Source organism: Pseudomonas sp. S4_EA_1b (assembly GCF_016307435.1).
Lineage (GTDB): Bacteria > Pseudomonadota > Gammaproteobacteria > Pseudomonadales > Pseudomonadaceae > Aquipseudomonas > Aquipseudomonas rhodesiae.
Genome location: NZ_JAEILC010000045.1, coordinates 222,831 through 264,050 on the forward strand (window position 1 = coordinate 222,831; position 41,220 = coordinate 264,050).

The following is a 41,220-nucleotide window of genomic DNA, read 5'->3' on the forward strand; positions in this document are numbered from 1 at the left end:
AGTCCGATTCCGATACTCAAAGACGAACGTGTGACACAGAGCAGACTAAGACACCTGTGGTGGCAGACTTGCCCTAACAAGCCTGCTGCTACAGTTGCGATGTGCTCAATGTTCCCTTAATCGCGGCTCACCGGCGACGTGGGCGACGCTGCTCATCATCCGTGCGAATCGGCACCGGCTGCAGCGGTGGCTCGATCAAGCCCAGGGCGACGCCGAGGTCATGGAGCCAGTTTTGAATTTTCTCTTTCATGGTGGTGCCCCCTTTGAGGGTAGTGCGGATCGGCGGAAGCTGAATTGCCCTACATAAAATATCGCCGCTTCCTACTGATAATAGCCCTAAGTACTACGTATTGCTTGCGGCAAACCACAACGAACTATTACCGAATAGGTCTGAATCCTGACGGATCGCTCAAGCGATGGCGCGGGTGTCTGGCAGCAACTCGGCCTTGCCTGTTTGCTGCAGGTCGATCCATGCGTTGAGGTTAGCGCCGAGCATACCTTTTCGCCACATCAACCAGGTGGTCGCAGTGGCAAATTGCCCTATCAGCGGATGAACGGACACACTGTCCCTGCCCGGCAGGCTGGCAAGCATGGATTCGGACATCAACGCCACTCCCGAACCGGCAATCACACAGGCGAGCATGCCCTGATACGACTCGATCTCAATAGCGCGCCCCATGGCCACACGATCCTGGGCAAACCAGCTTTCCAGACGCGCGCGATAAGCGCAGCTGCGGCGAAAGGTGAACACTGCGCGACCAGCCACGTCCTGAGGCCCGCGCACTGGCGCATGGTCCGCTTCACAGATCAGCACCAAGCGCTCTTCGCACAACGGGATGCCATCCAAAGAGGCGATGGTCAGCGGGCCGTCCACCAACGCCGCGTCGAGCCGCCCGGTGATCAGGCCTTCAAGCAATTCGCCACTGGGCGCCGACTGCACCTGCAAGTTCACCTGCGGATAAGCCTTGTGATAACGCGCTAACAAGGTCGGCAGGTGAATCGCCGCGGTGCTGTACATGCTGCCCAGCACAAAATCCCCTGCCGGCTGGCCGCCTTGCACCGCGCTGTGGGCTTCGTCATGCAAGGCCAATAGACGCGTGCTGTAGTCCAGCAGCACCTTGCCTGCCGGGGACAACTGCAAGCGTTGACGTTCGCGCACGAACAATTCGACGCCGAGCTGTTCCTCCATCTGCTTGAGGCGTGTCGACAGGTTCGACGGCACGCGGTGCAGGCGCTCGGCCGCGCGAGTGATGGAGCCCTCTTCGGCCACCGCCTGGAAGATGCGCAATTGACTGAACTCCATACCTTTCTCCAAAACTGAACAAGTTACTCACTATTATTCATTTTTGCAGAAAGTCAATGCACCTTAGGCTGACCGTCATACGTTTCTTGCAGGAACCCCTGACCATGTCGCCGTTAATCCGCTTACTCGCCAGCTTTATCGCCTTGATGATGGCTATGGGCATTGGCCGTTTCGCGCTCACTCCGCAACTGCCCCACCTACTGAATGAAGGCCAGATCAATTTGACCGACGCGGGCCTGATCGCGGCCGCCAACTACCTGGGCTATTTCGTCGGCGCAGTGGATTCGATGTTCGCCCGCAGCCATCAGCATATTCGCGGCCGTCTGTACGGCGGCTTATGGCTGTGTGTGCTGCTGACCGTGGCCTCGTCTTGGGCCCATGGCTTTTGGGCGCATTTGTTACTCCGGTTCGGCACGGGAGTGGCGAGCGCGTGGGCGTTGGTGATGATCACCAGCCTGAGCCAGCCCCTGGCGCTTGCCGCCGGCCGCCCGCGCTTGGGGGCACTGGTATTTGCCGGACCGGGGCTGGGGATTTTGCTGACGGGGGTGCTGGCACTGGTCGCCAACCAAGTGGGGCAAAGTAGCGCAATACTGTGGCGGGTGTATGGCGGCGTGGCGTTGGTGATGCTGCTGGCGATTCTGCCGTTCCTGCCGCCGGTCAAGGCAACCGCCGCGCCAGGGGCCGACGTCAGCGCTGGCCGCAATGGCAGCATCACGCATCTGTGCTGGGTTTACGTGCTGTACGGCGTGGGCTACATCATCCCGGCGACCTTTCTGTCGCAAATGGCCAGTGCACAATTGAAGGGCGCCTGGCAGGCCGATCTGTTCTGGCCCTGCTTTGGCCTGGCATCGGCCCTTGGCGTGGTGGCCGCGAGCCTGCGCCGCAAGGATGCGCACACTACCCGCTGTTGGCTGATGACGACCTTATGGCTGCAAGCGGCCGGGGTGTTCGCCTGCCTGCTGGGCAATGGCTGGGGCCTGACCTTGGGTGTGCTGCTATGCGGCGGGCCGTTCCTGGCATGCATGCAACTGGTGATGGCGCGTCTGCGAGAGATCGCGCCCCACGGCTACCAGCGCAACACCGGGCTGCTCACTGCCAGTTTCGCCATCGGGCAATTGAGCGGCCCGTTGCTGGCCTCGATCAGCAGCCATCTGAGCGGCGGTTTGCAGCCGGCGTTGGTAATCGCCGGTGCAGGTCTATTAGTGGCGGGCGGGATCGTCCTCAGCTCGCAACCAGCGGCGCCGGCACGCGACCCTGCTCGCGTCGCGCCAGCACCAGAAAGAACAGGCCGCCCAGCAAACACCCAGTGAACCAAGCGAAGTTGGCCAGGCCCTGCAATGCCGGGGTGAAGGTGATCGCAACGCCCACCAGCGTCGCGGGCACCAGCGCCTTGACCGCTGTCCAGTTCACACCACCGTCGAAGTAATAGCGCCCGCTCGGGCTGTCATCGAACAGCGCATCCACATTGATCCGTTGTTTTTTGATCAGGTAGAAGTCCACCAGCAGGATGCCGAACAGCGGCCCGATGAACGCCGCGAGAATATCCAGGGTGTAGTGGATCATCAGCGGGTTATTGAACAGGTTCCACGGGGTGATGAAGATCGAGGCCACCGCCGCGATCATGCCCCCGGCGCGCCAGCTGATTTTGCTCGGCGCGACGTTGGCGAAGTCGAACGCCGGGGATACAAAGTTGGCGACGATATTGATGCCGATGGTCGCGGTTACAAATGCAAAGGCACCGAGCAGAACAGCCATGCTGTTATCGATCCGCGAGACGGTGGCTATGGGGTCATGCAGCATCTCGCCAAACACCGGCAAGGTGCCTGAAACAATCACCACGGTGACCAGGGAAAACGCCAGAAAATTCACCGGTAGGCCCCAGAAATTACCGCGTCGCACGTCTTGCATGCTGCGGCAGTAGCGGCTGAAATCGCCGAAATTCAGGGTGGGCCCAGAAAAGTACGACACCACCAACGCCGTGGCGACGATCACCTGGCCAAACGCTTGCCAACCCGACAGGGATTTTTCCGCCAGGGTGAAACTGATATTCGCCCAACCCGCCTTCCACACAATCCAGCCGGCCAGGATAAACATCACGGCGTACACCACCGGGCCCGCCCAATCGATAAAACGGCGGATGGATTCCATCCCGGCCCAGAACACGGCGGCTTGCAGCACCCATAGGCTGAGAAAACCAAACCAGCCCAGGTAGGAGAGGCCCGCGAAATGCGGCTCGGCATAGACCGCCATTTGTGGGAAGAATCGCAGTACCACGATGATCAAGGCACTCGACGCTAAGTAGGTCTGAATGCCATACCACGCCACGGCGATCAGGCCGCGAATCACCGCGGGAATATTCGCACCGAACACCCCGAACGCCAGACGGCAAATCACCGGGTAAGGCACTGCCGCTTGCTGGCTGGGCTTGGCCACCAGATTGGCGATCAATTGCACGATACAGATGCCGGCGAGCAAGGCGATCAACACCTGCCAACTGGCCAGCCCCAGCGCGAACAGGCTGGCGGCGAACACGTAGCCACCGACGCTGTGCACGTCGCTCATCCAGAAGGCAAAGATGTTGTACCAGGTCCACTTTTGCGGGAGTGGACCAAGGTCCTGGTTGTACAGGCGTGGGCTGTAGCCGTTGGGCAATTGTTCGGTCATCGCTGGCTCCTCGTCATACCGGCCTGCGCTGCCGTAGCAGGTGCATACGGGAGGCGGCATGGTTTGTATACGAGATCGTCAGCAGAATACGTGCCAATGGCACACAATCCCTGTGTTACGGCAGTCCAAGGGGATCAGCGAACCTTAATCAGCGGCACTTCGCTCAGCAACGGTGCAGATTTATCCTGTACACAATCATCAGTGCACCCGATGTGCACACACGTAACCCACCGTGCAGCAGGCCGCCGTGAGGAAGGTGCCCCAAGCCATGTCCATCACTGCCAGTTGAGCGGACCAACCCTGCAACGTGGCCCAGTTGCTTAGATCATAAGTGCCGTACGCCACCAGCCCCAACAATGCGCCCAAGCGCGCCGCGCGCTGCCAACTGACGCTGGGCAGCACCACGAATACCACACAGCCGAGCACATACAAGAGATAGAAGAGCACCGCGGGCAACAGCCGAGGTTGATCGAGCATCAGAGGGCCCAGCAGGGATTTGTAGGTGGGGCCCATAAGGACGCCGAGCCAGAGGCCGTCCAGAATCAAAAAGGCGAGCAACGTGCCCAGGTAGGCAAACAGGATTTTCTTGGTCATGGAAACAGCCTCTGTAGGCGCCGATCAGCGCCTACAGAAGAGCAAAACGCCCTCAGCTTAGTTCAATGCGATCGGCATGAATCACGATCTGGCCCTGTTTGTAGAGCGCGCCGATGGCTTTCTTGAAGTTGCCTTTGCTCACGCCGAACAAGTTGCTGATCACCGCCGGATCGCTTTTATCGCTGACCGGCAAGGTGCCGTTGTTTTCGCGCAACTTGGCGAGGATCTTCGAGTTCAGGCTGGAGGCCGCTTCCTGACCGACCGGTTGCAGGCTCAAGCTGATGTTGCCGTCGGCGCGGATCTCCTTGATAAAGCCTTTCTCTTCCTTGCCGGGACGCAGGAATTTGAAGACTTCGTTCTTGTGGATCAAGCCCCAGTGCTTGTTGTTGATGATCGCCTTGAAACCCATATCGGTGGCTTCGGCCACCAGCAGATCGACTTCCTGGCCCACCTGATAGTTGGCGGGTGTCTTGTCCAGGTAGCGATCAAGGCGCGCGGTGGCGGTGATGCGCTTAGTGTGCTTGTCGAGATAGACATGCACCACGCAATACTCACCCGCGCTCAACTGACGCTTTTCTTCCGAGTAAGGCAGCAACAGATCTTTGGGCAGCCCCCAATCGAGGAATACGCCAATGCTGTTGACTTCCACTACTTTCAAACTGGCGAACTCGCCCACTTGAACTTTGGGCTTTTCAGTTGTAGCGATAAGTTTGTCATCGCTGTCCAGATAAATAAAAACGTTAAGCCAGTCTTCATCTTCACTGGGAATATCTTTGGGGATATACCGATTAGGCAAGAGGATTTCACCGTCTTGCGCACCATCGAGATACAAACCAAAGTTAGTGTGTTTAACCACTTGCAAGCTGTTGTAGCGCCCGACTAAAGCCATTTCCAAACCCCTCGTTACGTGGGCGGCATTCTACCCGAGTTGTGCCCGCCACGCGCGCACGCCTGAAAAATCCAGGGGTTGCGTGGCTTTCTGCTGGCCCTGCCCCGCTCGTCAGATCATCCTGATGAATTTCGCCCAGCACGCCAGGCCAGTTGTTTCAGGGCTTTCCAGTTAAAACAGTAAGTTAGCGGATTATTGATAGGCCCAACTTTGCCCATTCTCAACCCGGAGATTTATTCTCAAGGGATATTTACCAAGCAATTGTCAAGTATTTCATGTACGATGCCTGGCCAAGTTAATTCTCTACAGGTTAGTGGCCGCCATGCGTGTAAAAGCATCCAACAGCAAAGCAAAGCCAGCTCCCGCCGTTGAAACCAGCGAATCGATCAACAGCCAGATTGCTGCGTTCCTTAAATCCGGTGGCGAAATCCAGCAAATTGCCAAGGGCGTAAGCGGCCAGACTTTCGGCCCGTCCAAGCAGATCAGCCTGGGCAAGAAGTAACACTCTCGCAACACACCTGGTCCCTAAGCGCCTTGCCTTCAAGGCGCTAGGACTAGCGTCGGTACCACCCTCTTATTGCATTCAATAGCACCCTAATCGACGAACGGGCCTCACCGACCGCTATTCGCCGGTATCCTTGCACGCGTCTAGCGCGGGCATCTGCCCGATTTTTCCGTCACTGCTCCTCGCTTTTCATGGAGTGAAGCATGTTTAAACCCTGCATATTCCTGATCACTGCCCTGGTCGCCAGCCCTCTGGCGGAAGCGCAAATCTTCCAACGCGAATTGGGCGACTTCGACCTGAAACTGGGTACAACCCCCAGCCGCAGCATGGCCCAGGGCCTGGTCAAGCCGACGTCGCCGGGCAGTGGCTCGTTCCACGGCGGCCTGGATCTGAGCCACGACAGCGGCCTGTACTTCGGCCAGTTCTCGCCGAACATGGGGCTATCCTCCTCCAGCAACCTCGAAATCGATTCGTATATGGGCTTCAAACACCCTTTCGATCAGACCCTGGGCTACGAAGTCGGCTTGATCCACTACAGCTACCCCACCCTCAGCCCGCTCAACAGCCAGGAGTTCTACGGAGGTCTGAACCTGCTCGGCAATCGTTTCGGCGCTTCCTTCAGCAACGACCCGGACCGCCAGGACAGCACCCTCTTTGCCGACCTTAGCGGCACACAGCCGTTCGGGATCGGGGTAAGCATGAAGTACACCACCCATCAGTTAGGCTCGCCAGTGTCGGTGGATGGCGGCTCCATCAGCAGTTTCAGCGACTGGTCGGTGCAGTTTTCCCGCGCCTGGAAGGGCATCGACCTGGACCTGATCTACAGCGATTCCAGCCTCAGCGGCGGCAATTGCTCCGCCTACTCCGGGCACAACGCGCAATGCGATGGCCTGCTGACTCTCAAGGCCGTGCGCTCGTTTTATTGATGGGCTGAACTGTCGGACCCGGCCAGGGTTCACATGCACAAGTCCCCTCTGTGCAAGGATCCGCTCATGCTGCGTCGGCTCAAACTATTGGTGGTAGTACTGACCCTGAGCCTGGTGCTCGCCGGCTGCAATCGCGTGGGCCTGGCCTATCGCAATCTGGACGTGATCATCCCCTGGACCCTCAATGACTACCTGGACATGAACGCCGGGCAGAAGAGCTGGTTCAACGACACACTCAAAGAACACCTGGCCTGGCATTGCACCACGCAACTGCCGGGCTACCTGGACTGGCTGGACCGCCTGCAACAGATGGTGGACGCCAATCAAGTCACGGACGCCGCGCTGCAAACCCGCACCGTCGAGGCCAAACAAGCGATTGCCGAGGTTGCACGAGAAATCACCCCGTCGGCCATCGAGCTGCTGCAAGGGCTGGACGATGAGCAGGTCGAGGACATGAACGCCGCGCTGGCCAAAGACCTGCGCAAGCGTCAGGACGAATACCTCAAGCCCCCACTGCAACAGCAGATCAAGGAGCGCGCCGAACGCATGCGCAAGCGCCTGGACAGCTGGATGGGCCCGCTCAGCCCCAGCCAGCAAGCCCGCGTCCTGGCCTGGTCGGTCGCGCTGGGTGAGCAGAATGAGCAGTGGATCGGCAACCGCGCCCATTGGCAGGCGCAGTTTATCGACGCGGTCCAGCAACGCCGCAGTGCCGATTTCCCACAAAAGATGCAGCAACTGCTGGTGGACCGTGAAAGCCTATGGACCCCGCAATACCGTGCCGCCTACGCCCAGACTGAAGCGCAAGCGCGAAGCCTGATCGTCGACTTGATGGCCGACAGCACGCCGCAACAGCGGTTAAAACTCACCCAGAAAATCGACGGCGTGCGCAGCGACTTCAAGGCACTCAAGTGCCTCAAGGCCGCTGCCCGTTGAAATGCGGGCTGCCTTAGCAACTCGACAACGATCCTAGATCGCGCCGCCCGCAATCGCCGCTTCGGAAGCCACGCGATCAAAGGTTTCAGGGTCCAATGCGTCTTCCTGCTCGTCCATGACCTGACGCGGATGAGCGTTGCCAGGAATGGAGCTGTCAATCAGGGACAGCAGGCTCGCTCCCCGTGGGGTCAAAATGAAATTCTCGCCGTTACCGCCCTGTTCTTCCGGGCGCGATTCGATAAAGCCGCGTTTGAACAGCAACGCTTCATAGTCGGCAGCGGTCTTTTTCAGCGTATCCAGGTTGCCGATGGACTCACCGGCCGTGGCCTTGTCGGCGGCTTCCTGCTCCGCATATTTGCGCGGGGCAAAGCTGCCCTCGCCGTTCTGCACTTCGTGCAGCAAACGTTCGATCAAATCCCAGTTGTAAGTCGTCATCCTGATTCCTCCTGCGGGCGTGAGCAAAAGTGGCCCGTCAGCAGGTGTGACCTGTCACGTCGGCAGCCGTTCAGCCGAATGGACGGGCGTCATTTCTCTGAACTTTCCAGACGTTCGCCCCCTCAACTGCGTACAAACGCCAAGGAGGTCGCCCCATGAAAACCCTGATGAATCTGACCGTCGCCGCCGCTCTGCTCACCGCCCTGCCGACCTGGGCCTGTACGCCGGAAGAAGCCACCGCCAAGCGCGAGGAGCTGGCTAAGCAAGTGACCCGGCTCACCGAACAGAACCCAGCCAAGGCCAAGGAGATGAACGACGAACTGCAGAAAATGGACCTGGACACCGAGAGCGCGGAGTTCCCCGACAAATGTCAGTTGATCGACGCGCGCCTCAAAGAACTGAAAGAGGCCGCCGCCAAGGCCGAAAACTGAGCCCATAAAAAAACCGGACATCGTCCGGTTTTTTTATATCGCCCCAGGCTTATTCAGCAGCTGGCGCTTCGGGTTTGCGGCGCTTGAGCGGGGCCATGCCGTCCTTGCTCACCAACGACAGGTTGTCGGTCTTCGGGCGGTTGGCGATCTTGCGCTTGGTCGGCGACTTGGCGCCGGTTTTCTTCTTGTCGCCCTTGGCGTCGGTCTTTTTCTTCTTCACGCCGACGGCCTTGCCCGACGCCTTGACCTTCTTCGGCCCGGTGTAGGTGCCTTTGACTTCCTTGATGGTGCGGCGCTCGAACGACTGCTTGAGGTAGCGTTCGATACTCGACATCAGGTTCCAGTCGCCGTGGCAGATCAGCGAGATGGCCAGGCCATCGTTGCCGGCCCGCCCGGTGCGGCCGATACGGTGCACGTATTCGTCGCCGCTGCGCGGCATGTCGAAGTTGATCACAAGGTCGAGGCCATCCACGTCCAGGCCACGGGCGGCCACGTCGGTGGCCACCAGGATCTTCACACCGCCGGCCTTGAGGCGGTCGATGGCGAGCTTGCGATCTTTCTGGTCTTTCTCGCCGTGCAGCACGAACGCCTTGTATTCCTGGGCGACCAGGCGGCCGTAGATGCGGTCGGCGGCGGCGCGGGTGTTGGTGAACACAATGGCTTTCTGATAGGTCTCGTTGGCCAGCAGCCAGTTGAGGATCTGCTCTTTGTGCACATTATGGTCGGCGGTGACGATCTGCTGACGCGTGGTGGCGTTGAGGTCGCTGACGTTGTTGACCTGCAGGTGTTCCGGGTTGTTCAGCACCTTGGCGACCATGTCGCGCAGGGTCGAACCGCCGGTGGTGGCGGAGAACAACATGGTCTGTTGACGGTTGACGCACTCGCCCACCAGGCGCTGCACGTCGTCGGCAAAGCCCATGTCGAGCATGCGGTCGGCTTCGTCGAGTACCAGCACTTCGACCTCCTTGAGGTCCAGGTTGCCGGCGTTGAGTTGTTCGATCATGCGCCCTGGCGTGCCGATCAGAATGTCCGGCACCTTACGCAGCATGGCGGCCTGCACCTTGAAGTCTTCGCCGCCGGTGATGATGCCGGACTTGATGAAGGTGAACTGCGAGAAGCGTTCGACTTCCTTCAGGGTCTGCTGGGCCAGCTCGCGGGTCGGGAGCAGGATCAGGGTCTTGATGCTGACGCGGACCTTGGCCGGGCCAATCAAACGATTCAGAACCGGCAGGACGAAAGCGGCGGTCTTGCCGCTACCGGTTTGCGCTGTCACCCGCAGGTCACGCCCTTCGAGCGCGAGCGGGATGGCCGCGGCTTGCACAGGCGTAGGCTCGACAAATTTAAGCTCGGCCACGGCTTTGAGCAGGCGTTCGTGCAGGGCGAATTGGGAAAACACGGGTGCTACCTCGAAGAAATGCAAAATATCAGCTGCATAGGGTAACGGTTTCGGGCGTCCAAACCGAGTTTCTTTACGCGAACGGGCCCAATCAGGCGTTTTTTTGTGCTTGATTGTGTCGGCGACGTCAACTTTGTCGCACTCAGGTGCTCTAATCGCCCCCGACTTGTCTTACCGAGGAATCGCTTTATTCATGGATATCAAACAGCTCTGGCGCAACGTCCAAGACCTTTGGGACGCACTCGACCAACATCCCATGCTGCATGCGGGCCTGGGCTTGCTGGTATTGCTGGTGGTGGCCCTGGTGCTGGGTCGGGTGGCGCGCTACCTGATCCTGCACGCGGTCAAACTGCTCGGGCGCCAACCGGCCCTGCACTGGCTCAACGACCTGCGGCACAACAAGGTTTTCCATCGTCTGGCGCAGATGACACCGTCTCTGGTGATTCAGTTCGGCCTGTATCTGGTGCCCGACCTGAGCAAGACTGCCACGTTGTTCATCGGCAACGTGGCCCTGGCGTTCACCATCCTGTTCCTGGTGCTGGCCATAAGCGCCCTGCTCAACGCCCTACTGGACATCTACGCCCGCACCGAACACGCACGCACCCGTTCGATCAAGGGCTATGTGCAATTGGCCAAGATGGTGCTGTTCGTGTTCGGCGCGATCATCATCGTTGCCACCCTGATCGACCGGTCGCCGCTGTTGCTGTTGTCCGGCCTGGGTGCAATGTCGGCGGTGATTCTGTTGGTCTACAAGGACACGTTGCTGTCGTTCGTCGCCAGCGTGCAGTTGACCAGCAACGACATGCTGCGGGTCGGCGACTGGATCGAAATGCCCCAGGTCGGCGCCGACGGCGATGTGGTGGACATCACCTTGCACACGGTGAAAGTGCAGAACTTCGATAAAACCATCGTCTCCATCCCCACCTGGCGCTTGATGTCCGAATCGTTCAAAAACTGGCGCGGCATGCAGGCCTCGGGCGGGCGGCGCATCAAGCGCAGCTTGTTCATCGATGCCAGCGGCGTGCGCTTCCTGCGTGACGACGAAGAAGTGCGCATGACCCAGGTGCACCTGCTCACCGATTACATCAGCCGCAAGCAAGCCGAACTCAGGGCCTGGAACCAAGCTCAGGGTCACAGCGCGCAGTTGTCGGCCAACCGCCGGCGCATGACCAACCTCGGCACCTTCCGCGCCTACGCGCTGGCCTACCTGAAAAGCCACCCGGACATCCAGCCGAACATGACCTGCATGGTCCGCCAGATGCAGACCACCGCCCAAGGCGTGCCGCTGGAAATCTACTGCTTTACCCGCACCACGGCGTGGGCCGATTACGAACGAATCCAGGGCGATATCTTCGATTATCTGCTGGCGGTGTTGCCGGAGTTCGGCCTGAGCCTGTACCAGCAACCCAGTGGCAACGATCTGCGGGCGGGGATGCTACCGGCGGTGGCGGGCGCCAGTCATTTAGCGGCCCCGGATTACCCGGCGGTTTAAGCCAGCGAGCGGTTGGGCGCCTTGACGCCCAACCGACTGATCCACACCGCCCCCACAATCACCAGCCCGCCCAAGGCCAACCGGCCCAGCGGCTCGTGCTGGTTCCAGATCAACAGGTTGAGCAACAACCCAACCGGTACGTGCAGGTTATTCATCACTGCCAGGGTGCCGCCGTTGACCAGGCATGCGCCCTTGTTCCACCAGTACAGGCCCAATGCCGTGCTGACCAGGCCGAGGAACACCAGTACACCCCACTGCAGCGGCGCTTGCGGCAGAAAATCAGCTTTGCCGAACAACAGGAACGCCGGCAACACCACCAGCAATGCGCCAAGGTAGAAATAGCCGAAGCGTCGGTAGTGCGGCAGGTCGCTCGGGTAGCGCGCCACCAGGTGCTTGTACATGACCTGCCCGGCGGCATAGGTGAAGTTGGCCAATTGCAGCAGCAAAAAGCCCATCAGGAAGTGCGGGGTGACCTGGTCGAAGCGAATCACTGCCGCACCCGCCACTGCCACCAGGGCAGCCAGCAATGCCCAGGGATTAAAGCGGCGGTTGAGAGCATCTTCGATCAGGGTCACATGCAGTGGCGTGAGGATGGTGAACAGCAGCACCTCCGGCACGGTAAGCACGCGAAAGCTCAGGTACAGGCACACGTAGGTCACGCCGAACTGCAGCGCGCCGATCACCAGCATGCCGCGCATGAACGCCGGCTCCACCGAACGCCAGCGCGTCAGCGGGATAAACACCAGCCCGGCCAGCACCACGCGCACCAGCACCGCGAAGTAGCTGTCGACGTGACCGGCGAGGTATTCGCCGATCAAGCTGAAGGAAAATGCCTGAATCAGGGTGACAACCAGTAGATAGCCCATGCGCGCCTCGTTTCGAATGGGCGGGACATTAAAGCTTTTCGTCGCGGGACGAAACTCGGGGCAAAAAAAACCCGACCTCGCTAAAGCGTCAGTCGGGCAGGAGCACTCAGGAGCACAAGTGCAAAGGGAGGTTCGTTACGCGTACTTGAAGGGTTGGCGTGCAGCGATATAAACACTGCGGGATTATCTGGCGATTAAAGCTTCACACCACCTGGGCCAGCTGGGCCTTGGCGTGATTGATGCCTTTTTCCTGGAAGTCGCCGCTCAGGTTCACCCCTTCGGCATGAATAAAAGCGACCTCATGAATCCCGATAAAGCCCATAACCTGGCGCAGATACGGTTCCTGATGATCGGAGCTGGCGCCGGTATGAATGCCGCCGCGCGCGGTGAGCACAATGGCGCGCTTGCCGGTCAGCAGGCCCTGGGGCCCGGTGGGTGTGTATTTGAACGTCACGCCGGCACGCAATACGTGGTCCAGCCAGGCTTTCAAGGTGCTGGGGATGGCAAAGTTGTACATCGGCGCGGCCAGTACCAGCACGTCGGCGGCCAACAGCTCATCGGTCAATTCGTTGGAGCGGTCCAGAGAGATCTGTTCGTCGTCGTTGCGCTGTTCCGACGGTTTCATCCAGCCGCCGAGCAGGTTGGCGTCCAAATGCGGAACCGGGTTGAGGGCCACGTCGCGCACGGTGATCCGGTCCGCCGGGTGGGCGGCCTGCCATTGGCTGATGAACTGCTGAGTGAGTTGGCGGGAAATGGAATCCTGCTGGCGTGCACTGCTTTCGATGATCAGAACGTTGGACATGGCTATGTAGGCTCCATCTGAAACTGCTGTAAGTCGATGGAGAAAAGATTAACCAGGGCTCATTCGATAAAAAAGCGCAAAAAACTGCTATAACCCATCTAGAAATTTGTTGATAAGCGGAGTATCCCTGTTGGCCTGCTCCGCTGATGGGTTATTTCGGGGTGCAGGTCAGGGCGATACGCATCTTGATAATCGCGCGGTTGAATTTGACCGTGGTGTTGGTGCTCTTGCCGGCCGGTACCGAGACGGTACGCCGACGCGGCGACTCCGGACCATTGGTGAAGACTACCGAGCACTGGGCGTCGTTGGTGCCGTAGTTATTCAGTTGAATCGAACTGATATCGGCATCCACGTCGGTCGCAGTGTAGTCCACGCTCACGCCGTCGATCTTTTTGCTCACATCGATAGGGTAGGCGAACGCGCTCAACGGCAGCAGCGCCAGCAGCACACAACAGAATTTTCTCATTCGGCAGTCTCCAATAAGGACCGCCAGCTTAGGACAAGAGGAACCCATCTTGAAAGCGCCCCGCGTTACCCTCGATCAATGGCGCACGCTGCAAGCCGTGGTCGACCATGGCGGCTTCGCCCAGGCGGCCGAAGCGCTGCACCGTTCGCAGTCTTCGGTGAGCTACACCGTAGCCCGCATGCAGGACCAACTCGGCGTGCCGCTGCTGCGCATCGACGGGCGCAAGGCTGTACTCACCGACGCCGGTGAAGTGCTGTTGCGCCGCTCGCGGCAACTGGTGAAAAACGCCAGCCAGTTGGAAGACCTCGCCCACCATATGGAGCAAGGCTGGGAAGCCGAAGTGCGCCTGGTGGTGGACGCCGCCTACCCCAACGCACGCCTGGTGCGCGCCTTGAGTGCGTTTATGCCGCAAAGCCGCGGTTGCCGCGTGCGCTTGCGTGAGGAAGTGCTGTCCGGCGTCGAAGAGCTGCTGATCGAAGGCGTGGCCGACCTGGCGATTTGCGGTTTCAGTATCCCCGGCTACCTGGGCACCGAGATGAGCGATGTGGAGTTTGTCGCCGTCGCCCACCCCGAGCACGCCCTGCACCGTATGAACCGCGCGCTGAGCTTCCAGGACCTGGAAAGCCAGATGCAAGTGGTGATCCGCGACTCCGGCCGTCAGCAGCCGCGGGATGTGGGCTGGCTCGGCGCCGAACAGCGCTGGACCGTCGGCAGCCTGGCCACGGCGGCGTCCTTTGTAGGCAGCGGCCTGGGCTTTGCCTGGTTGCCACGGCACATGATCGAACGCGAACTCGCCGAGGGCGTGCTCAAGCAGCTACCTTTGGAACAGGGCGGCAGCCGCCATCCCACGTTCTACCTGTATTCGAACAAGGACAAACCCTTGGGGCCGGCCACGCAGATCCTCGTGGAATTGCTGCGCACCTTCGACACCGCTCCGTTGGACGCCCCTTTCGCCGCCCCTCGACAAGCCTGAAACGGAGTTCAAGCATGCCCTGGTTCGACCATGACGACTGCAGCCTGCACTACGAGGAATACGGCCACGGCACCCCACTGATCCTAATTCATGGCCTGGGCTCCAGCAGCCAGGACTGGGAGCTGCAGGTGCCGGTGCTGTCCCGGCATTACCGCCTGATCGTGGTAGATGTACGCGGCCATGGGCGCTCCGACAAACCCCGCGAACGCTACAGCATCCCTGGCTTCAGCGCCGATCTGAGCGCACTGATCCAACACCTCGACCTGCCGCCGGCCCATGTGGTGGGGTTGTCCATGGGGGGCATGATTGCGTTTCAGTTGGCGGTGGACGAGCCCGGCAGCGTCCGCAGCCTGTGCATCGTCAACAGCGCGCCTGAGGTCAAGGTGCGCAGCGCCAATGACTATTGGCAATGGACCAAACGCTGGACGCTGGCCCGGGTGCTCAGCCTGAACACCATCGGCAAGGCTCTCGGTGACCGGCTGTTTCCCAAACCGCAGCAGGCCGACCTGCGGCGCAAGATGGCCGAACGCTGGGCAAAAAACGACAAACGTGCTTATCTCGCCAGCTTCGACGCCATTGTGGGCTGGGGCGTGCAGGAACGACTGTCCAGCATCGCCTGTCCAACCCTGGTCATCAGCGCCGACCACGACTACACCCCTGTGGCGCAAAAACAAATCTATGTAAAACTGCTGCCCGATGCGCGACTGGTGGTCATCGAAGATTCCCGCCATGCCACGCCCTTGGATCAACCCGAGGTCTTTAACGCAACCCTGCTCGAATTTCTAAAGACCGTCGACACCACTGCTCAGGATCACTGACCCATGCTGAAAAAAATCGCCTTCTTTGCCGGTTCCGTTCTGTTCGCTGCCAACTTGATGGCGGCCCAGCCGGCCAAGGCGCCGCACGTTTTGATCTCCACCACCAATGGTGACATTGAAGTCGAACTGGACCCGGTCAAGGCGCCGATCAGTACCAAAAACTTCCTGGACTACGTAGACAAAGGCTTTTACACCAACACCATTTTCCATCGCGTGATTCCGGGTTTCATGGTTCAGGGCGGGGGTTTCACTCCACAGATGCAGCAGAAAGACACCCAGCCGCCGATCAAGAACGAAGCCAGCAACGGCCTGCACAACGTGCGTGGCACGCTGTCGATGGCACGCACCTCCAACCCGGATTCGGCCACCAGCCAATTCTTCATCAACGTGGCTGACAATGCGTTCCTCGACCCAGGCCGTGACGCCGGTTACGCGGTATTCGCCAAAGTGGTCAAGGGCATGGACGTGGTCGACATCATCGTCAACTCCCAGACCACCACCAAGCAAGGCATGCAAAACGTGCCGATCGACCCTGTCGTGATCAAGTCGGCCAAGCGCATCGACTGACGTCTGCAGGATGCTCCGCGCACAGCCCACAAGGCTGTGCGCGCACCTGAAAGGAGAGCCCGCTCGGCGGGCGTCAACCCCAATGCTCTATCGTCGTTTCGAACAACTGATCGATATTTTTCGCGACGCGCCCAGCGCCGCACCACCTGACAAAGTCCTACCCTTCTACCTCTACTACCTGCGCCAAGTGTGGCCGCATTTTGCCGCCCTGCTGGTGGTGGGCCTGATCGGTGCGCTGATCGAAGTCGCACTGTTCAGCTACCTTAGCCGCATCATCGACCTGGCCCAGGGCACGCCGCCGGCGAATTTTTTCCAGGAGCACAGCAGCGAGCTGATCTGGATGGCCGTGGTCGCCCTGTTGCTGCGCCCGATCTTCGGCGCCCTGCATGACCTGCTGGTGCATCAAACGATCAGCCCCGGCATGACCAGCCTGATCCGCTGGCAGAACCACAGCTACGTGCTCAAACAGAGCTTGAATTTCTTCCAGAACGACTTCGCCGGGCGGATCGCCCAGCGCATCATGCAAACCGGCAACTCGCTGCGCGATTCCGCCGTGGCGGCGGTGGATGCGATCTGGCACGTCGCGATTTATGCCATCAGCTCTCTGGTGCTGTTTGCCGAAGCGGACTGGCGCCTGATGATCCCACTGGTGACGTGGATCATCTGCTACAGCCTGGCGCTGCGGTATTTCGTGCCGCGGGTCAAAGAGCGCTCGGTGATTTCCTCCGAGGCGCGCTCCAAACTGATGGGGCGCATCGTCGATGGCTACACCAATATCACCACCTTGAAGCTGTTCGCGCACACCCAGTACGAGCAGCAATACGCCAAGGAAGCGATCATCGAGCAGACCGAAAAAACCCAGCTGGCCAGCCGTGTGGTCACCAGCATGGACATCGCGATCACCACCATGAACGGCCTGTTGATCGTCACTACCACGGGCCTGGCCCTGTGGTTATGGACGCAGTCGCTGATCTCGGTGGGCGCCATCGCCCTGGCCACGGGCCTGGTGATCCGCATCGTCAACATGTCCGGCTGGATCATGTGGGTGGTCAACGGTATTTTCGAAAACATCGGCATGGTGCAGGACGGGTTGAAAACTATCGCCCAACCGCTGGCCGTGGTCGACCGTGAAAACGCCCCGCGCCTGAGCGTGCCCCATGGCGAAGTGCGCTTCGAGCAGGTGGATTTCCACTACGGCAAACAGAGCGGGATCATTGGCGGCCTGAACCTGACCATCAAGGCCGGGGAGAAAATCGGCCTGATCGGGCCGTCCGGCGCGGGCAAATCGACCTTGGTCAACCTGCTGCTGCGCCTGTACGACCTGCAAGGTGGGCGCATCCTGATCGACGGCCAGAACATCGCCGAGGTGGCCCAGGAAACCTTGCGCGAGCAGATCGGCATGATTACCCAGGACACCTCGCTGCTGCACCGCTCGATCCGCGACAACCTGCTCTACGGCAAGCCTGACGCCACCGATGAAGAACTCTGGAGCGCGATCCACAAAGCCCGCGCCGATGAATTCATCCCACTGCTGTCAGACTCCGAAGGCCGCACCGGGTTGGACGCTCACGTCGGCGAACGCGGGGTGAAACTCTCCGGTGGGCAGCGCCAGCGCATCGCCATTGCGCGGGTGCTGCTCAAGGATGCACCGATCCTGATCATGGACGAGGCCACCTCGGCGCTGGACTCGGAAGTAGAAGCAGCGATCCAGGAAAGCCTGGAAACCCTGATGCAAGGCAAAACAGTGATCGCGATTGCCCACCGCCTGTCGACCATCGCCCGCATGGACCGCTTGGTGGTGCTGGAGAAAGGCCGGATCGCCGAGAGCGGCAGCCATGCCGAACTGTTGGCCCATGGCGGGCTGTATGCGCGGCTGTGGCAGCATCAAACCGGCGGCTTCGTCGGTATCGACTGAACACAACGCTGGTTGCACCGTCCGCCTGGCACTTTGCGCTGACCATGCTGTAATTCAGTGCAGTGCCCAGACGGGCGCTGAAGTAAATCTGCAGGGAGCATCACTGATTTACTGATTCGGTAGAGCGATCTATCAAGGACGGGTTTCATGTCTTTGTTCAAGCGTTCAGTCACAGAGGGGCTGGGTACGTTTTGGCTGGTGTTGGGTGGGTGCGGCAGCGCGGTATTGGCCGCAGCGTTCCCGGCGGTTGGGATAGGGTTGCTGGGGGTTTCCCTGGCGTTCGGGCTGACGGTGTTGACCATGGCGGTCGCCATCGGCCATATCAGCGGTTGTCACCTCAACCCAGCCGTGACGGTGGGCTTGGTGGTCGGCGGGAGGTTTCCGGCCAAGGAGTTACCGGCCTATATCATCGCCCAGGTCATAGGCGGCGTAGTCGCGGCGGCATTGTTGTATATGATCGCCAGCGGCAAGCCAGGCTTCGAATTGGCGTCGGGGCTGGCTGCCAACGGGTATGGCGAGCACTCACCCGGCGGCTATTCGCTGGCGGCGGGGTTCGTCAGTGAGCTGGTGATGACGGCGATGTTCCTGGTGATCATCCTCGGCGCCACCGACCCACGCGCCCCCAAGGGCCTGGCGCCCATCGCCATCGGCCTGGCTTTGACCCTGATCCACCTGATCTCCATTCCCGTGACCAACACCTCGGTCAACCCGGCGCGCAGCACAGGCCCGGCGCTGATCGTGGGTGGGTGGGCGATCCAGCAGTTGTGGTTGTTCTGGCTGGCGCCGTTGCTGGGTGCGGCGATCGGCGGTTTTATTTACGGATGGTTGGGTAAGGAGCATCCAGCCTGACGCCCCCATACCACGATGGGCCGGGGCAGCCCTGCCGATACAGGGCAGGGCTGCATTCAATAGAGGCTGACTTAACCCTGATGGGCCTGCATGTATTGACGCAACAATTGGTTGATCCGTGTCTGGTAGCCCGTACCCTGACCTTTGAACCACTCAAGAACGTCAGCATCCAGCCGAATAGTCACCGCCTGTTTTACAGGCACACGTAACTCCGCACGTCGGAAAAATTCGGCGTCCAGCTCAGGGATGTCGCTGGTATCGATTTCTTTATCTTTCATCTTGGCCAGGCGCTCCCAATCAGTTTTGGATGTTTGCGTCATAGTATTTGGCCTCCTTCTTAGTTGCCTTTCGGGCGGAGATGATACGAATCACATCACCACACCGCTCGGTGTATACGACTACACCCATTAACCGTTTTATCCAGCCAATACAGATCCAACGCTCTTCCCCATAATCCGCTCGATCATCGCGCAAGGCCAGCATCGGATGGCGAAAAATATCGGGTACGTCATTGAAATCGATTCCGTGCTTGGAAATATTGACCTTGTTTTTTGATTCATCCCATTCAAAACGCATGGCAATGCCTGTATGCACTTTTGTACATACAAAATAGCCAATTTTACAGTTCGTTTGCCGCGACGCGCACGAACGGCTTACGCCTGCCGATACGGCAGCGCCGCCCTCGCTTCTTCGGCATAGGCCAAAACGCCTACCCCTTCACGCTCGAGAAAATCCTCCACCGCCTTTTTCAAGCCCGGATGCCGCAGGTAGTGCCATGACCGCGTGATCACCGGCTCGAACCCACGGATCAGTTTGTGCTCACCCTGGGCACCGGCGTCGAAACGTTGCAGGCCTTGGGCGATGGCGTAGTCCATGCCCTGGTAGAAACAGGTTTCGAAATGCAGGCGGTCGAATTCCGCCAGGCAGCCCCAGTAGCGGCCGTAGAAGCTGTCGCCGCCGATCAGGCTGAAAGCCATGGCCACTGGGCGTGTGCCCTGCTTGGCCAGTACCACGCGGATTGCCTCGGGCATACGTTCGGCCAGCAGGCTGAAAAAGGCGCGAGTCAGGTACGGCGCCTGGCGACGGACTGCATAGGTGTTGGCGTAACAGGCGTAGACAAAATCCCACTGCGCCTCGCTCAGTTCGTGGCCTTGCAGCCATTCGAACTCGATGCCCTGCCCCGCCACTTGCTCGCGTTCCTTACGCATCTGCTTGCGTTTGCGCGAACTCAGGGCGTCGAGGAAATCCTGAAAGTCGCGGTAGCCGCGGTTCTGCCAGTGGAATTGACAACCCAGGCGCTGCAACCAGCCCGGTTGGCCGGCCAAGGCCTCATCAGCCAACCCGTCGGTAAAGTTGATATGCGCGCTGGAAAGCCCTTCGATTTCCAGGTAATCGGGCAGGCTGTTGAGCAGCTCGAAACCATCCTCGACGCTGGCGGCTAGGAAACGCGGGCCGCTTACCGGGCTGAACGGCACGCCTACCAGCAGTTTGGGGTAGTAATCGATACCGGCGCGCTCACAGGCATCGGCCCAGCCGTGATCGAACACGTACTCGCCATAGGAATGCCATTTGCGATAACCGGGCAGCGCCGCCACCAGTCGATCGCCTTCCCAGTGCAGCAAATGCTCCGCTTGCCAGCCTGACTGCGGGCCCAGGCTGGCACTGTCCTCCAAAGCGCTGAGGAAGGCATGTCGCACAAAGGGCTGGGCGCTCGGCAGCAGCGCATCCCATGTCTGCGGGGCGATTTCGGACAGGCTGTCCAGGCGTTGCAACGGCATCGGCATCCTCACTACATCATGGCGTGAAAGCTTCGCGAGTATCGCTTATCGCCGCGACCAGCACACCCTTGAATCGCCGGACAGGGCTCTAAACCAATAGTTCCACGCCCGAACAATTTGTCACTGACATGACATTACTTTGCCACTGTTCCGTCATAAACCACCGCGATACTGACGCCTGTTTTTAGAGCGCCTGGTTCTAGCAGGCGGTTATTTTTTCCGTCCGTCAACGGTCGGTTGTGTCCTGGATGGTTTGCCATCCCTCCCCACTTTCGGAGATTGATATGCGTCTTGCTTCCACTAAAACTGCGGCGGTCCTGTGTGGCGGCCTGTTGCTGGCCTTGAGCGTTCCGGCCAGCGCCGCAGTCGACGCTAAATTGCTCGACATGCTCAAGGCCAACGGCCAGATCACTGCGGCGCAGTACACCGAACTGCAAACCGAGTTGGCCAAAGACCAGAAAGAACAGCAGATCGCACGGCAAGCTCAACAAGAGACCAACGAACAGATCGCGGCCACCGCCAAGAAAGCCAACGAACTGAGCGTGTTCGACCAGAAGCTGGCCTGGGCCGCCAAGACGCAGTTCAAGGGTGATGTACGCTTCCGCCAGGAAACCATCAAGATCGACGGCGAACCCAACAACGGCGGGCGTGACAAGGATCGTCAGCGCATCCGTGCCCGCCTGGGCGCTTACACCGAGATCAACCCGCAAGTGGACACCGGCATCCGTATCGCCACCGGCGGCGGCGACGATGCGCGCTCCACCAACCAGGATCAGGATGGCTACTTCGACAAGAAGTCGATCTGGCTGGACCTGGGCTACATCGACTACCACCCCGACCAGATCAAGAACCTGCACGTGATCGGCGGCAAGATGCTGCAACCGTGGGTCAACATGGGCGATGTGATCTGGGATAGCGATATCAACCCTGAAGGCCTGGCCCTGACCTACAAGTACCCGCTGGGCAGCAGCGCCGAGCTGTTCGGCAGCATCGGTAACTACAACCTCAAAGACAACGTCGACGGCGACGGCGTGCAATTCCGCCACGACCTGCGCCTGACCGCCGGCCAGTTGGGCTCGCGTTTCTCGCTGACCGACAACCTGAAACTGACCGTGGGCGGCAGCGTCTACGCCTATCAGAACGATGAGGACAGCCGCTGCACCACGACCACCACGCCGTGCGCGCTGGCGGTCAACGGTAACTCGGCCAACGAAGAGTTCCGCCTGTACGAAGGTTTCAGCCAACTGGACATCGGCGGCCTGGCCGTACCGCTGTCGCTGTACGGTCAATACGTGAAAAACAACGACGCCTCCACCGATCAGGACACCGCCTGGTTGCTGGGCGCCAAGTCCAAAGTGTTCGGTTTCAACCTGGACTACAACTACCGCGACACCCAGCGTAACGCCGTGGTCGGCGCCTTCACCGACTCGGACTTCGCCAACGGCACCACCGGTTCGCGCGGTCACAAGTTCAAAGTGGGTTACGACATCGACAAGAACTTCGCGGTCGGTGCCACGTACTTCCTGACCAAGGCGGATTTCTCCAGCCGTACCCAGCGCGACGCCGACACCAACACCCTGCAGTTGGATGCCGAAGCCAAGTTCTGAAGCTAGGCGTTGTAAGCCTTGGGCCAGGAAGGCCCGAGGTGGTTGTCACAGTCTGGCGTGGGCGGGGCGATCCCCATCATCCGTTCGGCTCACCCACGCGAGCCTGTTTATTTCCCGTCTTTGCGATCCTTGCGCCGCTCGTCAGCGAGCCGCTGCGCCAAGGCATCCACATTCTTGACCGGCGCGTCGGGCATCATCTTCAAGGTGGCTTGCATCAGGCGCATCTGGCGGATAAACCGGCGGCAGTTCGCGCAGAACATCAAGTGATGACGCACCATCAGGCGCTCGCGAAAGGTCAATTGCCCATCGAGATAATCACTGGAACGTGCCACTTGTTCTTTACAGGTCAGCATTCGCCGGTTTCCTCAAAATGCTCCACCGTGGCGAAGACTTTAAGCCGTGCCCGATGCAACAGCACTCGCACATTGGAGAGCGAGAGGGTCAGCAGATTACAGATTTCTTCCAACGCCAGGCCCTGGCGTTCGCGCAAGACCAACACACTGCTTTGCAGCTCGGACAAGCTCAGCAACGTATGTTCCAGGCAGTCGCGCAGCTCGTCCTCGGTGAGTAACGCCTCCGGCGTGTCCTGGTGCCAGGCATAAGGGGCGACGGCCCAGTGACCGTCATCGGGGCTGAAACGGTCGTCGCCGATGGTGCCGTGGGGCGAAGGCAAATCGTCGAGCAGCACCTCCCGACGATTCTGCTTGTAACGGCCCTTGGCGGCATTGGCGGTGATGGTCAGCAACCAGGTCTTGAGGCTGGAACGCCCCTCGAACTTCGCCAGGTTGCGCACCACCGACAGCCAGGCGTCCTGTACCACTTCATCGGCATGGCGCTGGCCGACGATGGCATAAGCCACCGCCCGCATCGCGCTCTGATAGGTGCTCACCAGTTCTTTGTAGGCCTGCTGCTCGCCCTTGAGCAGGCGTTCAAGCAGGTGCGCGTCGTCCGCTGCAGCCATTAAAGACTCCGGTTATTCAGCGCTTGCGCAGGATGACACTGCCGATCGAATAACCCGCGCCGAACGAACTGAGCACGGCAACCGAGCCCTTGGGCAAGTCGTCCTGGTAAGTGTGAAACGCAATCACGGAACCGGCCGAACTGGTGTTGGCGTAGGTATCGAGAATCACCGGCGCCTCTTGCACCGTGGCTTCGCGACCCAGCAGTTTCTTCACGATCAGGTGGTTCATGCTCAGGTTGGCCTGGTGCAGCCAGAAGCGCTTCACATCCGCCACATTCAGCTGGTTTTCTTGCAGGTGCACGCCAATCAGTTCAGCGACCATCGGGCATACGTCGCGGAACACCTTGCGGCCTTCCTGCACGAACAGCTTGTCCGGCGCACCGATGCCTTCCGGCGCCGCGCGATTGAGAAAGCCGAAGTTGTTGCGGATGTTGTTGGAGAACTTGGTCAGCAGCTTGGTGCTTACCACGTCGAATTGATGCTCGGAGGTGGCCAGGTCGGCACGCTCCAGGATCACCGCCGTGGCAGCATCGCCGAAGATGAAATGGCTGTCGCGGTCACGAAAGTTCAGGTGACCGGTGCAAACTTCCGGGTTGACCATCAGGATCGCCCGGGCCTGGCCCAGCTGGATGCTGTTGGCGGCATTCTGGATGCCGAACGTAGCGGAAGAACAGGCCACGTTCATATCGAAACCAAAGCCTGCGATACCCAGGGCTTCCTGGACTTCAATGGCGATGGCCGGGTAAGCGCGCTGCAGGTTGGAGCAGGCGACGATCACACCGTCAATGTCGGCGGCGGTCTTACCGGCGCGTTGCAGGGCCTGTTCAGCGGCACCGACGGCCATCTGGCAGAGCACCGACCACTCGTCGTTACTGCGCTCCGGCAGGCTCGGGGTCATGCGCTGGGGGTCGAGAATGCCGTCCTTGTCCATCACGAAGCGGCTTTTGATACCCGATGCTTTCTCGATAAAGGCCGCGCTGGACTCGGTCAGCGCTTGCACATCGCCGCGCTCGATGGCAGCGGCGTTGTCGCTGTTGAACTGATGCACGTAGGTATTGAAAGACTGCACCAGCTCTTCGTTGGAGATGCTGTTGGCCGGGGTGTACAGGCCAGTGCCGCTGATGACGACGTTATGCACGGTCGTTCCTCTAAATCTGTCAGGCAGAAGATATTGGTACCGTCGTACCAAACTGTAAGTAGTCCGATTCCGCACCGCGGACACCAAACTGGCATCGCTTTATTCCATCGCGCCGCAGACTTCTGCGACGATCCCGGCATTTATAGCGGCGAAGTTTGCCACAAACACCGGGATTTGGCGCCATCTGCCAGCGGGTTTCAATAGGAGGGGGGGGCACGCCCCCCTCTCCTATTTTGATCCGCCTGCCTGGCTGACCGAAAAAAGGATCAGGCCTCGACCAGGCTCCACTGCTTGCTCAATCGCTTGTCGGAAATCGGCACCTTGGTTCCAAGCTGTTGGGCAAACAGTGACACGCGGTATTCCTCCAGCCACCAACGGTAAAGCTCCAGTTGCGGGTCGCGCTTGCCTTCTTGGGTGTGTTTGTTCAGGCGGTTCTGGTACTGCGTCCACAGGCCGCTGAGTTCACCGCTCCACACTCGATCTTTCTGTACCTGGCTCGGTAGCTTCTCCAGACGCAATTCGATGGCCTTGAGGTAGCGCGGCAGTTCCTTGAACCATTGCGCCGGCGTTTCACGTACGAAGCCTGGGTACACCAGGTTGCTCAGTTGCTGTTTGATGTCGTTCAACGCCACGGCCTGGGCCAGATCGATCTTGCCTTTGAAGCGCTTTTGCAGGCCGTGCCAGAGTTTCAGCACATCCAGGGTCAGGCGCGCCAGGCGCTCGGCGTGTTCGGTCCAGCCGCTGCGCTTGCGCTCGGCCAGGGCCGCCAGGCCGGCGCCGTCGCGCGGCAGGCTGGCTTCGCCTTCCAACACACAGCTGTCGAGGCTGGCCAACAGGATGTCTTCGACCAGAGCGTCGATACGCCCCAGTTCGCGGTACATCAGCCCCAGTTCGGTAAGACCAGGCAACTTGCCGCGCAGGAATTTTGCCGGTTCCGCCAGCTGCTGCATCAAGAGGCGCTGCAAAGCGCGACGGTGCTGGAACTCTGCCTCGGCGGCGGTTGAGAAACGCCCTTCCTTGACCGTGCCGTTCTCTTCCACCAGCGCCGGGTACACCGTCATGGACAGCCCGGCGATGTTCTGCTGGGTCTTCTCGGCCACCGCCGCGAACACCTTGGCCTCCACCGGTTGTTGGCTTTTCGCGGTCTGCGGCACGGCGAGCGCGGCTTGGCTGGCTTCGGCGAAGCGTGCGGTCAGTTCGGCCAGGTCGCGCCCTTCACCGAGGAACTTGCCCTGGCCGTCGACCACTTCCAGATTCATCTTCAGGTGGTTTTCCACCTGCTGCGCCGCTTCTGCCCAGGCTTCGTCACTGACCCGCGCACCGGTCATGCGCAACAGTTCGCGCCCCAGCGCCTGGGGCAGCGAGCCCTGGCCGAACTCGATACGTTGCAGCGCGGCCTTGACGAAGTCCGGCACCGGCACAAAGTTCTTGCGCAACGCTTTGGGCAGGTTGCGCACCAGCGCGATGCACTTGGCTTCGATCAAACCTGGCACCAGCCATTCCAGGCGCTCGGCGGGCAACGCCGGCAACAGCGGCGCCGGCACGCGCAAGGTCACACCGTCGCGCGGGTGGTTGGGTTCGAAGTGGTAACTCAAGGCCAGGGCCAGATCGCCCAAGTGCAAGGTGTCGGGGTAATGCGCGGCGGTGACTTCGCTGGCCTCGCGGGCCAGCACGTCCTCCTCGCGCATGATCAGCAATTGCGGATCTTTCTGGCTGTTGATCTTGTACCAGCTGTCGAAGGTCGCGGTCTGGTGGATTTCCGCCGGCAAGCGCGCGTCGTAGAAGGCGTACAGGGTTTCTTCGTCGGCCAGGATATCGCGACGGCGGGCCTTGGCTTCCAGGTCGTCGAGCTGCTCCAGCAAGCGCTGGTTGGCGCTGAGGCACCTGGCGCGGGACTGAATCTCGCCGCGCACCAAACCTTCGCGGATAAACAATTCCCGTGAGACGACCGGGTCGACCGGGCCGTAATGCACCGGCCGGCGGCCGACCACAATCAGCCCGAACAGGGTGATTTGCTCAAAGGCCACGACCTGGCCGCGCTTCTTCTCCCAATGGGGCTCGAAGTGGTTCTTCTTGATCAAGTGCCCGGCCAACGGCTCGATCCAGTCGGCGTCGATCTTGGCCACCATGCGCGCATACAGCTTGGTGGTTTCCACCAGTTCGGCGGTCATCAGCCATTGCGGGCGCTTTTTGCCGATGCCCGAGGACGGGTGGATCCAGAAGCGCCGCTGACGCGCCCCGAGGTAATCGCCGTCTTCGGTCTTCTGGCCGATCTGGCTGAGCAGACCAGACAACACGGCTTTGTGCAGTTTCGGGTAGTCCGCCGGGTCTTTATTGATGGCCAACTGCATATCGCGGCAAATCAGGCTCAACTGCCGATGGGAGTCGCGCCACTCGCGCAGGCGCAAATAGTTGAGGAAGTTTTTGCGGCACCAGTTGCGCAGCGGGCTGGCGGTCAGTTCCTGGCGCTGCTCTTCAAAGCCGCGCCACAGATTGACCAAGCCGGCGAAGTCCGAATCCGGGTCTTTCCACTGCGCGTGGGCCTGGTCGGCGGCCTGTTGGCGCTCCGGTGGGCGCTCGCGCGGGTCCTGGATCGACATGGCACTGGCGACGATCAGCACTTCCTGCAAACTGCCGAGCTTGGCCGCTTCCAGTAGCATGCGGCCCATGCGCGGGTCCACCGGCAGGCGCGCCAACTGGCGGCCCAGTGGGGTCAACTGGCTGTTTCGGTCCACCGCCGACAGCTCTTGCAGCAGATTGAAACCGTCACTGATGGCCTTGCCGTCCGGCGGTTCGATAAACGGGAAGTCGGTAATTTCGCCCAGGCGCAGGTGCAGCATTTGCAGGATCACCGCGGCGAGGTTGGTGCGCAGGATTTCCGGGTCGGTGAATTCCGGACGGCCGATAAAATCCTCTTCGCTGTACAAACGCACGCAGATGCCCGGCTCAACCCGACCGCAGCGGCCCTTACGCTGGTTGGCGCTGGCCTGGGAAATCGCTTCGATGGGCAGGCGCTGCACCTTGGCGCGGTAGCTGTAGCGACTGATGCGCGCCGTGCCGCTGTCGATCACATAGCGAATGCCCGGCACCGTCAGCGAGGTCTCCGCGACGTTGGTCGCCAGCACCACGCGACGGCCAGGATGGGATTGGAAAATCCGCTGCTGCTCGGCCGGCGACAGGCGCGCATACAACGGCAGAATCTCGGTGTGCTTGAGCTGGGCCTTGCGCAGCATGTCGGCGGCGTCGCGAATCTCGCGCTCGCCCGGCAGGAACACCAACACGTCGCCGGGGCTACGCCGTTCGCTGCGCTCGTAGGCGGCGATTTCATCGAGGGTGGCGAGGATCGCCTGGTCGACGGTGAGGTCGTCCTCGACACGGTTGCCCTCCTCGTCCTGCTCCAGGGTCAGCGGGCGGTACCAAGTCTCCACCGGGAACGTTCGGCCCGATACCTCCACGATCGGCGCATCGTCGAAGTGCTTGGAGAAGCGCTCCAGGTCGATGGTGGCCGAAGTGATGATCACTTTGAGGTCGGGGCGACGCGGCAACAGGGTCTTGAGGTAGCCGAGCAGGAAGTCGATGTTCAGGCTGCGTTCGTGGGCTTCGTCGACGATGATCGTGTCGTAGCGTTCCAGATAACGGTCGTTCTGGGTTTCCGCCAGCAGGATGCCGTCGGTCATCAGCTTGATCAGGGTGTTGGCGTCGCTCTGGTCTTCGAAACGGACCTGGTAACCGACCAGCGCGCCGAGGGGCGTGGCCAGTTCTTCGGCGACGCGGCTGGCCACGCTACGCGCGGCGATCCGGCGTGGCTGGGTATGGCCAATCAGGCCGTACTGGCCGCGACCGATCTCCAGGCAGATCTTCGGCAGTTGGGTGGTCTTACCCGAGCCGGTTTCGCCGGCAATGATCAACACCTGGTGCTTGCTCAGCGCGGCCTTGATCTCATCGCGCTTGGCGGCGATGGGCAGGCTGTCGTCATAGCGGATCACTGGCAGGCTGGCGCGCCGCGCCGTCACCTGGGCACAGGAGGCCTGCATGCGCGCGACCCACTGCGCCAACTTTTCCTCGTCGGGTTTCTTGCGCAGCTCAAGCAACTGCCGGCGCAAGCGGTGGCGGTCGGCGAGCATGGCGTGATCGAGGTTTTTGAGCAGTTGGTCGATAGTGGGCGCTTGGTCAGTCATCTGGTACGTGAGGGCCGTCTATTTATGCAGGGCGCCGATTGTGGCAGAAAAGCGGGGGTTAGCGGCAAGCTTCAAGCGGCCAGCAAGGGCCGCTTGAAGCTTACGGCTGGCCCTTTCTCCTGTAAGGAAACACATCGATCACCTTCCCCGCCCGAATCGCCTCTTGCAGGCCCTTCCAATAATCCGCGTTGTACAACTCGCCATGCAGTTCATTGAATAGCTTGCGCTGGCCGATGTCGGCAAACAGGAACGGCGGGAACTCCTCCGGGAACACGTCCAGCGGCCCGATGGAGTACCAGGGCTCGGAGGCCATTTCATCCTCGGGTGTACGCGGGGCGGGAATGTGGCGGAAGTTGGCCTCGGTGAGAAAGCAGATTTCGTCGTAGTCGTAGAACACCACGCGGCCGTGACGGGTGACGCCGAAGTTCTTGAGCAGCATGTCACCGGGGAAAATATTCGCCGCCGCCAACTGCTTGATGGCCAGGCCGTAATCCTCCAGGGCTTCGCGTACCTGTGCGGGGTTGGCGTTTTCCAGGTAGAGGTTGAGCGGAGTCATGCGCCGTTCGGTCCAGCAGTGGCGGATCAGCACGGTGTCGCCTTCCACTTCGACGGTACCGGCGGCCACGTCCAGCAGTTCGCCCAGGCAATCAGGGTCGAACTTACTCAAAGGAAAGCGAAAATCGGCGAACTCCTGGGTATCGGCCATGCGCCCCACGCGGTCGACGCTTTTAACCAGGCGGTACTTTTCGATCACGGTGGCGCGGTTGACGTTTTTCGACGGTGAGAAACGGTCCTTGATGATCTTGAACACGGTGTTGAAGCCCGGCAGGGTGAACACGCTCATGACCATGCCGCGCACGCCGGGGGCCATGATGAACTGGTCGTCCGTGGTGGCCAGGTGGTTGATCAGCGCGCGGTAGAACTCCGACTTGCCGTGCTTATAGAAACCGATGGAAGTGTACAACTCGGCAATGTGCTTGCCCGGCAGAATGCGCTTGAGAAACCCGACGAATTCCGCCGGCACCGGCACATCCACCATGAAGTAGGAACGGGTGAACGAGAAGATGATCGACACCTCGGCCTCATCGGTGATCAGCGCATCGATGCGGATGCCCTGCCCTTCGCGGTGCAGCAGCGGAATCACCAGCGGCCATTGCTCATCGCGGGTATAGATGCGCCCGACCAGGTAGGCCCCTTTATTGCGGTACAGCACCGACGAAAACAGCTCGACTTTGAGGTCCGGGTCTTTGCATACCCAGTCCGGCAAGTTCTCCCGCAGTTGAGCTTCGAGTCGGTGCAAGTCGGCCGCCAGGTCGGCGTAGGGCTCGCTGAAGCGGTAGTCCTCGACGATCTGCGCGAGCATCTCGGCAATCTGCCCGGCCGGCGCGTAGACACGGGTTTGCGCCGCGCGCGCGCGGCGCAGGCTGGGCCGGGTGGTGTGGATAAACATGCAGCCGTCGCTGATCAGGTCGTGGCTGAACAGGCCGCAGAAGATCGAGTTGTACCAGGTCTCGGACAATTCATCGTCGAAACGCAGGTCGATCAGGCCGATATAGGCGCTTTTCACCAGAGGCCACAGGTCGATGTCCAGCAGATCGGCGGCCTCGAACCCAGCGCGCAGCCGCGTGGTGACTTCGCCGACCTTTTCTTCATACAGGTTGATCCGCGCCGCCGATGCCGCTTGGCCCAACTGCCATTGGGCCTTTTCGAAACGCTCGCGCGCACCATCGGTGATCTGACGAAAGTGTTCGCGGTAGTCATCGAAGCCCTCAAGGATGGTGCGGGCGATGGCAAGGGCGGGCGTGGGCTGCGACATGCGGGAAACCTCGAACGGGCATCGGGAAGCCCTGAGCTTAGCCAGTGCGGGAACCCAGGAGAAGAAGGATTTTCGGCGCAGTTGGATTCAATCAGACAAAAAACCAGTGCGCACCCTGCCGTCACTGTAATCAGGGATTGTGCCGCGCAGGCCGCTGGGCAACACTCGCCGGCTTATTCGCGTAGGAAGTTTTCCGTGAGACCTGTCGACACCCTCTACCTGCTGGGACTGGCCGCTATCTGGGGCGCGAGTTTCTTGTTTATGCGCATCATTGCGCCGGAAATCGGTACGCTGCCCACCGCGTTCTTCCGCGTATCGATCGCCGCCGCCGGCTTGCTGGTAATGCTGGCCGTGATGCGGGTGAAATGGGATTTCCAGGGTAAATTCAGAACCGTCCTGCTGCTGGGGGTGATCAATTCCGGGATCCCCGCCACCATGTACTCGGTGGCCGCCCAAGTGCTGCCGGCCGGCTATTCGGCGATTTTCAACGCCACCACGCCGCTGATGGGCGTGTTGATCGGCGGGTTGTTCTTCAGCGAACGCCTGACCCCGTCGAAAATCGCCGGCGTGTGCCTGGGCCTGCTGGGCGTGGCCGTGCTGACCCGCGCCGGGCCGGTGGCATTCGACCTGCCCCTGCTGATGGGTGCCCTCGCCTGTCTGCTGGCCACCACCTGCTATGGCTTTGCCGGGTTCCTGGCACGCCGCTGGCTGGATCGACGCGGCGGCCTGGACAGCCGCCTCGCCGCTCTAGGCAGCATGCTCGGTGCGACCTTGTTTCTACTGCCATTCTTCGCCGTCAGTGCCCTATATCAGCCACCGGCCAGTTGGGGCGGTTGGCAGGTCTGGGCATCGCTGCTGGGGCTTGGATTGGTGTGTACGGCATTTGCCTACGTGTTGTACTTCCGCTTGCTGACGGCCATCGGGCCGGTGCGCTCGATGACCACCACATTCCTGATCCCGCCGTTTGGCGTGCTGTGGGGCGCGTTATTGCTGGATGAGCCGCTGTCCATGGCTCATCTATATGGTGGGGTGTTGATCGCGGGCGCGCTGTGGCTGGTATTACGGGTAGGGAAACTGGCCAAGACCTTGTAGGCAGGTTTCATGCGGGGAGCCAGGGACGGTCGTTATACTGCCGCCCGGTATTTTCAAGGATTCCTCCCATGCTGACCCTGCCCTGGCTGTACCTGGCACTGCTTTCCATCGGCTATGTAATGGCCCTGGTTTACGGACAATTGGGTGCACTGGCGTTGGTGTCAGTCGCCCTACTGCTGGTCGCCGGCTATGCCGTGCGCCAACAACACACACCCTGGGCGCGCTACCTGGGCCACGGCCTGTTTATCGTATTGGCGCTGGGCCTGGCGATGCATTGGTTGCCGGGCTTCTATAACGGCCGCGGGATCGACCCGCAACGCTTCACCCCCGATGCAGTGCCGTTCTCGATGTACCTGAATCAGGACAAACCTCTGATCGGCTTCTGGCTGCTGCTGGCCTGCCCCTGGATCGTGGCGCGGCGCGCGTTGCGCCTGTCGATCTGTGTCACCGCCCTAGCCTTGACCCTCACCGCCATCGCGGCCCTGGGCGGCGCGGCGCTGCTTGGCATCATCAGTTGGGCACCGAAATGGCCGGATCCGGCGTGGCTGTGGGTGCTCAATAATCTGCTGTTGGTCACGCTGGTGGAAGAAGCGCTGTTCCGTGGCTACATTCAAGGCGGCTTGAGCCGGCGCTTCAAGCACCTGCCCTATGGCGACAACCTCGCGCTGTTGTTGGCGTCGCTGCTATTCGGCCTGGTGCACCTGGGGGCGGGGTGGCACTGGGTGCTGCTGGCGAGCATTGCCGGGGTCGGTTACGGCTTGGCATACCGGTTTGGCGGCCTCGGGGCGGCGATTGCCACGCACTTTGGCTTGAACCTGCTTCACTTCGGCTTGTTTACCTATCCGATGCTGGCCGGTTGATTGTTGCAAAAATAAGTTAAATAAACCCCCGTGCCGGTCGATACCCCCTGAAAGCCTTGCGGATTGAACAATCATGCGTAATAACCAGCCCGTTACCCAGCGCGAACGTACCTTCCCCGCTCAGCAACGGTTGATCTCCACCACGGATGCCAAGGGCGTGATCACTTACTGCAACGACGCGTTTGTCGAGATCAGTGGGTTCAGCCGTGAAGAACTGCTGCGCGCCCCGCACAACCTGGTACGTCACCCGGATGTTCCGGCGGCAGTGTTCGCGCACATGTGGACGACGCTCAAACAAGGCTTGCCATGGATGGGCATTGTCAAGAACCGCTGCAAGACCGGCGATCATTACTGGGTGAATGCCTATGTAACGCCGATTTTCGATGGCAACCAGGTGGTCGGCTACGAATCGGTGCGGGTCAAACCCACCGCCGAGCAGATCCGCCGGGCCGAAGCGCTCTACCAACGCATCAACCAGGGCAAGTCGGCGATTCCACAGCGCGACAAGTGGCTACCGGTGCTTCAGGACTGGGTGCCTTTTATTCTGGTGAGCCAGTTGAGCTTTATGATTGGGGCCTGGCTTAACTCCCACTGGGGTTTTGCCTTGGCCGCGGCGCTGTCGGTGCCCTTGGGCCTGCTGGGCCTGAGCTGGCAACAGCGCGGCCTCAAGCGCCTGCTGCGCCTGGCCGAGCAGACCACGTCCGACCCGTTGATCGCGCAGATGTACACCGACAGCCGTGGCGCCCAGGCGCGTCTGGAGATGTCGATCCTCAGCCAGGAGGCGCGTCTGAGGACGTGTCTGACCCGCTTGCAAGACACTGCCGAGCACCTCAACGATCAGGCGTCGCAGTCCAATACCCTGGCGCATAACAGCTCCAGCAGCCTGGAGCGCCAGCGCGTCGAAACCGAACAAGTGGCCACCGCCGTCAACCAGATGGCCGCGACCACCCAGGAAGTGGCCAGCCACGTGCAGCGCACCGCCGATGCCACCCAGGAAGCCAATCGCCTGACCGGTCGCGGCCGCGATATCGCCGGGGAAACCCGCGAGGCGATTCAGCGCTTGTCCACCGCCGTGGGTGAAACCGGTGTCACCGTGACCCAACTGGCCAAGGACAGCGATGAAATCGGTGGCGTGGTCGATGTGATCAAAGGTATTGCCGACCAGACCAACCTGCTGGCGCTGAACGCCGCCATCGAAGCGGCGCGTGCTGGGGAAATGGGTCGCGGCTTTGCCGTAGTGGCCGACGAGGTTCGCCAACTGGCGCAACGTACCGCCGAGTCTACCGGGCAGATCCATACCTTGATCGCCAAGCTGCAACAAACCGCCAGCGCGGCCGTGCAGACCATGGATGCCGGGCATCGTCAGGCCGAAGAAGGCGTGGCACGGGTGATGGAAGCGGATCAGGCACTGGTGGGCATCAGCGAGGCGGTGGCGCACATCACCGATATGACCAGCCAGATCGCCGCCGCGACCGAGGAGCAAAGCTCGGTGGCTGAGGAGATCAGCCGCAATATCAGCACCATTGCACTGCTGGCCGATCAAACCTCGGAACAGGCCCTGAACTCGGCGCAACTGAGCGAAGACCTGACCCACACAGCTAATAGCCAGTATTCCTTGGTCGAACGTTTCAACCGATAGACCGCTATCGGGAGCAAGCCCCCTCCCACAGTTAACCGCGTACATCCCTTGGAATGCGGTCGAATGTGGGAGGGGGCTTGCTCCCGATTGGCCCTAACAGACGCTGAGAAACTCAGCCACCTGCACGGCCGCAGCCTCCAAATGCTGCTCATGCGTAAACCCCGAAGCCTTCAACGGCTTCAAGTCATGGTCCCCCGCCTCCAGCCACATCACCTCGATACTCGGCGATAACGCATAAGTCTCTACCGCGGCCCGATTACCCAAAGCATCGCGCTCACCTTGCACGATCAAGGTCGGGGTCTTCAGCTCGGCCAAATGTTCGACCCGAGGCTTCTGCGGCTTGCCCACTGCATAAAACGGATACCCCAGGCACACCAACCCATCGGCGCCCAGTTCGTCGGCCACCAGACTGGCCATGCGCCCGCCCATGGACTTGCCACCGATGGCCACAGACCCAGCGACATGACGCCGCACCTCGGCATACACCTCACGCCAGGCCTGCAGCAGTTTCGGTGCCGGGTTAGGTGGGCGTTTGCCGCCGTCGAGCCGGCGCTGAGCCATATAGGGAAACTCGAAGCGCAACACGTTCACGCCTTGTGCGGCAAGGCGTGCAGCCATGTCGTTCATAAAGGTTGAGTCCATTGGCGCGCCGGCGCCGTGGGCCAGGATCAGCGTGATCGGCCCGCCCGAGGGCGCGTTGGACGCGACATTCCACAACCAGCCATGTTCCCGCGCACACTGCGCCCATTGATCCCCGTCAATACTGGCCTTGTGCTCTTTGCCCATGCTTGCCTCGCTATTTAGTCTGCCTATAACTCCAGCCCAAGTGCCGCTCGGCTTGGGTTGAACCGTGGATGGGGAACCATGAACACTACATTAAGTACCGCCTATAACTACAAGGTGGTCCGCCAATTCGCCATTATGACGGTGGTGTGGGGCATCGTCGGCATGGGGCTCGGGGTTTTTCTCGCCGCCCAATTGGTTTGGCCCGCGCTCAACTTCGATTTGCCCTGGACCAGCTTTGGCCGTTTACGCCCATTGCATACCAACGCGGTGATCTTCGCGTTCGGTGGCTGTGCGCTATTCGCCAGCTCCTTCTACTCGGTGCAGCGCACCTGCCAGACCCAGCTGTTCGCGCCGAAACTCGCCGCGTTCTGCTTCTGGGGCTGGCAGCTGGTGATCCTGCTCGCCGCAATCACCTTGCCGCTGGGCTACACCAGCTCCAAGGAATACGCCGAGCTGGAATGGCCGATCGACATCTTGATCACCATCGTCTGGGTGGCCTACGCCATTGTGTTCTTCGGCACCGTGGCCAAGCGCAACACCAAGCACATCTACGTCGGTAACTGGTTCTTCGGTGCGTTCATCATCACCGTGGCCATCCTGCATATCGTCAACAACCTGGAAATCCCGGTCAGCCTGACCAAGTCCTACTCGCTGTACGGCGGTGCGACGGATGCCATGGTGCAGTGGTGGTATGGGCACAACGCGGTAGGCTTTTTCCTCACCGCCGGTTTCCTCGGCATGATGTATTACTTCGTGCCCAAGCAAGCCGAGCGTCCGGTGTACTCCTATCGCCTGTCCATCGTGCACTTCTGGGCGCTGATCACCCTGTACATCTGGGCCGGCCCGCACCACCTGCACTACACCGCACTGCCGGACTGGGCACAGTCCTTGGGCATGGTGATGTCGCTGGTTCTGCTGGCGCCAAGCTGGGGCGGCATGATCAACGGCATGATGACCCTCTCGGGCGCCTGGCATAAATTGCGCAGCGACCCGATCCTGCGCTTCCTGGTGGTGTCCCTGGCGTTCTACGGCATGTCGACCTTCGAAGGTCCGATGATGGCGATCAAGACCGTCAACTCGCTCTCCCACTACACCGACTGGACCATCGGCCACGTACACGCCGGCGCTCTCGGTTGGGTGGCGATGATCTCCATCGGCGCGCTGTATCACATGATCCCGAAAGTCTTCGGCCGCGAGCAGATGTACAGCCTTGGCCTGATCAACGCGCACTTCTGGCTGGCCACCATCGGCACCGTGCTCTACATCGCCTCGATGTGGGTCAACGGCATTGCCCAAGGCCTGATGTGGCGTGCGATCAACGACGACGGCACCTTGACCTACTCCTTCGTCGAGACCCTGGTGGCCAGCCACCCAGGCTTCATCGTACGGCTGGTGGGCGGCGCGGTGTTCCTCAGCGGCATGTTGCTGATGGCTTACAACACATGGCGCACCGTGCGCTCGGCACAACCTGTCGAAGCCGCCCCTGTCGCGCAGATGGCCTGAGGAGTCAGTGATGAAACACGAAACGATTGAAAAGAACGTCGGCCTGATGATGCTGCTGATGGTGCTCGCCGTGAGCATCGGCGGCCTGACCCAGATCGTCCCGCTGTTCTTCCAGGACGTGACCAACAAGCCGGTCGAAGGCATGAAGCCCTACACCGCGCTGCAACTGGAAGGCCGCGACATCTACATCCGCGAAGGCTGCGTGCAATGCCACTCGCAGATGATCCGCCCGTTCCGCGCCGAAACCGAACGCTACGGCCACTACTCGGTCGCCGGCGAAAGCGTGTGGGACCACCCGTTCCTGTGGGGCTCCAAGCGCACCGGCCCGGACCTGGCGCGCGTCGGCGCACGTTACTCCGACGACTGGCACCGTGCGCACTTGTACAACCCGCGCAACGTGGTGCCTGAGTCGAAAATGCCGGCCTACCCGTGGCTCGTCACGGCCCCGGTCGACAGCAGCCACACCGAGACCAAGTTGAACGTAATGCGCACCCTCGGCGTGCCGTACACCGACGACGACATCAAGGGCGCCGTGGCCAGCCTCAAGGGCAAAACCGAGATGGACGCGCTGGTCTCGTACCTGCAAGTGCTCGGCACTGCCATCAAGAGCAAGAGGTGAGCCATGGGATTTGAATTCGATGCGGGCACCATCCGCGGCCTCGGCACGCTGGTGGTCGCCATCGCCTTTATCGGCTTGTCGCTGTGGGTGTTCAACAATCGGCGCAATGCGGAATTCGAGCAGGCGCGCCTGCTGCCGTTCGCCGACGAGCCCACCGCCCCCCCATCCGACGCTCAAGAAGAGCCTGCAATAAGGAGCACTCGGCCATGACCCTATTTTGGAGTACATGGATCTGCGTACTGACCATCGGCAGCCTGATCGGGCTGACCTGGCTGTTGATCTCCACCCGCAAGGGCGAGACCAAAGGCAGTGTCGACCAGACCATGGGCCACGCCTTCGATGGCATCGAGGAATACGACAACCCCCTGCCCCAGTGGTGGTTCATGCTGTTCGTCGGCACCTTGGTGTTCGCGGTCGGCTACCTGATCCTCTATCCGGGCCTGGGCAACTGGAAAGGCGTGCTGCCGGGCTATGAAGGCGGTTGGACCCAGGCCAAGGAATGGGAAAAGGAAATGGCCAAGGCCGATGCGAAATTTGGGCCGATCTACGCCAAATTCGCGGCCATGCCCGTGGAAGAAGTAGCCAAAGACCCACAAGCGCTGAAAATGGGTGGCCGCCTGTTCGCCTCCAACTGCGCGGTGTGCCACGGCTCGGATGCCAAGGGCGCGTACGGCTTCCCAAACCTGGCCGACAACCTGTGGCGCTGGGGCGGCTCTGCCGAGGCGATCAAGACCACCATCATGAACGGTCGCCACGCGGCGATGCCGGCCTGGGGTGAAGTACTGGGCGAAGACGGCGTGAAAAACGTCGCGGCCTATGTGCGCCACGACCTGGCCAAGTTGCCGCTGCCGGCCGATAGCACCGCCGATCTGGCCGCTGGCCAAGCCACCTTCAACACCACCTGCGTTGCCTGCCACGGCCCGCAAGGCCACGGTGTGGAAGCCATGGGCGCGCCTAACCTGACCGAACCCGCCGGTTTCATCTACGGCACCGGCCTGGCGCAATTGCAGCAGACCATCCGTCACGGCCGTCAAGGCCAGATGCCAGCGCAGGAAGCCCTGCAAGGCAATGACAAAGTGCACCTACTGGCGGCTTACGTGTACAGCCTGTCCCACAACGCTGATGGCGCAAAGCCAGAAAGCCAAGCGCAATAACCACACAAGGCCGCCCCGCCCGGGGCGGCCGCTGCTTCGTCTGTAGGAGCGGGCTTGCTCGCTCCCACACCGACCGCCCTACGCGACCAAGTGTCGCACCCGTCTAAAGCAAACCTTTCCCCTCCTCCCATTCGGGTCTACGCTTGCTTGCACAGTGGACCGATCCTGGTGTACGCGACGAGTCACGTTGCGACCTGCAAAATTTCCTGTCCACTCGATCAGCTTTCCATTTCGGATTTTGTCCTTACGCCAAACATGGAAAGGGCGCAGAATCTGGCGTGGAACGCATTGATACAGGTCAGTCATTGCGTTGCAATGACCCCTCGCTTTCTACATACTTGCGGCCGATTTTTACCTATAAAAAAACCTAAACCGTGGAACCTTAGAATGAGCACAGCAATCAGTCCGACTGCTTATAACTATAAGGTAGTCCGCCAGTTCGCCATCATGACGGTGGTCTGGGGGATCCTTGGCATGGGGCTCGGGGTCTTCATCGCCTCGCAACTGGTCTGGCCGGAATTGAATTTCGACCTGCCCTGGACGACCTTCGGTCGCCTGCGCCCGCTGCACACCAACCTGGTGATTTTCGCCTTCGGCGGATGTGCATTGTTTGCCACCTCCTACTATGTCGTGCAGCGAACCTGCCAGACGCGACTGATCTCCGATGGCCTCGCCGCTTTCACCTTCTGGGGTTGGCAAGCGGTCATCATCGGCGCCATCGTCACCCTGCCGTTGGGTTACACCACCACCAAGGAATACGCCGAGCTGGAATGGCCCATCGCCATTTTGCTGGCCGTGGTCTGGGTGACCTACGCTGCGGTGTTCTTCGGCACCATCATCAAGCGCAAGACCAAGCACATCTATGTGGGCAACTGGTTCTACGGCGCGTTCATCCTGGTGACGGCGATGCTGCACATCGTCAACCACGCGTCGTTGCCGGTCAGCCTGTTCAAGTCCTATTCAGCTTACTCGGGCGCGACGGATGCAATGATCCAGTGGTGGTACGGGCATAACGCCGTAGGCTTTTTCCTCACCACCGGCTTCCTGGGGATGATGTACTACTTCGTGCCGAAACAGGCCGAACGCCCTATCTACTCCTATCGCCTGTCCATCGTGCACTTCTGGGCGCTGATCACCCTGTATATCTGGGCCGGTCCGCACCACCTGCACTACACCGCGCTGCCGGACTGGGCGCAATCCCTGGGCATGGCCATGTCGATCATCCTGCTGGCGCCAAGCTGGGGCGGCATGATCAACGGCATGATGACCCTCTCGGGCGCCTGGCATAAATTGCGCACCGACCCGATCCTGCGCTTCCTGGTGGTGTCCCTGGCGTTCTACGGCATGTCGACCTTCGAAGGTCCGATGATGGCGATCAAGACCGTCAACTCGCTCTCCCACTACACCGACTGGACCATCGGCCACGTTCACGCTGGCGCCCTCGGTTGGGTGGCGATGATCTCCATCGGCGCGCTGTACCACATGATTCCCAAACTGTTCGGCCGCGCGCAGATGCACAGCGTCGGGCTGATCAACACGCACTTCTGGCTTGCAACTATCGGCACCGTGCTCTACATCGCCTCGATGTGGGTCAACGGCATCACCCAGGGCCTGATGTGGCGTGCGATCAACGATGACGGCACCCTCACCTACTCCTTCGTCGAAGCGCTGCAAGCCAGCCACCCGGGCTACATCGTTCGTGCCCTGGGCGGTGCGTTCTTTGCCGCCGGCATGCTGTTCATGGCCTACAACGTGTTCCGCACCGTGCGGGCCTCGGACCCCGTAGAAGCTGAAGCCGCCGCCAAGATCGCCGTTGTGGGAGCCCACTGATGAAGCATGAAGTAGTCGAGAAGAATATCGGCCTGCTGGCCTTCTTCATGGTCATCGCCGTGAGCATCGGCGGCTTGACCCAAATCGTCCCGCTGTTCTTCCAGGACGTGACCAACAAGCCGGTCGAAGGCATGAAGCCGCGCACCGCCCTTGAACTGGAAGGCCGCGACGTCTACATCGCCAACGGCTGCGTGGGCTGCCACTCGCAGATGATCCGCCCGTTCCGCGCCGAAACCGAACGCTACGGCCACTACTCGGTCGCCGGCGAAAGCGTGTGGGACCACCCGTTCCTGTGGGGTTCCAAGCGCACCGGCCCGGACCTGGCGCGCGTGGGCGGGCGTTACTCCGATGACTGGCAACGTGCGCACCTGTACAACCCGCGCAACGTCGTGCCCGAGTCGAAAATGCCGGCGTACCCGTTCCTCGTGGAAAACAAGCTCGACGGCAAGGACACCGCGAAGAAGATGGAAGTCTTGCGCACCCTGGGCGTGCCCTACACCGACGAAGACATCGCCGGTGCCGCGGCTGCCGTGAAGGGCAAGACCGAAATGGACGCATTGGTGGCCTACCTGCAGGGCCTGGGCACCATCATCAAAAGCAAACGGTGACTCTTCATGGATATCGGGATGATTCGTGGCGTGGGCACCGTTGTGGTGATGGTGGCCTTTGTCGGCCTGGCGCTGTGGGTGTTCAGCCCCAAGCGCAAGTCGGAGTTTGACGACGCAACCATGCTGCCCTTTGCGGATGACCCCGAAGCCATCAAGCACGTCGAGCAAGCTTCTAGGAGTAACAAAGAATGACTACGTTCTGGAGTCTGTACGTCACAGTCCTCAGTCTGGGTACCATCTTCGCCCTGACCTGGCTGCTGCTGTCGACCCGCAAGGGCCAGCGCGCCGAGCAAACCGACGAAACCGTCGGCCACTCGTTCGACGGCATCGAGGAGTACGACAACCCGCTGCCCAAGTGGTGGTTCATGCTGTTCGTCGGCACCATCGTGTTTGCCCTTGGTTACCTGGTGCTGTACCCGGGCCTGGGCAACTGGAAGGGTCTGCTGCCGGGCTATAACTACCTCGACAACGACAAGCAAACCCCCTTCGCCAACGGTCAGACCGGCTGGACCGGCGTGCACGAATGGGAGAAGGAAATGGCCCGCTCGGACGCCAAGTTCGGGCCGATCTTCGCCAAATTCGCCTCGATGCCGATCGAAGAAGTTGCCAAGGACCCACAAGCGCTGAAAATGGGCGGCCGCCTGTTCGCCTCCAACTGCTCGGTGTGCCACGGCTCCGACGCCAAGGGCGCCTATGGTTTCCCCAACCTGACCGACGCCGACTGGCGCTGGGGCGGCGAACCTAACACCATCAAGGAAACCATCCTCAAAGGCCGCCACGCGGTGATGCCAGGCTGGGCCGAAGTGATTGGCGAACAAGGCGTGGCC

Annotated in this window: 42 protein-coding genes; 23 read left to right on the forward strand and 19 right to left on the reverse strand. The window is 60.7% G+C overall.

Going from position 1 to position 41,220, the window contains the following annotated elements; all coding sequences use genetic code 11:
• Positions 1-127: 127 nt before the first annotated feature.
• Together YA0848_RS36420 and ptrR are read right to left on the reverse strand one after the other, a co-directional pair.
• Positions 128-250 (reverse strand): PA1414 family protein, encoded by a 123-nt coding sequence (locus tag YA0848_RS36420; protein WP_003193089.1) that lies wholly within the window; start codon positions 248-250, stop codon positions 128-130.
• Positions 251-409: 159 nt separating this feature from the next.
• Entirely contained in the window at positions 410-1,303 is an 894-nt protein-coding gene (ptrR, locus tag YA0848_RS15995; RefSeq protein ID WP_099311970.1) for a putrescine utilization regulator PtrR, read from the reverse strand.
• A 104-nt stretch (positions 1,304-1,407) separates the two neighbouring features.
• Here ptrR and YA0848_RS16000 point away from each other — a divergent pair, with 104 nt between their 5' ends.
• Positions 1,408-2,613, forward strand: a complete 1,206-nt coding sequence (locus tag YA0848_RS16000; RefSeq protein WP_169902469.1) for an MFS transporter — start codon at positions 1,408-1,410, stop codon at positions 2,611-2,613.
• Here the strand turns inward: YA0848_RS16000 and YA0848_RS16005 are convergent.
• From YA0848_RS16005 to YA0848_RS16015, 3 genes are all read right to left on the reverse strand, one after another.
• On the reverse strand, positions 2,525-3,967 hold the full coding sequence (locus YA0848_RS16005; RefSeq protein WP_047881298.1) for an NCS1 family nucleobase:cation symporter-1: 1,443 nt from the start codon (positions 3,965-3,967) through the stop codon (positions 2,525-2,527). The two genes, YA0848_RS16000 and YA0848_RS16005, sit on opposite strands and share 89 nt — an antisense overlap.
• 198 nt (positions 3,968-4,165) lie before the next feature.
• Complete coding sequence (locus tag YA0848_RS16010; protein ID WP_034099623.1) at positions 4,166-4,561, reverse strand: DUF2177 family protein; 396 nt, start codon at positions 4,559-4,561, stop codon at positions 4,166-4,168.
• A gap of 52 nt (positions 4,562-4,613) precedes the next feature.
• The gene (locus YA0848_RS16015; protein ID WP_034099624.1) at positions 4,614-5,450 is read right to left on the reverse strand and encodes a CvfB family protein; all 837 of its coding nucleotides are present in this window, start codon (positions 5,448-5,450) and stop codon (positions 4,614-4,616) included.
• 322 nt (positions 5,451-5,772) lie between these two features.
• Here YA0848_RS16015 and YA0848_RS16020 point away from each other — a divergent pair, with 322 nt between their 5' ends.
• The 3 genes from YA0848_RS16020 (at position 5,773) to YA0848_RS16030 (ending at position 7,814) form a co-directional block, all read left to right on the forward strand.
• Positions 5,773-5,952 (forward strand): hypothetical protein, encoded by a 180-nt coding sequence (locus YA0848_RS16020; protein ID WP_003193095.1) that lies wholly within the window; start codon positions 5,773-5,775, stop codon positions 5,950-5,952.
• A gap of 206 nt (positions 5,953-6,158) precedes the next feature.
• Positions 6,159-6,881: a TorF family putative porin gene (locus tag YA0848_RS16025; protein ID WP_034099626.1), complete on the forward strand. Its 723-nt coding sequence runs from the start codon at positions 6,159-6,161 to the stop codon at positions 6,879-6,881.
• 66 nt (positions 6,882-6,947) lie between these two features.
• Entirely contained in the window at positions 6,948-7,814 is an 867-nt protein-coding gene (locus YA0848_RS16030; RefSeq protein WP_034099628.1) for a DUF6279 family lipoprotein, read from the forward strand.
• 33 nt (positions 7,815-7,847) lie between these two features.
• On the opposite strand, the gene YA0848_RS16035 is transcribed toward YA0848_RS16030, so the two are convergent.
• Positions 7,848-8,249: a hypothetical protein gene (locus tag YA0848_RS16035; protein ID WP_034099630.1), complete on the reverse strand. Its 402-nt coding sequence runs from the start codon at positions 8,247-8,249 to the stop codon at positions 7,848-7,850.
• A 155-nt stretch (positions 8,250-8,404) separates the two neighbouring features.
• Between YA0848_RS16035 and YA0848_RS16040 the strand changes: the two genes are divergently transcribed.
• The gene (locus YA0848_RS16040) at positions 8,405-8,680 is read left to right on the forward strand and encodes a hypothetical protein (protein ID WP_034099632.1); all 276 of its coding nucleotides are present in this window, start codon (positions 8,405-8,407) and stop codon (positions 8,678-8,680) included.
• A gap of 49 nt (positions 8,681-8,729) precedes the next feature.
• Here the strand turns inward: YA0848_RS16040 and YA0848_RS16045 are convergent, their stop codons facing one another.
• On the reverse strand, positions 8,730-10,076 hold the full coding sequence (locus YA0848_RS16045) for a DEAD/DEAH box helicase (RefSeq protein ID WP_016979359.1): 1,347 nt from the start codon (positions 10,074-10,076) through the stop codon (positions 8,730-8,732).
• Between the two features lie 193 nt (positions 10,077-10,269).
• Between YA0848_RS16045 and YA0848_RS16050 the strand changes: the two genes are divergently transcribed.
• Positions 10,270-11,568, forward strand: coding sequence for a mechanosensitive ion channel family protein (locus tag YA0848_RS16050; RefSeq protein ID WP_034099634.1), 1,299 nt, complete (start codon positions 10,270-10,272; stop codon positions 11,566-11,568).
• Here the strand turns inward: YA0848_RS16050 and YA0848_RS16055 are convergent.
• The 3 genes from YA0848_RS16055 to YA0848_RS16065 all read right to left on the reverse strand — a co-directional run bounded on the left by YA0848_RS16055 (position 11,565) and on the right by YA0848_RS16065 (position 13,702).
• Positions 11,565-12,434 carry a carboxylate/amino acid/amine transporter gene (locus YA0848_RS16055; protein ID WP_034099636.1) on the reverse strand — a complete coding sequence of 290 codons (870 nt, stop codon included), beginning with the start codon at positions 12,432-12,434 and terminating at the stop codon, positions 11,565-11,567. The genes YA0848_RS16050 and YA0848_RS16055 overlap by 4 nt on opposite strands.
• Before the next feature lie 202 nt (positions 12,435-12,636).
• On the reverse strand, positions 12,637-13,236 hold the full coding sequence (locus tag YA0848_RS16060) for an FMN-dependent NADH-azoreductase (RefSeq protein ID WP_034114781.1): 600 nt from the start codon (positions 13,234-13,236) through the stop codon (positions 12,637-12,639).
• Positions 13,237-13,387: 151 nt separating this feature from the next.
• Entirely contained in the window at positions 13,388-13,702 is a 315-nt protein-coding gene (locus YA0848_RS16065; protein WP_034099640.1) for a hypothetical protein, read from the reverse strand.
• Positions 13,703-13,751: 49 nt separating this feature from the next.
• Between YA0848_RS16065 and YA0848_RS16070 the strand changes: the two genes are divergently transcribed.
• The 5 genes from YA0848_RS16070 (at position 13,752) to aqpZ (ending at position 18,824) form a co-directional block, all read left to right on the forward strand.
• Positions 13,752-14,675 (forward strand): LysR family transcriptional regulator, encoded by a 924-nt coding sequence (locus YA0848_RS16070; RefSeq protein WP_034099642.1) that lies wholly within the window; start codon positions 13,752-13,754, stop codon positions 14,673-14,675.
• Between the two features lie 14 nt (positions 14,676-14,689).
• Entirely contained in the window at positions 14,690-15,493 is an 804-nt protein-coding gene (locus tag YA0848_RS16075) for an alpha/beta fold hydrolase (RefSeq protein ID WP_040269070.1), read from the forward strand.
• A gap of 3 nt (positions 15,494-15,496) precedes the next feature.
• Entirely contained in the window at positions 15,497-16,060 is a 564-nt protein-coding gene (locus YA0848_RS16080) for a peptidylprolyl isomerase (RefSeq protein WP_094064978.1), read from the forward strand.
• A gap of 82 nt (positions 16,061-16,142) precedes the next feature.
• Complete coding sequence (locus tag YA0848_RS16085; protein WP_034099647.1) at positions 16,143-17,975, forward strand: ABC transporter ATP-binding protein; 1,833 nt, start codon at positions 16,143-16,145, stop codon at positions 17,973-17,975.
• Between the two features lie 147 nt (positions 17,976-18,122).
• A complete protein-coding gene (aqpZ, locus tag YA0848_RS16090; protein WP_184315799.1) occupies positions 18,123-18,824 on the forward strand; it encodes an aquaporin Z in 702 nt (233 codons plus the stop codon).
• A 71-nt stretch (positions 18,825-18,895) separates the two neighbouring features.
• Here the strand turns inward: aqpZ and YA0848_RS16095 are convergent, their stop codons facing one another.
• From YA0848_RS16095 to YA0848_RS16105, 3 genes are all read right to left on the reverse strand, one after another.
• Complete coding sequence (locus YA0848_RS16095) at positions 18,896-19,144, reverse strand: BrnA antitoxin family protein (RefSeq protein ID WP_034114783.1); 249 nt, start codon at positions 19,142-19,144, stop codon at positions 18,896-18,898.
• Complete coding sequence (locus YA0848_RS16100; protein WP_034138911.1) at positions 19,122-19,400, reverse strand: BrnT family toxin; 279 nt, start codon at positions 19,398-19,400, stop codon at positions 19,122-19,124. Before YA0848_RS16100 ends, YA0848_RS16095 begins: the two co-directional genes overlap by 23 nt.
• 77 nt (positions 19,401-19,477) lie before the next feature.
• Positions 19,478-20,602: a GNAT family N-acetyltransferase gene (locus tag YA0848_RS16105; RefSeq protein ID WP_184315801.1), complete on the reverse strand. Its 1,125-nt coding sequence runs from the start codon at positions 20,600-20,602 to the stop codon at positions 19,478-19,480.
• Positions 20,603-20,886: 284 nt separating this feature from the next.
• Between YA0848_RS16105 and YA0848_RS16110 the strand changes: the two genes are divergently transcribed.
• Positions 20,887-22,209, forward strand: a complete 1,323-nt coding sequence (locus tag YA0848_RS16110; protein WP_034099652.1) for a putative porin — start codon at positions 20,887-20,889, stop codon at positions 22,207-22,209.
• Positions 22,210-22,316: 107 nt separating this feature from the next.
• Here the strand turns inward: YA0848_RS16110 and YA0848_RS16115 are convergent, their stop codons facing one another.
• The 5 genes from YA0848_RS16115 to aceK all read right to left on the reverse strand — a co-directional run bounded on the left by YA0848_RS16115 (position 22,317) and on the right by aceK (position 30,302).
• Positions 22,317-22,562, reverse strand: coding sequence for a zf-HC2 domain-containing protein (locus tag YA0848_RS16115; RefSeq protein ID WP_034099654.1), 246 nt, complete (start codon positions 22,560-22,562; stop codon positions 22,317-22,319).
• The gene (locus tag YA0848_RS16120; protein WP_034114785.1) at positions 22,556-23,170 is read right to left on the reverse strand and encodes an RNA polymerase sigma factor; all 615 of its coding nucleotides are present in this window, start codon (positions 23,168-23,170) and stop codon (positions 22,556-22,558) included. Before YA0848_RS16120 ends, YA0848_RS16115 begins: the two co-directional genes overlap by 7 nt.
• 16 nt (positions 23,171-23,186) lie before the next feature.
• Positions 23,187-24,308, reverse strand: a complete 1,122-nt coding sequence (locus tag YA0848_RS16125) for a beta-ketoacyl-ACP synthase III (protein WP_034099658.1) — start codon at positions 24,306-24,308, stop codon at positions 23,187-23,189.
• A 266-nt stretch (positions 24,309-24,574) separates the two neighbouring features.
• A complete protein-coding gene (gene hrpA, locus YA0848_RS16130) occupies positions 24,575-28,486 on the reverse strand; it encodes an ATP-dependent RNA helicase HrpA (RefSeq protein ID WP_198712269.1) in 3,912 nt (1,303 codons plus the stop codon).
• 100 nt (positions 28,487-28,586) lie between these two features.
• Complete coding sequence (aceK, locus tag YA0848_RS16135; protein WP_099311955.1) at positions 28,587-30,302, reverse strand: bifunctional isocitrate dehydrogenase kinase/phosphatase; 1,716 nt, start codon at positions 30,300-30,302, stop codon at positions 28,587-28,589.
• Between the two features lie 195 nt (positions 30,303-30,497).
• On the opposite strand from aceK, the gene YA0848_RS16140 reads away from it, so the two are divergent.
• From YA0848_RS16140 to YA0848_RS16150, 3 genes are all read left to right on the forward strand, one after another.
• Positions 30,498-31,394, forward strand: a complete 897-nt coding sequence (locus tag YA0848_RS16140) for a DMT family transporter (protein WP_034114788.1) — start codon at positions 30,498-30,500, stop codon at positions 31,392-31,394.
• Positions 31,395-31,462: 68 nt separating this feature from the next.
• The gene (locus tag YA0848_RS16145; RefSeq protein ID WP_034138919.1) at positions 31,463-32,254 is read left to right on the forward strand and encodes a CPBP family intramembrane glutamic endopeptidase; all 792 of its coding nucleotides are present in this window, start codon (positions 31,463-31,465) and stop codon (positions 32,252-32,254) included.
• A gap of 73 nt (positions 32,255-32,327) precedes the next feature.
• The gene (locus YA0848_RS16150) at positions 32,328-33,893 is read left to right on the forward strand and encodes a methyl-accepting chemotaxis protein (protein ID WP_040269076.1); all 1,566 of its coding nucleotides are present in this window, start codon (positions 32,328-32,330) and stop codon (positions 33,891-33,893) included.
• 93 nt (positions 33,894-33,986) lie between these two features.
• Here the strand turns inward: YA0848_RS16150 and YA0848_RS16155 are convergent, their stop codons facing one another.
• On the reverse strand, positions 33,987-34,679 hold the full coding sequence (locus YA0848_RS16155) for an alpha/beta family hydrolase (RefSeq protein WP_047881290.1): 693 nt from the start codon (positions 34,677-34,679) through the stop codon (positions 33,987-33,989).
• Positions 34,680-34,757: 78 nt separating this feature from the next.
• Between YA0848_RS16155 and ccoN (YA0848_RS16160) the strand changes: the two genes are divergently transcribed.
• The 8 genes from ccoN (YA0848_RS16160) to YA0848_RS16195 form a co-directional block, all read left to right on the forward strand.
• Positions 34,758-36,182: a cytochrome-c oxidase, cbb3-type subunit I gene (gene ccoN, locus YA0848_RS16160; RefSeq protein ID WP_034138921.1), complete on the forward strand. Its 1,425-nt coding sequence runs from the start codon at positions 34,758-34,760 to the stop codon at positions 36,180-36,182.
• Between the two features lie 10 nt (positions 36,183-36,192).
• Positions 36,193-36,801 carry a cytochrome-c oxidase, cbb3-type subunit II gene (gene ccoO, locus YA0848_RS16165; RefSeq protein ID WP_034099669.1) on the forward strand — a complete coding sequence of 203 codons (609 nt, stop codon included), beginning with the start codon at positions 36,193-36,195 and terminating at the stop codon, positions 36,799-36,801.
• 3 nt (positions 36,802-36,804) lie between these two features.
• Positions 36,805-37,011, forward strand: coding sequence for a cbb3-type cytochrome oxidase subunit 3 (locus tag YA0848_RS16170; protein ID WP_034099670.1), 207 nt, complete (start codon positions 36,805-36,807; stop codon positions 37,009-37,011).
• A complete protein-coding gene (ccoP, locus tag YA0848_RS16175; RefSeq protein ID WP_034114792.1) occupies positions 37,008-37,955 on the forward strand; it encodes a cytochrome-c oxidase, cbb3-type subunit III in 948 nt (315 codons plus the stop codon). The genes YA0848_RS16170 and ccoP overlap by 4 nt, the downstream gene beginning before the upstream one ends.
• A 387-nt stretch (positions 37,956-38,342) precedes the next feature.
• Positions 38,343-39,785 (forward strand): cytochrome-c oxidase, cbb3-type subunit I, encoded by a 1,443-nt coding sequence (gene ccoN, locus YA0848_RS16180; RefSeq protein ID WP_040269079.1) that lies wholly within the window; start codon positions 38,343-38,345, stop codon positions 39,783-39,785.
• Positions 39,785-40,393 (forward strand): cytochrome-c oxidase, cbb3-type subunit II, encoded by a 609-nt coding sequence (gene ccoO, locus YA0848_RS16185; protein WP_003193167.1) that lies wholly within the window; start codon positions 39,785-39,787, stop codon positions 40,391-40,393. Before ccoN (YA0848_RS16180) ends, ccoO (YA0848_RS16185) begins: the two co-directional genes overlap by 1 nt.
• A 6-nt stretch (positions 40,394-40,399) precedes the next feature.
• On the forward strand, positions 40,400-40,585 hold the full coding sequence (locus YA0848_RS16190; RefSeq protein WP_169902472.1) for a cbb3-type cytochrome oxidase subunit 3: 186 nt from the start codon (positions 40,400-40,402) through the stop codon (positions 40,583-40,585).
• Positions 40,582-41,220: cbb3-type cytochrome c oxidase N-terminal domain-containing protein (locus YA0848_RS16195; protein WP_198731376.1), on the forward strand; the 639-nt coding region annotated here is incomplete at its 3' end. The genes YA0848_RS16190 and YA0848_RS16195, both read left to right, overlap by 4 nt.

Excerpts from the sequence above, each read along its gene's own strand:
- YA0848_RS16020 (WP_003193095.1), top strand. The coding sequence starts at position 5,773 with ATGCGTGTAAAAGCATCCAACAGCAAAGCAAAGCCAGCTCCCGCCGTT.
- ptrR (WP_099311970.1), bottom strand. The coding sequence starts at position 1,303 with ATGGAGTTCAGTCAATTGCGCATCTTCCAGGCGGTGGCCGAAGAGGGC.
- YA0848_RS16005 (WP_047881298.1), bottom strand. The coding sequence starts at position 3,967 with ATGACCGAACAATTGCCCAACGGCTACAGCCCACGCCTGTACAACCAG.
- YA0848_RS16000 (WP_169902469.1), top strand. The coding sequence starts at position 1,408 with ATGTCGCCGTTAATCCGCTTACTCGCCAGCTTTATCGCCTTGATGATG.
- YA0848_RS16035 (WP_034099630.1), bottom strand. The coding sequence starts at position 8,249 with ATGACGACTTACAACTGGGATTTGATCGAACGTTTGCTGCACGAAGTG.
- YA0848_RS16060 (WP_034114781.1), bottom strand. The coding sequence starts at position 13,236 with ATGTCCAACGTTCTGATCATCGAAAGCAGTGCACGCCAGCAGGATTCC.
- YA0848_RS36420 (WP_003193089.1), bottom strand. The coding sequence starts at position 250 with ATGAAAGAGAAAATTCAAAACTGGCTCCATGACCTCGGCGTCGCCCTG.
- YA0848_RS16110 (WP_034099652.1), top strand. The coding sequence starts at position 20,887 with ATGCGTCTTGCTTCCACTAAAACTGCGGCGGTCCTGTGTGGCGGCCTG.
- YA0848_RS16170 (WP_034099670.1), top strand. The coding sequence starts at position 36,805 with ATGGGATTTGAATTCGATGCGGGCACCATCCGCGGCCTCGGCACGCTG.
- YA0848_RS16120 (WP_034114785.1), bottom strand. The coding sequence starts at position 23,170 with ATGGCTGCAGCGGACGACGCGCACCTGCTTGAACGCCTGCTCAAGGGC.
- YA0848_RS16095 (WP_034114783.1), bottom strand. The coding sequence starts at position 19,144 with ATGACGCAAACATCCAAAACTGATTGGGAGCGCCTGGCCAAGATGAAA.
- YA0848_RS16080 (WP_094064978.1), top strand. The coding sequence starts at position 15,497 with ATGCTGAAAAAAATCGCCTTCTTTGCCGGTTCCGTTCTGTTCGCTGCC.
- YA0848_RS16010 (WP_034099623.1), bottom strand. The coding sequence starts at position 4,561 with ATGACCAAGAAAATCCTGTTTGCCTACCTGGGCACGTTGCTCGCCTTT.
- YA0848_RS16100 (WP_034138911.1), bottom strand. The coding sequence starts at position 19,400 with ATGCGTTTTGAATGGGATGAATCAAAAAACAAGGTCAATATTTCCAAG.
- aceK (WP_099311955.1), bottom strand. The coding sequence starts at position 30,302 with ATGTCGCAGCCCACGCCCGCCCTTGCCATCGCCCGCACCATCCTTGAG.
- YA0848_RS16030 (WP_034099628.1), top strand. The coding sequence starts at position 6,948 with ATGCTGCGTCGGCTCAAACTATTGGTGGTAGTACTGACCCTGAGCCTG.
- hrpA (WP_198712269.1), bottom strand. The coding sequence starts at position 28,486 with ATGACTGACCAAGCGCCCACTATCGACCAACTGCTCAAAAACCTCGAT.
- YA0848_RS16025 (WP_034099626.1), top strand. The coding sequence starts at position 6,159 with ATGTTTAAACCCTGCATATTCCTGATCACTGCCCTGGTCGCCAGCCCT.
- ccoO (WP_034099669.1), top strand. The coding sequence starts at position 36,193 with ATGAAACACGAAACGATTGAAAAGAACGTCGGCCTGATGATGCTGCTG.
- YA0848_RS16190 (WP_169902472.1), top strand. The coding sequence starts at position 40,400 with ATGGATATCGGGATGATTCGTGGCGTGGGCACCGTTGTGGTGATGGTG.
- ccoP (WP_034114792.1), top strand. The coding sequence starts at position 37,008 with ATGACCCTATTTTGGAGTACATGGATCTGCGTACTGACCATCGGCAGC.
- ccoO (WP_003193167.1), top strand. The coding sequence starts at position 39,785 with ATGAAGCATGAAGTAGTCGAGAAGAATATCGGCCTGCTGGCCTTCTTC.
- YA0848_RS16065 (WP_034099640.1), bottom strand. The coding sequence starts at position 13,702 with ATGAGAAAATTCTGTTGTGTGCTGCTGGCGCTGCTGCCGTTGAGCGCG.
- aqpZ (WP_184315799.1), top strand. The coding sequence starts at position 18,123 with ATGTCTTTGTTCAAGCGTTCAGTCACAGAGGGGCTGGGTACGTTTTGG.
- YA0848_RS16150 (WP_040269076.1), top strand. The coding sequence starts at position 32,328 with ATGCGTAATAACCAGCCCGTTACCCAGCGCGAACGTACCTTCCCCGCT.
- YA0848_RS16115 (WP_034099654.1), bottom strand. The coding sequence starts at position 22,562 with ATGCTGACCTGTAAAGAACAAGTGGCACGTTCCAGTGATTATCTCGAT.
- YA0848_RS16050 (WP_034099634.1), top strand. The coding sequence starts at position 10,270 with ATGGATATCAAACAGCTCTGGCGCAACGTCCAAGACCTTTGGGACGCA.
- ccoN (WP_040269079.1), top strand. The coding sequence starts at position 38,343 with ATGAGCACAGCAATCAGTCCGACTGCTTATAACTATAAGGTAGTCCGC.
- YA0848_RS16145 (WP_034138919.1), top strand. The coding sequence starts at position 31,463 with ATGCTGACCCTGCCCTGGCTGTACCTGGCACTGCTTTCCATCGGCTAT.
- YA0848_RS16105 (WP_184315801.1), bottom strand. The coding sequence starts at position 20,602 with ATGCCGTTGCAACGCCTGGACAGCCTGTCCGAAATCGCCCCGCAGACA.
- YA0848_RS16155 (WP_047881290.1), bottom strand. The coding sequence starts at position 34,679 with ATGGGCAAAGAGCACAAGGCCAGTATTGACGGGGATCAATGGGCGCAG.
- YA0848_RS16040 (WP_034099632.1), top strand. The coding sequence starts at position 8,405 with ATGAAAACCCTGATGAATCTGACCGTCGCCGCCGCTCTGCTCACCGCC.
- YA0848_RS16055 (WP_034099636.1), bottom strand. The coding sequence starts at position 12,434 with ATGGGCTATCTACTGGTTGTCACCCTGATTCAGGCATTTTCCTTCAGC.
- ccoN (WP_034138921.1), top strand. The coding sequence starts at position 34,758 with ATGAACACTACATTAAGTACCGCCTATAACTACAAGGTGGTCCGCCAA.
- YA0848_RS16075 (WP_040269070.1), top strand. The coding sequence starts at position 14,690 with ATGCCCTGGTTCGACCATGACGACTGCAGCCTGCACTACGAGGAATAC.
- YA0848_RS16085 (WP_034099647.1), top strand. The coding sequence starts at position 16,143 with ATGCTCTATCGTCGTTTCGAACAACTGATCGATATTTTTCGCGACGCG.
- YA0848_RS16015 (WP_034099624.1), bottom strand. The coding sequence starts at position 5,450 with ATGGCTTTAGTCGGGCGCTACAACAGCTTGCAAGTGGTTAAACACACT.